Origin of the sequence: Pseudomonas sp. v388 (assembly GCF_003935425.1) — a bacterium.
Lineage (GTDB): Bacteria > Pseudomonadota > Gammaproteobacteria > Pseudomonadales > Pseudomonadaceae > Aquipseudomonas.
This window is the reverse complement of the sequence record NZ_RHQN01000001.1, coordinates 570640-627482: the sequence shown is the minus strand read 5'-3', so window position 1 is coordinate 627482 and position 56843 is coordinate 570640. Positions and strand designations below refer to the sequence as shown.

Annotated in this window: 53 protein-coding genes and 2 pseudogenes (2 of these 55 only partly in view); 24 read left to right on the top strand and 31 right to left on the bottom strand. The window is 54.9% G+C overall.

Going from position 1 to position 56843, the window contains the following annotated elements:
• The 4 genes from EGJ27_RS02745 to EGJ27_RS02730 form a co-directional block, all read right to left on the bottom strand.
• Positions 1-230, bottom strand: partial view of a hypothetical protein gene (locus EGJ27_RS02745; RefSeq protein ID WP_125829173.1) — the 5' end (the start) only. It extends 307 nt beyond the left edge of the window; 230 of the gene's 537 nt are visible here — the first part of the coding sequence; its start codon is at positions 228-230; its stop codon lies beyond the left edge, outside the window.
• The gene (locus EGJ27_RS02740) at positions 227-1174 is read right to left on the bottom strand and encodes a class I SAM-dependent methyltransferase (RefSeq protein ID WP_125829442.1); all 948 of its coding nucleotides are present in this window, start codon (positions 1172-1174) and stop codon (positions 227-229) included. The genes EGJ27_RS02745 and EGJ27_RS02740 overlap by 4 nt, the downstream gene beginning before the upstream one ends.
• Before the next feature lie 35 nt (positions 1175-1209).
• Positions 1210-2574 carry an iron-containing redox enzyme family protein gene (locus EGJ27_RS02735; RefSeq protein WP_125829172.1) on the bottom strand — a complete coding sequence of 455 codons (1365 nt, stop codon included), beginning with the start codon at positions 2572-2574 and terminating at the stop codon, positions 1210-1212.
• A 134-nt stretch (positions 2575-2708) separates the two neighbouring features.
• On the bottom strand, positions 2709-2942 hold the full coding sequence (locus EGJ27_RS02730) for a hypothetical protein (protein WP_125829171.1): 234 nt from the start codon (positions 2940-2942) through the stop codon (positions 2709-2711).
• 108 nt (positions 2943-3050) lie between these two features.
• On the opposite strand from EGJ27_RS02730, the gene EGJ27_RS02725 reads away from it, so the two are divergent.
• Positions 3051-3311 (top strand): DUF1652 domain-containing protein, encoded by a 261-nt coding sequence (locus tag EGJ27_RS02725; protein WP_125829170.1) that lies wholly within the window; start codon positions 3051-3053, stop codon positions 3309-3311.
• A gap of 38 nt (positions 3312-3349) precedes the next feature.
• Here the strand turns inward: EGJ27_RS02725 and EGJ27_RS02720 are convergent, their stop codons facing one another.
• Both EGJ27_RS02720 and EGJ27_RS02715 read right to left on the bottom strand, forming a co-directional pair.
• Positions 3350-3628 carry a hypothetical protein gene (locus tag EGJ27_RS02720; RefSeq protein WP_125829169.1) on the bottom strand — a complete coding sequence of 93 codons (279 nt, stop codon included), beginning with the start codon at positions 3626-3628 and terminating at the stop codon, positions 3350-3352.
• A 62-nt stretch (positions 3629-3690) separates the two neighbouring features.
• A complete protein-coding gene (locus EGJ27_RS02715) occupies positions 3691-4206 on the bottom strand; it encodes a DUF4142 domain-containing protein (RefSeq protein ID WP_125829168.1) in 516 nt (171 codons plus the stop codon).
• Positions 4207-4446: 240 nt separating this feature from the next.
• On the opposite strand from EGJ27_RS02715, the gene EGJ27_RS02710 reads away from it, so the two are divergent.
• Positions 4447-4947, top strand: a complete 501-nt coding sequence (locus tag EGJ27_RS02710) for a ferritin-like domain-containing protein (RefSeq protein ID WP_125829167.1) — start codon at positions 4447-4449, stop codon at positions 4945-4947.
• A 200-nt stretch (positions 4948-5147) separates the two neighbouring features.
• Positions 5148-6050 carry a manganese catalase family protein gene (locus tag EGJ27_RS02705; protein ID WP_125829166.1) on the top strand — a complete coding sequence of 301 codons (903 nt, stop codon included), beginning with the start codon at positions 5148-5150 and terminating at the stop codon, positions 6048-6050.
• Positions 6051-6374: 324 nt separating this feature from the next.
• Here EGJ27_RS02705 and EGJ27_RS02700 read toward each other — a convergent pair whose 3' ends face one another.
• A complete protein-coding gene (locus tag EGJ27_RS02700; RefSeq protein ID WP_125829165.1) occupies positions 6375-6674 on the bottom strand; it encodes an RcnB family protein in 300 nt (99 codons plus the stop codon).
• Positions 6675-6764: 90 nt separating this feature from the next.
• Positions 6765-6905 carry a hypothetical protein gene (locus tag EGJ27_RS24760; protein ID WP_158619328.1) on the bottom strand — a complete coding sequence of 47 codons (141 nt, stop codon included), beginning with the start codon at positions 6903-6905 and terminating at the stop codon, positions 6765-6767.
• 242 nt (positions 6906-7147) lie between these two features.
• Here EGJ27_RS24760 and EGJ27_RS02695 point away from each other — a divergent pair, with 242 nt between their 5' ends.
• Positions 7148-8254 carry a Gfo/Idh/MocA family protein gene (locus EGJ27_RS02695; RefSeq protein ID WP_125829164.1) on the top strand — a complete coding sequence of 369 codons (1107 nt, stop codon included), beginning with the start codon at positions 7148-7150 and terminating at the stop codon, positions 8252-8254.
• Positions 8255-8340: 86 nt separating this feature from the next.
• Here EGJ27_RS02695 and EGJ27_RS02690 read toward each other — a convergent pair whose 3' ends face one another.
• Positions 8341-9144, bottom strand: a complete 804-nt coding sequence (locus tag EGJ27_RS02690; RefSeq protein ID WP_125829163.1) for an EAL domain-containing protein — start codon at positions 9142-9144, stop codon at positions 8341-8343.
• Between the two features lie 514 nt (positions 9145-9658).
• Between EGJ27_RS02690 and EGJ27_RS02685 the strand changes: the two genes are divergently transcribed.
• Positions 9659-12157 carry a GAF domain-containing protein gene (locus EGJ27_RS02685; RefSeq protein WP_371920831.1) on the top strand — a complete coding sequence of 833 codons (2499 nt, stop codon included), beginning with the start codon at positions 9659-9661 and terminating at the stop codon, positions 12155-12157.
• Positions 12158-12880: 723 nt separating this feature from the next.
• On the opposite strand, the gene EGJ27_RS02680 is transcribed toward EGJ27_RS02685, so the two are convergent.
• On the bottom strand, positions 12881-13162 hold the full coding sequence (locus EGJ27_RS02680; RefSeq protein ID WP_125829162.1) for a hypothetical protein: 282 nt from the start codon (positions 13160-13162) through the stop codon (positions 12881-12883).
• A 78-nt stretch (positions 13163-13240) separates the two neighbouring features.
• Positions 13241-13749: pseudogene (locus tag EGJ27_RS02675) on the bottom strand (ProQ/FinO family protein).
• A 424-nt stretch (positions 13750-14173) separates the two neighbouring features.
• Here EGJ27_RS02675 and EGJ27_RS02670 point away from each other — a divergent pair.
• Positions 14174-14923, top strand: a complete 750-nt coding sequence (locus tag EGJ27_RS02670; protein ID WP_125829161.1) for a potassium channel family protein — start codon at positions 14174-14176, stop codon at positions 14921-14923.
• A 208-nt stretch (positions 14924-15131) separates the two neighbouring features.
• Here EGJ27_RS02670 and EGJ27_RS02665 read toward each other — a convergent pair whose 3' ends face one another.
• From EGJ27_RS02665 to EGJ27_RS02635, 7 genes and pseudogenes are all read right to left on the bottom strand, one after another.
• A complete protein-coding gene (locus tag EGJ27_RS02665) occupies positions 15132-16088 on the bottom strand; it encodes an MBL fold metallo-hydrolase (protein ID WP_125829160.1) in 957 nt (318 codons plus the stop codon).
• Between the two features lie 449 nt (positions 16089-16537).
• Positions 16538-17791, bottom strand: coding sequence for an amidohydrolase family protein (locus tag EGJ27_RS02660; protein WP_125829159.1), 1254 nt, complete (start codon positions 17789-17791; stop codon positions 16538-16540).
• Positions 17791-18126 carry a hypothetical protein gene (locus tag EGJ27_RS02655; protein ID WP_125829158.1) on the bottom strand — a complete coding sequence of 112 codons (336 nt, stop codon included), beginning with the start codon at positions 18124-18126 and terminating at the stop codon, positions 17791-17793. Before EGJ27_RS02655 ends, EGJ27_RS02660 begins: the two co-directional genes overlap by 1 nt.
• Positions 18113-18502, bottom strand: a complete 390-nt coding sequence (locus tag EGJ27_RS02650; RefSeq protein WP_125829157.1) for a Rieske (2Fe-2S) protein — start codon at positions 18500-18502, stop codon at positions 18113-18115. The genes EGJ27_RS02655 and EGJ27_RS02650 overlap by 14 nt, the downstream gene beginning before the upstream one ends.
• 29 nt (positions 18503-18531) lie before the next feature.
• Positions 18532-19527 (bottom strand): amidohydrolase family protein, encoded by a 996-nt coding sequence (locus EGJ27_RS02645; protein ID WP_125829156.1) that lies wholly within the window; start codon positions 19525-19527, stop codon positions 18532-18534.
• 38 nt (positions 19528-19565) lie between these two features.
• A complete protein-coding gene (locus EGJ27_RS02640) occupies positions 19566-21053 on the bottom strand; it encodes an aldehyde dehydrogenase family protein (RefSeq protein WP_371920823.1) in 1488 nt (495 codons plus the stop codon).
• Between the two features lie 440 nt (positions 21054-21493).
• A pseudogene (locus EGJ27_RS02635) lies at positions 21494-22404 on the bottom strand (LysR substrate-binding domain-containing protein).
• 508 nt (positions 22405-22912) lie between these two features.
• Between EGJ27_RS02635 and EGJ27_RS02630 the strand changes: the two are divergent.
• The 8 genes from EGJ27_RS02630 to EGJ27_RS02595 all read left to right on the top strand — a co-directional run bounded on the left by EGJ27_RS02630 (position 22913) and on the right by EGJ27_RS02595 (position 33498).
• Positions 22913-24376: an amino acid permease gene (locus EGJ27_RS02630; RefSeq protein ID WP_125829155.1), complete on the top strand. Its 1464-nt coding sequence runs from the start codon at positions 22913-22915 to the stop codon at positions 24374-24376.
• Between the two features lie 205 nt (positions 24377-24581).
• Positions 24582-25502: a helix-turn-helix domain-containing protein gene (locus tag EGJ27_RS02625; RefSeq protein ID WP_125829154.1), complete on the top strand. Its 921-nt coding sequence runs from the start codon at positions 24582-24584 to the stop codon at positions 25500-25502.
• Positions 25503-25677: 175 nt separating this feature from the next.
• The gene (locus EGJ27_RS02620) at positions 25678-27111 is read left to right on the top strand and encodes an aspartate aminotransferase family protein (protein WP_256672628.1); all 1434 of its coding nucleotides are present in this window, start codon (positions 25678-25680) and stop codon (positions 27109-27111) included.
• A gap of 385 nt (positions 27112-27496) precedes the next feature.
• On the top strand, positions 27497-28795 hold the full coding sequence (hmgA, locus tag EGJ27_RS02615) for a homogentisate 1,2-dioxygenase (RefSeq protein WP_125829153.1): 1299 nt from the start codon (positions 27497-27499) through the stop codon (positions 28793-28795).
• 14 nt (positions 28796-28809) lie between these two features.
• A complete protein-coding gene (fahA, locus tag EGJ27_RS02610) occupies positions 28810-30108 on the top strand; it encodes a fumarylacetoacetase (protein WP_125829152.1) in 1299 nt (432 codons plus the stop codon).
• The gene (maiA, locus tag EGJ27_RS02605; protein WP_125829151.1) at positions 30105-30743 is read left to right on the top strand and encodes a maleylacetoacetate isomerase; all 639 of its coding nucleotides are present in this window, start codon (positions 30105-30107) and stop codon (positions 30741-30743) included. Before fahA ends, maiA begins: the two co-directional genes overlap by 4 nt.
• A gap of 51 nt (positions 30744-30794) precedes the next feature.
• Complete coding sequence (locus EGJ27_RS02600) at positions 30795-32162, top strand: MFS transporter (protein ID WP_125829438.1); 1368 nt, start codon at positions 30795-30797, stop codon at positions 32160-32162.
• A gap of 379 nt (positions 32163-32541) precedes the next feature.
• Entirely contained in the window at positions 32542-33498 is a 957-nt protein-coding gene (locus tag EGJ27_RS02595) for an MBL fold metallo-hydrolase (RefSeq protein ID WP_125829150.1), read from the top strand.
• Between the two features lie 152 nt (positions 33499-33650).
• Here EGJ27_RS02595 and EGJ27_RS02590 read toward each other — a convergent pair whose 3' ends face one another.
• Both EGJ27_RS02590 and EGJ27_RS02585 read right to left on the bottom strand, forming a co-directional pair.
• Positions 33651-34442: a Shedu anti-phage system protein SduA domain-containing protein gene (locus EGJ27_RS02590; protein WP_125829149.1), complete on the bottom strand. Its 792-nt coding sequence runs from the start codon at positions 34440-34442 to the stop codon at positions 33651-33653.
• A 280-nt stretch (positions 34443-34722) separates the two neighbouring features.
• Positions 34723-35148 (bottom strand): DoxX family protein, encoded by a 426-nt coding sequence (locus EGJ27_RS02585; protein ID WP_125829148.1) that lies wholly within the window; start codon positions 35146-35148, stop codon positions 34723-34725.
• Positions 35149-35348: 200 nt separating this feature from the next.
• Between EGJ27_RS02585 and EGJ27_RS02580 the strand changes: the two genes are divergently transcribed.
• Entirely contained in the window at positions 35349-36203 is an 855-nt protein-coding gene (locus tag EGJ27_RS02580; RefSeq protein ID WP_125829147.1) for an IclR family transcriptional regulator, read from the top strand.
• A 145-nt stretch (positions 36204-36348) separates the two neighbouring features.
• Here the strand turns inward: EGJ27_RS02580 and EGJ27_RS02575 are convergent, their stop codons facing one another.
• Together EGJ27_RS02575 and EGJ27_RS02570 are read right to left on the bottom strand one after the other, a co-directional pair.
• Positions 36349-37398: an EthD domain-containing protein gene (locus EGJ27_RS02575; RefSeq protein ID WP_125829146.1), complete on the bottom strand. Its 1050-nt coding sequence runs from the start codon at positions 37396-37398 to the stop codon at positions 36349-36351.
• Positions 37391-38587 (bottom strand): MFS transporter, encoded by a 1197-nt coding sequence (locus EGJ27_RS02570; protein WP_125829145.1) that lies wholly within the window; start codon positions 38585-38587, stop codon positions 37391-37393. Before EGJ27_RS02570 ends, EGJ27_RS02575 begins: the two co-directional genes overlap by 8 nt.
• Before the next feature lie 139 nt (positions 38588-38726).
• On the opposite strand from EGJ27_RS02570, the gene EGJ27_RS02565 reads away from it, so the two are divergent.
• Entirely contained in the window at positions 38727-39653 is a 927-nt protein-coding gene (locus tag EGJ27_RS02565; protein ID WP_125829144.1) for a LysR family transcriptional regulator, read from the top strand.
• Positions 39654-39681: 28 nt separating this feature from the next.
• On the opposite strand, the gene EGJ27_RS02560 is transcribed toward EGJ27_RS02565, so the two are convergent.
• A complete protein-coding gene (locus tag EGJ27_RS02560) occupies positions 39682-40605 on the bottom strand; it encodes a LysR family transcriptional regulator (RefSeq protein WP_125829143.1) in 924 nt (307 codons plus the stop codon).
• 238 nt (positions 40606-40843) lie between these two features.
• On the opposite strand from EGJ27_RS02560, the gene EGJ27_RS02555 reads away from it, so the two are divergent.
• Complete coding sequence (locus EGJ27_RS02555; protein WP_125829142.1) at positions 40844-41971, top strand: alkene reductase; 1128 nt, start codon at positions 40844-40846, stop codon at positions 41969-41971.
• 140 nt (positions 41972-42111) lie between these two features.
• Here the strand turns inward: EGJ27_RS02555 and EGJ27_RS02550 are convergent, their stop codons facing one another.
• The 5 genes from EGJ27_RS02550 to EGJ27_RS02530 all read right to left on the bottom strand — a co-directional run bounded on the left by EGJ27_RS02550 (position 42112) and on the right by EGJ27_RS02530 (position 46999).
• Complete coding sequence (locus EGJ27_RS02550; protein ID WP_125829141.1) at positions 42112-43512, bottom strand: MFS transporter; 1401 nt, start codon at positions 43510-43512, stop codon at positions 42112-42114.
• Positions 43513-43581: 69 nt separating this feature from the next.
• A complete protein-coding gene (locus tag EGJ27_RS02545) occupies positions 43582-44430 on the bottom strand; it encodes a fumarylacetoacetate hydrolase family protein (protein ID WP_125829140.1) in 849 nt (282 codons plus the stop codon).
• A gap of 17 nt (positions 44431-44447) precedes the next feature.
• Positions 44448-44660, bottom strand: a complete 213-nt coding sequence (locus EGJ27_RS02540) for an acetyl-CoA carboxylase biotin carboxyl carrier protein subunit (RefSeq protein WP_125829139.1) — start codon at positions 44658-44660, stop codon at positions 44448-44450.
• Between the two features lie 33 nt (positions 44661-44693).
• On the bottom strand, positions 44694-46226 hold the full coding sequence (locus EGJ27_RS02535) for an acyl-CoA carboxylase subunit beta (protein ID WP_125829138.1): 1533 nt from the start codon (positions 46224-46226) through the stop codon (positions 44694-44696).
• Positions 46223-46999: an enoyl-CoA hydratase/isomerase family protein gene (locus EGJ27_RS02530; protein ID WP_125829137.1), complete on the bottom strand. Its 777-nt coding sequence runs from the start codon at positions 46997-46999 to the stop codon at positions 46223-46225. Before EGJ27_RS02530 ends, EGJ27_RS02535 begins: the two co-directional genes overlap by 4 nt.
• Positions 47000-47185: 186 nt before the next feature.
• On the opposite strand from EGJ27_RS02530, the gene EGJ27_RS02525 reads away from it, so the two are divergent.
• Genes EGJ27_RS02525 through EGJ27_RS02515 form a run of 3 tightly spaced genes read left to right on the top strand, consistent with a single transcriptional unit; the run spans position 47186 to position 49933 of the window.
• A complete protein-coding gene (locus tag EGJ27_RS02525; RefSeq protein ID WP_125829136.1) occupies positions 47186-48568 on the top strand; it encodes an acetyl/propionyl/methylcrotonyl-CoA carboxylase subunit alpha in 1383 nt (460 codons plus the stop codon).
• A 13-nt stretch (positions 48569-48581) separates the two neighbouring features.
• A complete protein-coding gene (locus EGJ27_RS02520) occupies positions 48582-48983 on the top strand; it encodes a cupin domain-containing protein (protein ID WP_125829135.1) in 402 nt (133 codons plus the stop codon).
• A 5-nt stretch (positions 48984-48988) separates the two neighbouring features.
• On the top strand, positions 48989-49933 hold the full coding sequence (locus EGJ27_RS02515) for a hydroxymethylglutaryl-CoA lyase (RefSeq protein ID WP_125829134.1): 945 nt from the start codon (positions 48989-48991) through the stop codon (positions 49931-49933).
• Positions 49934-49973: 40 nt separating this feature from the next.
• Here the strand turns inward: EGJ27_RS02515 and EGJ27_RS02510 are convergent, their stop codons facing one another.
• Positions 49974-50573, bottom strand: coding sequence for a TetR/AcrR family transcriptional regulator (locus EGJ27_RS02510; protein WP_125829133.1), 600 nt, complete (start codon positions 50571-50573; stop codon positions 49974-49976).
• 36 nt (positions 50574-50609) lie between these two features.
• Positions 50610-51374 (bottom strand): SDR family NAD(P)-dependent oxidoreductase, encoded by a 765-nt coding sequence (locus EGJ27_RS02505; RefSeq protein WP_125829132.1) that lies wholly within the window; start codon positions 51372-51374, stop codon positions 50610-50612.
• A gap of 262 nt (positions 51375-51636) precedes the next feature.
• Here EGJ27_RS02505 and EGJ27_RS02500 point away from each other — a divergent pair, with 262 nt between their 5' ends.
• From EGJ27_RS02500 to EGJ27_RS02485, 4 genes are all read left to right on the top strand, one after another.
• Positions 51637-53157 (top strand): class I adenylate-forming enzyme family protein, encoded by a 1521-nt coding sequence (locus EGJ27_RS02500; protein WP_256672627.1) that lies wholly within the window; start codon positions 51637-51639, stop codon positions 53155-53157.
• Between the two features lie 11 nt (positions 53158-53168).
• Positions 53169-53945: an enoyl-CoA hydratase/isomerase family protein gene (locus EGJ27_RS02495; protein WP_125829131.1), complete on the top strand. Its 777-nt coding sequence runs from the start codon at positions 53169-53171 to the stop codon at positions 53943-53945.
• 53 nt (positions 53946-53998) lie between these two features.
• A complete protein-coding gene (locus tag EGJ27_RS02490) occupies positions 53999-54859 on the top strand; it encodes an acyl-CoA thioesterase II (RefSeq protein WP_125829130.1) in 861 nt (286 codons plus the stop codon).
• A 61-nt stretch (positions 54860-54920) separates the two neighbouring features.
• Positions 54921-56267 (top strand): OprD family porin, encoded by a 1347-nt coding sequence (locus tag EGJ27_RS02485; protein ID WP_125829129.1) that lies wholly within the window; start codon positions 54921-54923, stop codon positions 56265-56267.
• A gap of 88 nt (positions 56268-56355) precedes the next feature.
• Here the strand turns inward: EGJ27_RS02485 and EGJ27_RS02480 are convergent, their stop codons facing one another.
• Positions 56356-56843, bottom strand: partial view of a membrane-bound PQQ-dependent dehydrogenase, glucose/quinate/shikimate family gene (locus tag EGJ27_RS02480; protein WP_125829128.1) — the final stretch only. 1906 nt of this gene lie beyond the right edge of the window; only the last 488 of its 2394 coding nucleotides appear in the window; its start codon lies off the right edge, out of view; the stop codon is at positions 56356-56358.

Sequence of the window (56843 nt, the reverse complement as noted above, 5' to 3'; positions counted from 1 at the left end):
GAGAAAATGTTGCCCCATTGCGGATTGATGTTTGCCATGGATGAGCAGTAGGCGATCACCAGAAACGACTGCGCCCCCAAATAGGCGTTTGTCCGATTTGAAAGCATGGTCGTTTCGTACTCAATTTCTTTTCGATAGAAGTCCAAGCGATCTTTCAGCGATCCGAACATGATCGCGTCAGAAGTATCCTTTACGTCAGCCTCAGATCGCTGGGTGACGATGTGGCTCATGAGAGCCTGGTCACGGTCAGTACGACCGCTGCAATCCGTTCCGCACGGGAGTAGATCTCAGTCTCCAGTTCTTCTCCAAAGACATCAGGATCGACCTCACGATAAGACCAGCTGTAGCCGGCTTTATCGATCAATGGCCGGGCGTGTTCAAGAAACAGATCCACACCCTCGACCCAAGGTGAACCCGTATAGAGAACGAGGCTGCCGCCTACGGTGAGGCGACTCATGGCCTGATCCACAATACGCACCGACAACGCCGAACCCAGGCGATCTCCACCGTGGCGATAGGCCCGTTTCTGGCTGTCCTGCATGTAGGGCGGGTTGGCGACGATCAGATCGAATTCACCTGAGGCACTGTCCATCAGATCGCTGTGCCACGCAGAAACGTTTTCCGTCTCGGCCAGCGCTGCATTGACTGCGGTAAACCTCAGCGCTGTGGGGTTGATGTCCAACGCCAGTACCTGGGCATCGTGCCTGGCCTTGGCGATCAGGATGGCGCCCGCGCCACTGCCGCAGCCTATATCCACTGCAGTGCGGATGGGATGGGTCGAAGTGCGCAGGTGCTCCTCAATGGCCTGGGCAAATCGGTATGTGTCGGGGCCAAAGAATACTGAGTCGTTGGAGACAGTGGGAAACGCCGAGTGCACGAACAAATGGTCATGCAGGCTTGACCAGCGCACTTCGCTGATCCACAGGCCAGCATGCGCGCGCAGGATGGCTCTGCTGAGCAGGGCCTCAAGCTCAGCTTCGGGGAGAAGCTCGGTAGCAAAAGGTCTGTTCCAGCCGAAAATATCCCGCAAGTCGCGAGCCTGATGATTTTCCTCACGAGCGTTGTTGCGCTGATGGGTGAGGGGAGTGACCGTGGTGAATCGGTACCCATCAGCCAAAAGACGCCGGCCTAACTGCAGCAGGGCGAGATCATGAGTTTGGTCTTCGGGGTTGATTACATCGAGAGACTGGGAACGCACAATGGCTTGGCTCATCGGATTGAAGATCCTTCAGCAAGTTGACGGGAGAACGCTCGGGTCGCATTCAGGCCGTCTGGAGTTGAATGCAGGGAGGGGGACAGGAGGGCGGTCAATCGCTCAACGGATATGGCACCTGAGGTCGACGCCGGTAGCTCCACATGGGTCGCACGTCGACGGAATTGCGCGCGAAATGGATTGGCTTTTTTCGCCTGGTTTTCTGGCTGCCAGTCACCAGCAATCCAGTCCCGCAGTAGCTGCATTTCGTAGCCACTGAAGACTCCGAACATCACGGCACCCGGGCCGTCGATCAGTTGCCAGAAACGGCTATCAGCCGGATCTTGATGTCGTTTGATCCAGCCTTTGTGTTCCAGCGCTGCAAGAAAAGCCCGGCATTGTCCGGGTTCAGAAAGCCATTCATTGACGGTCAGGCCATCAAGACGGCAGTAATCAGAATGCATGTGCTGGCCGAACGAACGTTTGCGCTCCAGCATGGCGACGACTTCATGCTCCAGTTCGAAGCTTGAGATCACAGCCCTGGTGCCTGTTCCCAGCTCATTGAGCAAATAGCCTGTGCGCATGCGCGCAATGAACTTCCCTCGCGAGTCGTCCATGGGCAAGAGATCAATGGCGGCCTGTACGGCTTTATGGGCGTGGCCCGTGCTCGCGTTGTCGATGGTGACATGCAGCGTGAAATAGTAGGGGTCGATGCCGAGTTCGTTGAGCTCGAATGCGGTGATCAACAGATGCAACGGCAGTTGTTCATAACCCAAGTTGTAGCCCAGCACCTCAGGCAGGTAGTCACTGCCAGCATGACCCAATGCCAGCTGGATGGCGCCCTGTACGTGGTGTTCCTGATCGAGCAGTTCAGTGGGAGCGCAGTCATGATCCGCCAGCAGCTTGCGATAGAGCACCACATGGTTCAGTGCGGGGTCGCCATCGCCCAGCTCTTCAAGATAGGTGCGGATCAGCGGGTGATATCGCCAGTCACCGCCATGATGCACAGCGTCATACAGCCATGCACCATCGACCAGCTTGGTCGGCGCCACGTGCTGCAGGAAATACAAGGCGTGGGCTTTGCTGGTAAAGAATTTTCGGCCACACCCCGCGTGTCGACCATCCAGATATTCGCGATAGGCGCTTGCGACCTGACTGGCGTTGCCCTCGATCCACGCTGCCCAGTTGTTGAGGTCATCAGGAAGCCCTGCGGCGTCACTGTGCTGGGTGGCTAGCATCAATTGATCGTTCAGAAATTCCTGAACCACCGGAAAGGCGACGTCCTGAGGCCGGTTCAAGAGGGCGTGATAGATGGAGACCGCGTCTGATGCTTGCGTCGGTTTCGAGATCAGGCAGTCAGCGACACTTCGCAGAGAAGTCATAGGTAGGCCTACACAGTTTTCTTGGTATGTAGGTGAGAGAAAGGCCTGGAGGATTAATTCAACGAACTTTGAGGAGCCTGGACAAATAACGCCAAGCGCATGAGCTAAAGGGCGAGGTCAAGATCTCTGGCGCCTCAATCATCCCTTGTGGCTTCCATGATGGTTACGAGGATCTCTTGCATCTCGTCGACACAGGCTTCCAAACGTTCGAAGCTGAGCAGCAGGCTCTGCCGTGACTCAACCGTCTGATGGCCTGAAAGCTCATGGGGCTCAGAGGTGTGGTGCTCGGCAAGGGCCTGGATTGCCCTACGCAGCCCGCGTAGATGGCCTGCTACTTCTGATTCAGCGTTTTGACGAGATCGGCGCATGCAGCCTCCTACGGGTGATGGGTAGATTTCTCTCGTAGCCGTCCCGCCGAAAGATGGAATTAAGACAACTGCGAGGGAGTCGACCGCTCACACAAGAAGGAAAACACCATGTCAATTTCTCTGCTTGAATTACGGCACATCATCGAATCGGGTTTTCTGCCGCTTGAATGCCGATGTACATCCACCACAGCCAATGAGTTGACCATCGAGATCATTGACCGAAGCACCGGCGCCAACTTGGCGGTAGGCGGGATTGATGTCGCGACGTTGGGTACCAGTCGTGCCATCTCGGAGTTGATAGGAGAGCTTCGAAACGAGTTCACCGCCATGTCTCAAGCCAACACACACCTACCTCATAAAATCGCATAGCTGAGAGTTTCACGTCTCCAGTAGGTGGAAGCCACGGATCATGATCCACCTACCTCAAACCTGATCCAGCCCCCGCTGCCGTGCTCCAGATAATCAATAATTTCCCCTGAGAGCGAAGGCCCTGCCGATGTGCAAATCTGCACATGTTTGAATCCTGTTGGACGATTCAGATGACCCACGAAGTCCACCAAACCCGCTCCTGTGGGATATTCACTCCTGAGCTTGATGAAGGCGATAGTGTGCAGGTGGCGTATGTCCGATGGATCCTCGCCGGCAGAAACGCATAGTGAAGCGATACCGTCGTAAGAGATGACCATAACGAAATCCTTTTCTGCACCTAGTGAAAGCGCCGCCGTTGAGAGGGGGGGCGCAAGTGACGTCAGTTCGCGGCATCACCGCCATGGGCTTTTGCCAGCGCCTTGGCATGCTCCAGGTGAGCCTTTAGTTTTGGCAGGGTGTCAGTCGCGAAAGCTTTGAGTTCCGCATCCTTGCCCTCGGACGCCTCCTTCTCGAACAGCTCAATGGTCGCTTCGTGAGCTTTGACCTGGTTGTTCGCGTACGCCTGATCAAACGACTTGGCGCTTCGCAGCTCAAGAATCATGGCCTTTGCTTTGTCGATCAGTTCAGCACTGTCAGAAACCTCAAGATTCTTGGCATCAGCAATCGATTTAAGTTTGGCGTTTGCAGCGGTGTGGTCTTTGACCATCATGTCGGCAAAGCTTTTGACGTCAGCGGCGGTGCCCTTTTCCTGAGCCAGTTTCCCGGCCTCGACTTCCGCTACGCCTTTGGCTGAGGCGTCCTCAACGAAGTCGTCGTTATCCTGTGCTGCAAAGGCACTTTGAGCTCTCAGGCCAATCAGCAGGGTAAAGGCGCAAGTGTTCAGTAACTTAGCCATTTAGATTTTCCTCATCATTCCATGATGGGCATTAGCGCCCATGGGCTTGTGAGTAATGCCCGTAAATTACGTTCAGCGCTATTTGCCCAGTGGTGGAAATTAAAGGCGCTAGCTACCACTGGTCGGTCAGGTGATCAGTTTTAAGAACGCGCGCCGTTTGGCTTGGGTCGAGTAATTAGCAGGGCGCGTTATTTTGCTGTATCTGCTCTAACCCAGTACCGATTAGACGAGGACTTAATCATGGCTAGAACCACTGTGGATGATTTGTTTATTCACGAACTTTCCGATGTTTACAGCGCGGAAAAACAGATTACTAAGGCACTTCCTCGCTTGGCGCGTGCCTCGACCAATCCGAAGCTTGCAGAAGCTTTTACCTCTCACCTGGAAGAGACCCAGGGCCAGATCGAACGCATTGATCAACTCGTTGAACAAGCCGGACTGAAGCTCAAGCGCATGAAGTGTGTTGCGATGGAAGGTCTCGTGGAGGAGAGCAAAGAACTGCTTGATGAAATCGAGAAGGGTGAGGTGCTGGACGCCGCGCTTATTGGGGCCTGCCAGAAGGTTGAGCACTACGAGATAGCGAGCTACGGCACGCTCATCGCGATGGCTAAACACCTTGGAATGACTGACGCTGCCAATCTCTTGGCCGAAACGCTGGTGGAAGAAAAGGCCGCCGATGAGAAGCTTTCGGCCATCGCCGATGAGGGCGGTAACCAAGCAGCGACGCTCGCTAAAAAGTGATGGACTGCGTCATAGCCATTTCGGTGCCGCGAACTAACCATGAGACTGAACCTGTACAAAGCTGAAACTATGTATAAGTCGAGCATGCAGAGTTGAGTGTCGGCTGAGCAGCTGAAGTTGATTCCTAAGTAGTAAACCGTGAGCAATATCGGGCTTGGGCTCGAGTGCGTCTAAAAATAGCTAAGGATGGGAGTAATACCATGTTCTTGCATAACAAGCGTTTGCAATACACCGTGCGCGTTGCTGAACCAAATCCAGGTTTGGCGAATCTGCTTCTGGAACAATTTGGCGGGGCTCAGGGCGAGCTCGCGGCGGCGACCCGTTACTTCACACAGGCGCTCGCCGAGGAAGATCCAGGCCGTAAGGATCTGCTGCTGGACATCGCTACCGAAGAGCTCAGTCACTTGGAAATCATCGGTTCGATCATTGTCATGCTAAACAAAGGCGCCAAGGGCAAGATGGCAGAAGGTGTTCAGCAGGAGGGTGAGCTGTATCGGGATATCAATGGCGCCGGCAATGATTCCCATATCACCAGCTTGCTGTATGGCGGTGGTGCACCGTTGGTGAACTCTGCGGGCGTACCTTGGACGGCGGCTTATATCGACACCATCGGCGAGCCTACCGCTGACTTCCGTTCCAACATCGCCGCTGAGGCTCGGGCGAAAATCGTCTACGAACGGCTAATGAATGTAACCGCCGATCCTGGCGTAAAAGATGCGCTGGGTTTTTTGATGACACGCGAGATTGCGCATCAGCTGTCGTTTGAAAAAGCCCTGCATTCGATTCAGCCCAACTTCCCACAAGGCAAGCTGCCTGGAATGCCGGAGTTCAGTCGCACCTACTTCAGCATGTCCAACGGTGAGCCCAACGTGCGTGGGCCTTGGAACAGCGATGCCGAGTTCGAGTATGTCGAGAACCCTCATCCAGCCGTGGATGGTGGTGATGGAACCGCTTCGGTCACATTAGGCGAGGATGACTCGGTCACGCTAACCATGATGACAGAGCGGACGAAGTCCGACTTGGATGCCGACCCGGTGACAGGGGCAGACCTAGGCTCTGGCCTGGGGCAAGGGTCAGAAAAAGATATTGATCCGGCTTTGTGATACGTGGACTTGGGGGCAACGCTTACAGTTGCCCCACCTCACCAACGCTAACTGAGAATACTTGTAATGGCCTCTTCATCCCGTAAATTCTCAACCACAGACCGCAGAATCGACACACTGGTGTCGAATGAGCTTGATCGTTGTGCCCGCAGCTTTGAGTCACAGGCTAATGCCTGTGCGCGAGGCCTTCATACGGCCTTGTTCATCCAGCGCTTCAAGCAGGGATTGCTTGGCCGGTAGTAGCCCGAGCCAAGCTTTTGCCCGTGTCCTGCACGGGCTTTTTTTATGAGTGTGGCCCGTACGATGCGGCTGGACGCACCCCAGTCACTTGTTGACCATTTCCTTGATGGTGCCAGTAGGCACACTGATCAACGCATATTTACCGTAGATTTGCACCCATTGCTCGTGCTCCTCGGGCGCCTTCAAGTGCCGACTTTTCCAGTCTTTGACCTCCATGCTTTCGCGTTGATATTCATCGGGCACCGGATCACCGACCTTGTACTCTCTGTCTCCAGTTCCAGGGCGATCCAGCGTAACGCTGGGCTCTTCAGCCGCAAATGAAGCGCTTGAAGCTGCGCAGAACAGGGTGATGGCTAAAGCGGCAATTGGTCGTTTGGACGGCATAGGTCATTCCTTCGGTGGGTAGATTTTGAGGATGTTCAGTCACGAGTGTCTTGGCCCCGCACTGGAAATGAGGGGAAGACAGAGCAGTGATTAGCGGTACAAAGTTGAAGCGGCCTCGACCGTCAAGAGGGTCACGCCGGCGCAGAAAATCACCATTCCCCAAATTAGCCTTGGGCGCGAAAGGAAGTTGGCCATAGCTTTAGAGTTCTTGAGGTCATCCATGGTTTGCATGATGTGTGCTCCACATGATCGGATACGGACGCTCGAAGGAAGTCAGGAAATCCTGGCGTTGAGTCCGTCAATAAGGTGGAGTGACTCAACCCGGTATCGTTCCGATTAAAAGATCGCCGGATCGGCACCGCCGATGGTTCGTGTCTTTGACGACTTTGCCACCTGCCCGCTGATAGATGGAACCTTGGAGGGTCGAGCTTGCCCACCCACTGTACAAATCATCGATTCAACAGGAGGAAATGATGCCAAGCTCTGACGGAAAGATTCGGTATGCGGTAGTGGCCGGTGGTTCGATTTCACAGGGTGCTTTCATGCCTGGAATTGGCCAGACGGATAACTCAGTGATGACGGCACTGGTGACAGGGGATCCGCTCAAAGCGCAGGATTTGGCCTCAATTTACGGCCTGAAATCTTATTCGTACGATGAGTACCCGAAGCTTCTGGCCTCCGGGGAAATTGACGCTGTCTACGTAGCAACACCGAACTTCCTGCATACCCAGTATGTGATTCCTGCGCTCAACGCAGGCATTCATGTTCTTCTGGAAAAACCGATGGCAATCACCGAAGCCGAATGCCGGGAAATGGCGGACGCAGCAAAACGGACGGGCACTAAACTCATGGTTGCCTATCGGCTCCATTGCGAGCCGGGAACGCTGGAGATGATCGAACGTGTTCAGAACGGAGATTTCGGTGACCCTCGGGTGTTCACGTCGACCTTCGCGCAAGTCGTCAAAGCCAGCAACCACCGCAACCAAAATGGTTTCGCCGCTGGCCCCGTGGCGGACATGGGGCCTTACCCTTTGAACATGGTGAGGAAGCTTTTTAACGCTGAGCCCATTGAGGTCATGGCCTTGGGCTCAAAGACGCCAGGCTCCCCGCTGGACTCATGGGACACGGTGACCGTCTCACTGCGTTTCCCGGAAGAGCGGCTAGCCCATTTCACAGTCAGCTACACACTGCCGGATACTGAGCGCTTCCAGTTGCTCGGTACCAAGGGTGAAATCGAGGCATCACCCTGCTTCGGGTACGGTGAAGGCGTCGCGATCAGTTATCGGGCGATGATCGACGGCGAGACCACGGAGCACGTTCACCCAGTTGTGGATCAGTTCGCTGGCGAGACGGCGTACTTCTCCACCTGCATTCTCAATGACCAAGCACCTGAACCTGATGGTGATGAGGGATGGAGGGACGTCCGGGTGGTGGTGGCGATAGAGCGAGCGCTGGAAACTGGGTTGCCGCAGAAGTTGGAGCCATTAGCGGCGAGGCGCTTACCTCGCAGCACGCAGTGTCGAAAGCTGGTGTTGGCCGACGTACCACCCTTCATCAATACCGAATCACCAACTGAGTGACCGGCGAAGCCGACGAATGAAGCGCAGTGCTGGACGCGTCGGCTTGCCAATGGGTAAGAGGTGACTCAGGAGTGCAGGGGGAGAGGTTAAATTCCGCGAGGAGTTGAGATCAACGCCTCCGGCATTGTCTGCAGTTGACCTACAATCGGTCTGGCAAATAGATAGCCTTGCATTAGATTGATCCCCAAGGCTAGCAGTGTGTCTCGTTCCTCAAGCGTCTCGATCCCTTCAGCAACAACGATGATCCCTAGTCGTTCGGACACAAGGACGATGCCCTCAACAATGGCACGGCGTACTCTGTCTCGATCAATGTCGCGAGTAAGTGCCATATCGATCTTCAGAACGTTCGGCTGAAACATCGCTAGGAAATTCAGCCCTGAATAACCTGCGCCGAAATCGTCGATAGCGGTGGTGAAACCTTGACGCTCGTACTCTTGGAAGATCGATTTCAAATGATCCGGATCGTCTACACGCTCACCTTCCGTAACCTCGAACATTAGGCGCTCAATCGGGAAACGGAATACCCGTGCAGCTTCTAGGGTGGCTCGAATGCATGTCTCAGCCCGGTACACAGCATTTGGCAAAAAGTTGATGCTGAGCTTGCAGCCAGGAAGGGCAGGCAGGCCCAAAGCAGCAGCAAGCTCGATTGCTCTTACCCTGCATGCCTGATCAAAACGGTATCGGTTAGTGTCATTGACTTTGCTGAGAATGCTTGCGGCTGACTCACCGTCTAGCCCGCGTACCAAAGCCTCATAGGCGTAGGCCTGACCGGTACGGACGTTGAAAACAGGCTGGAACGCCATGGTGAACTCAAAGCCGAGGCCTTCGAGGTTGCGGCACTCGGCGCACCCTAAGGATTTGAATGTTGAAGGTGTCATTTGATGCGTCATGTGGAGAGCCCCGCGAAATTCTCACTCGTCCAGCGCGTCAGGGATGGAGATGTCAGTATATCGGCAACGGGCACGGAATCTTTTGTTCAGGCGCTCAAAGTACCAAGTAGTCTTAGCATCGGCTCGCAAGAGTCACTGGCGGCTCCACCTACCCAAGGTTGTTTTAAACATTATTCTCAGCTCGACAATCGATGGATTCATGTGCCCGCGCACATGAACGATGGGGTGGATTGGTTTTTTTCAGCTCGGTAGCATTTTCTATGTTACCCCTCTGAATGGATGGTGTTGGCAGCGCGTGTTTTTGAGACACTGATGATCGTCGTTGATCACTATTGGTCTACGCCACTTTTCCACGCACGCCTATCCACATCTGTCCTCAGCCATTCTTTGGACTTCTTAGGAAATCCCCTTGCCTGCTATTTCAATGGATCGCGCCAGCGAAGACCGCTTGGTTCAAGTTTTGAAGGCCAGTGAGTTGCTCGTTGGAGCAAGGTCTGTGGAGGAAGTCGTTGCCGTGCTTCGTGACACTGCGCGTGCCGCAACTGGTGCGGAGGGCGTTGCGGTAGTGATTGAGGATGGAGGGTACTGCTCGTACGTCGCGGAAGACTCCGTTTCTCCGCTTTGGCAGGGCCAAAGCTTTCCTGCCGATCATTGCATTTCAGGGTGGGTGATGCGCCACCGGCAGACGGTAGCGATTTCTGACGTCCGTAATGATCCGCGCATCCCTCAGGACGCTTACGCCCCGACGTTCGTTCGAAGCCTGGTGATGGTGCCCATAGGGAGTCCCAACCCGGTGGCTGCACTGGGCGCGTACTGGTCAGAAACTCATGAACATGATCCAGATACGATCAAAAGGCTGGAAAGCCTCGCCCGGTTGGCGACGATTGCCATTGAAAACGCTCGACTCACGCAAGCACGCAACCGGGCCGCTGCTTTGGGCGCTGCGCAGAATCGCGTTCTGGAATTGGCAGTAGAAGAAACCGAACTCGGCGTAACCCTTGATGAGATCGTCCGTGAGGTTGAGGGGCTGTCCATGTCGGGCTTTTTGGCAAGCATCGTACTGCTGGCCGAGGACGGTCACCAGGTCGAGCACTGTGCGGCCCCAAGCCTGTCCGGCGTTTATCGCAGCGCTATAGCTGGACTGACCATCAGCCAAGTCGGAAAAATTTTCAGGGCGGGCGCTGTACAAGACGGCCTGCCGTTTGATGAGTCACGTTGGACGAAGTTCGGCAGCGTGGCCAACGATCATGACCTGAATGTCTGCTGGTCGATCCCGATACGTTCAGCGCAAGGCTCCTTGCTGGGCGTTCTCGTGATGTATCACCGGGATTTCCGCGAGCCTACTCCCGCCGATCTTGAGATCATCGACTTTGTCATTCAGACGGTGGGGATCATCGTGCATCGTGCTCGATCCGATTCGGCGATAAGGGCCAGCGAAGCGAGACTACGCTTGGCCGTTGACCATGCTGATGTCGGTTTTTGGGACGTGGATTTCGTTCAGAATACGTTGATTTGGCCACCCCAAACCAAGGCCATGTTCGGCATTTCGGCGGATGTACCGGTCACGTTCCAAGACTTCCATGACGGGCTACACCCTGAAGATCGAGAGGCGACTCTGGCTGCGTTCACTGCCGCCGCTGACCCAGATCGGCGAGCACTCTATGAAGTGGATTATCGCACTGTTGGCCGAGAGGACGGGATTGTGCGATGGATAGCGGCAAAGGGTAAGGGCGTCTTTGATTCTTCGGGACGCTGCTTGCGCGTGACCGGAACCGCCATTGACGTTACGGCGCGCAAGAGCGTGGAAGAAGCGCTTCGGGAACTCAATGCCACACTTGAAGAACGGATCGTCCAGGCACTCGTGGAAAGGGAGGACGCCCAGAGAGCGCTGCGCCAGAGCCAGAAGATGGAAGCCATGGGGCAACTTACCGGTGGAGTGGCTCACGACTTCAACAACCTGCTTACGCCCATTGTTGGTGCTTTGGATATGCTTCAGCGGCGAGGAGTCGGGGGGGAGCGGGAAAAACGGTTGATCTTGGGTGCGATGCAATCCGCAGAGCGTGCAAAAACGCTCGTGCAAAGGTTGCTTGCGTTTGCCCGTCGCCAGCCGCTCCAGTCGGTCTCGGTGGATGTAGCGAAACTCATAAGCGATATGGGCGATCTCGTGGCGAGCACCACGGGGCCGCAAATCAAAGTTGTTGTCGAAGCTCCGGATGGTCTGCCGGCAGCTATTGCAGATCAGAATCAGCTTGAGATGGCCCTCCTTAATCTTTCGGTGAATGCGCGTGATGCCATGCCGTCGGGAGGGACGATGCGGATTTCCGCCAGCATGGAGTCCGTAGCCATCGGACATCGATCCCATCTTCCTCAAGGTGACTATCTCTGTCTGTCAGTCGCGGATACTGGAACAGGGATGGACGCGATGACGCTCACTCGCTCCATCGAGCCATTTTTCTCAACCAAAGGCATTGGCAAAGGGACAGGGCTTGGACTGTCGATGGTGCACGGCTTGGCATCTCAGTTGAATGGCGCACTCACCATCCAAAGCTCGCCTGGTCTGGGCACTAACGTGGAGCTTTGGCTCCCCCGCAGCATGACAGTGCCTGTGGCTCCACCGCGCGTAGTTGATAGTCTGGAAACGCAATCAACACGGGGTATCGTGTTGCTCGTTGATGACGAGGAGCATGTCCGGGCCAGCACCTCCTACATGCTGGGGGAATTGGGCTACCAAGTAATTGAAGCTGCGTCAGGCGAGGCGGCGCTCGCGCTGTTTCAGAAAGGGCAGCCATTCGACTTGGTTGTCACAGACCATCTCATGCCCGGCATCAATGGCACTGACTTGGCCAGGATTATCCATAGCTCCAGACCTGAGGTTGCCATTCTCCTCGTCTCAGGCTATGCGGAGCGGGAAGGTCTGGATCCTAGTCTGCCACGGCTGAACAAACCTTTTCGAAAAAGCGAGATGGCCGAAATGCTGGCGCACATCCGTCGTCGATCCGAGATCCCCCAATAAAATCTGCTTTTCACCATCGTGTGATTCGCACCGGAGGTTCAGTCAATGAATGTCCTATGGTCGAGGCTGTTGGCGTCATCTGGAGCAACTGCTGGGCTGAGCAGCGAAAAATAGTCATGTGCATCTCTGCTTGGCTATTTCGGCCTGCCATTTTTGCCTGCAATGCCTTGCTCAAATGCCAGTCACGTACGTGACGCAGACTTTGCAGCTGCCGGCGTGATCTCGTGTTCATCGAGTTGATCCTCCTGTCCGATTTGACAGCGAGGCCCTCAAAACGGTTGCAACGCCTGCGAGCCCTCAATTAGCACGCTGGTCACTTGAGTGTTGATCGCAGCCCTCTGCACGCGTTCCATGCAATAGATGGTTAGACAGGCCCCTGAGTGCTGAGTATTGCTGCTAGCTACCCATCTTCTTCGGCGCCGTACGCGCTCAATCAGATAGCTCCAACTGGATGCATTAGGCTGATTCCATTGGACTGCAGTGGAAGACCCTGGAAGGCCCGATTACACAGCATGAAACCGGGCTAGCAGATCATCCCCTAATGAGGCGGATCAATTAGCGGATCCGACAGCTCGGGAGAGTCCGGATCGAACTTTTAGCACGGAATAAAAAACATTGGTGCTGAGCCTGATCGCGGTAGTTGATGCGTTTCCGCGTCCATCGAGTGACCCTGTTGTTGAGGGGGCAGAGTCGGTTCTCAGCGTAGCAATCGGTGCTTGGACTTTACTGTTTCGCAGCCATGGGAGGGGCCTCAGTGGACGCCATCTCAAGCTGGCTTAGCAACGTTGCAGCTTGAGTCTGAAAGATTTCCGCCTGGATCAGCCACATGTCGACCTCGTCTGGCGTGCCTGCCTGGCGATGTTCGAAGAGGGCCGTCTTGATCGCCTCAGTCAACTTGAGCTGTTGCTCAATGAGTGCCGTCAGATCACCTGCGAATGAATCGTCCATGTGTGCACCATGCAAAAGGTGTGGATCGGCCAGAATGATGGCACGAAATTCAGCCAATCAAAAACCACCGTAGCGGGTTCTGTGCGATCAAATCTGCTGAGATTTCGATCAGCAACGCTTTGAGCATGGGCGACCTCAGTCCGTGGTCGGTTCAACCGCGCCCTCGACCATTGGCGCTTGCGCGATGGTTTGTGGCTTTGATCGAGCGCGTCGGTCTTGGCCGCGTTGTCTTGAAGACTGCTGCTTAGCATGAAGTGCCTGGGACGCAGTCACGACGCCGGCTGGTTGACCATCAGATCTAGGCGCGAAGCATTTTCCACCATGCTTTTCCAATACCGAGTTCCTTGGCACCAAGTTGATATGCCCAACTTGAGTTGTTCGAGGGTCAGGCCAAGCAACTCCAAGTGTTGCTCTGCATCCTTGAGAATGCCCTCTTTGAGAGGAACCTTCGGCGCAGGATTAACGGGGAAGGCGAGTGGGAAATGCTTCTGCAGTGGCCAAATCGCTCCCACAGCTGGATTCTGGGTTCGAGGCTTTCCCTGCGAGGAAGGTTTGCGCGTAGGGGTAGTCGCTTTGACGGTCTTCGCTGGTGTTTTTTCAGCGCGAAGGCGGTCACGTAAATCTGCTAGCTGTTCAAAACCGATCGTTCAATTCACTGCTTCATTGATTGCGTTGCCTAAGGATATGCCATGCAGTCCTCTGCGGCAGCAGAAATCATGGAGCACTTGTTCTGGCCGGCGCCTTGTAGCCCCATTGAACAAAGTTTGCATAATATTCTCATGACGTTCAGAGCGAGAGCGGCAGTGGTATCTCAGCAAGCGCCGGATGTCCTCAGCTAGGCTCTGCGTGATTTAGGTGGCTTGTGTGGTTTTGGCAATCCTGACGGTTTCGATGTTGGCCAAGGCTCTCGCGAAAGGGCGCTTCATTGGCTTGAATCAGGGGCTCAGCCATGGGGTGAGCCTAACACGGGTCGCTGGGCTCTCTGTATGAGCCAATCCGTGAGCCCCGCGGATTATCATTCCCCAGACCATGTTGGTGATAACGTTCCCATTTTGATAGGAGTTTTAGATGCGATCCAGTTTCACTGATCCAAAAGTTGTACGCAAACTAGCTCTATTGATTCTGGCAATAATGGGCCCCGCCACCCTATTGATTGTGGGACTGTCGGATGACTGGCTATACGGTTATTTGGCAATACTCTCGTTTTATGCGGTTCTGGCGGTTTTCATGTTCGCCATTGTCAAGCCCACGTTAAGAGAGGGAGGGCTCATCTTTCTGTTCTTTACAGGTTTCGCTCTCGTTTTCATCGTATTTTTTGCCGGGCTTTATCACCAGCATAATTTATATGACGTTATACCAGTTCGTGATTCTAGGGTAATCATCCTCAAAGGATTCACGACTGTGGAGAGCTTATACTTTTCGGTGGAGGTTTTTACTACTCTCGGATTCGGCGACATCATACCGCGTGGAGTATCAGGGAAAATTGTGGTCGCGACGGAAGCCATCATGGGGATGACATATGTTGCAACCGCCATCATCACTTTCTTGGGCCGCAAAGGATGGGCTGCTGCGAGAGGTGCTGAAGAGACCGGCAGGACTACTGAGCTCGCTGAGCTGGTGCGCCGGCAGGAGGTCTTATTAACAGGCCATCGTGAACAACAGCAAATGCTAACCGTGATGGCCGCTGCTTTGGACAACATCCAGGGCGATCTGCGAGCCCGCCCCTCAATTCTGAACCGTAATATCCGAATCTGTATGGCGCTTGCAGCGATAACGCTCTTGGCATTGGGTATCTGGTTAGGACACATGATGGGGTGAAAGTAGCACCTGACTGCCAGAAAGTTCATCCCCGCACAGTTGTAACGGCGGGAGCTATGCGGACGAGATGACCGTAACACCGGCACAAAAAAGAGCGGCATAGCCGCTCCAAAAGGATGAAACCTGGTTTTAAAAACGCGATGCGTTATGACACGATAGGGTATGAAAAAAGACTCAGATCAAGTCTCAGTCATAGCTTCAGCATCGCTCAATCGTGAAGCTCTGCCCAAACTTCCTGGTCTCGCTCTGCTGTCCAAACACGAGGCCATTCAATGCCTTCGTATTCATCCCAAACCCGCTGTACATCGAATGGCAGGCAGTGATCGAAGATTGGCCACTGACCATATTCTGGTGCCAGCGCTTTGTAGGTCGCGTTGAAAGCATCTTTCACCGTACCGCCGTTGCGGTGCGCATTACCAACATGCTCAAGCATGCCATCAATGAATGAGCGAGTTTGCTCCACAGCAGCGTCGGACGCTTCCAATCCCTTGGCAACAGCGCCACGCCCGCCCACGATGTTTTCCGCACGGAACGCTTTGATGTTATCGAGCGTCTTGCTAGCCCAGTCAAAGTGGAATGCATCACCGGTATACAGTGCTGCCTCGGCTTCGACCAAGTCACCTGCGAAAAGAGTTTTACTCTTCTCATGCCAGATAACGAGATCTCCCGCAGTATGACCCCTGCCGACAAATTTGATCTCAAGGCGACCACGATCTCCACCGAGTTCGATGGTGTAGTCATCAGTGACGATATTTGGAACAGTGAGCCCTGGAATGCCCTCAGGCTCTTTGAACAACCTCGGCATCCTTCCGAATTCGCTGTCCCAATCAGCCTGTCCACGCTCTTCAATCAGCTTCGCGGTCGCAGTGCTAGCGAGAATATTTTCGGCTTCAAACGCGCTGGCTCCGAGTACGCGTACCGCGTGATAGTGGCTCAGAACGAGGTATTTGACCGGTTTGTTTGTATGCTCACGTAGCTTTTCGAGCCATGTATGAGCCGCGGCGGGCGTAGCGCGGGCATCGAAGCAGACGATGAAATCTTCGCCTTCGATTGCGCCAACGTTAGGATCGCCTTCAGCGGTCAACGCATATACGCCATCGGCAAGCACCTCCAAGGTTTCAGACTTTTCGGCGGTATCATCGGTTGAAGCAAAGGCTTTAGCCATGGATCTTCTCCTCAGAGCAGTTAGTCGAACGTGTTTATCGAATAGTTCAGGTAAAATGGCTACCAACGGTAGTATTTCCGCGAAGCGCCTGAATCAATCCTCAATCGTCATTCGATTTTCATCCTAAGCAATAACGAACAAGCGATAAATAGCTGAGAAGTCGCAACTGAGTTGACTAAATTTCGCCGATAAACAACTACAACTAAATTATAAGCGCATGTCTGGAAGTTCAATTTATTTGCCAAGTTCAGACGTCAGCGCCCTAGATTAGGCTGCTGACTCCACGTCGAAAAACCGGGCAACGTGCCGCGACACCTCAGCAGTCAGTCCCGGCGTACGGTTCCCTTTCAGAATGGACATGAGTCCTGATCATCCTGCGTCGAAAAAGTTAAGGCCCTTGAACCTATCCTGATTCAAGGGCCTTTCTCAGCTGGTTAGATCAAGCTCAGTCAAAGATCATTTCGCTGCGCTCTTTTCAGGCGGTCAGGCTCTGGAAGCTTGTCCGTCCCGAACAACCGTTGTGCATTTCTTCCCAGAATATTGCGTCTTGCATTATCGGTAAGACCATCAATGGTCATGATGCGCGCGGGTGGATCGAAATCCCAGTGCGGCCAGTCAGACGAATACAGCAGCGAATGTTCGGCATCCATCATCTCCAGCGTTTGAGCCAAGGCATCGGGATGCGATACCTCAAGCGGCTGGGAGGTGAAAAACATCTGTTTCATGTACTCGCTTGGCCTTTTGGTGAGCAAGGGTGCGTCAGACGTTCGCAAGATGTACTCATGATCCAGGCGTTGCATCATGAATGGAACCCAAGCCAGGCCGCTTTCGATCCAGATGACCTTCAACTCTGGAAAGCGCTCCGGCAGCCCGTTGAAAAGCCAGTTGGTGAGGTGCGTCATATTGCAGGTGACAAAAGACATGGCATGAACAGCAGTGAACCTGTTCATCGTCTTCGTCCATGAGTCACCCCAGTTGGGCCCAGCATGGAACCCCAGTGGCATTTTCAGGCGCTCCAGCTCTGCGTAGATCGGCATGTAGCTGTTGTTGTGAACGCTGATAAACCTCTGGCTGGTGATGAGGAAACCAACGACGTAAGGGTGGTCGTGGTAAAGCCGTATGGTTTCCAACGCTGCTTCTGGATCTTCGATCGGCAGATTAAGCATCGTTTTGATCCGTGGATCCTTCCCCAGAACATTCGATGTGAACCATTTGTTGTACGCCATGATGAGGGCAGTGGCGATGCGAGGATTCGGATGCATGCCCATGTCGAGCATCGTCTGAGGGAAAAGGATCTGATAGTCATACCCGAACGCGTCAATGGCTCTGCCGGTGACGGTAACAGCACGCTCAACGCCAGGCTCAACCGGCTCCCCACGTTCCGCAGCATGTGGAATCCTTCCTCCAACTTCCTGGAAGCGCAAACCAGGCATCTCTGCAGTGAGTGCGAAATTGCTCCCGCCAGGCGCCGATGCCGCCACTCCAAGTCCATAGTCACGGAGTACTTCATCATCCAGATTTGCCAGGATTTCCGACCAATCGAGCGCCTCTTCATGATGAGAGTCGACGTCAATGATCAGGTAGTCGCGTAAGCCGAATTGATCGATGTCTCGAGTCGCGTTGGCCAGAATGTCCCTGGTGTCAGATTTAACGGTGAATTCCTGGACAGGATGTTTTTTAACTTCCAACTCGTCGCTGGCCATTAGCGTTCCTCCTGGTGCGTCGAAGGCCGATCCCCGATCTGAGTAAGCCATAGGGCAAGATCGAATGTATTGAGGTTTTCTGCACGCATGAGCGCAGAAATCAACATGACGGAGGTCGTTGCGGTAAGGCCTGAACTGGCGATATCCAGTTCGCGTCCTGCCGCAAGACTGGCGTTGGCGTAAAGGTTAGCGGTATCGCTGACGAGCTGTGCCAGCGTCGTCAAGGACAGGTTCTGCGTGCTGCCCTCCTGCATACTCTGGACGACGGTATGGAGTTGATCAGCAACCTCGGTGAGGCCGTGATCGGCTTTGCCGATATGTTCATACATAGACATAGATTGTTCCCTCCGTTTCTTCTACCTCAATCGGAGCAAGAGACATCTCGGGAATCGTGGCATGGCGTCCCGTTTTAATGATGAATTCGGCGCCATGCCATGGGCATACGATATGCATCTCATTACGGTCGTATCGCATGCCGTGGGCCTTGTGATTTTCATCAATGTTTTCCAAGACTTTGGGCATTATTCTGCCTTGGCATACTGGGCCGCCCTGATGCGGGCAAACATTGTCGTAAGCAAACACATCGCCGTCGATACGAAACAAGCCGATAGTTCGCTTACCTATGTCAAGGATTAGCCTACCTTGTTCGGGAAGATCCGATGACTTTCCCGCAGCAATGATAGTCTGGCTGGCTATTGCTTCTCCATTCATAGTCGCTTCTCACGGTAGAGGGTTGTGATTTATGGGATGTTAAGCAGTCGTTGAGCGTTGGTGCGGCCAATCTTTCCGCGATCGTTTTCGCTAAGGAGGGCGTTGTCGAACCACTTGACCGCTGATTCCATGTCTTCGTACGGATAGTCCACTGAGAACATGAGTCGATCGATTCCAATCTCGGCAATAGCGTTATGCAGGGATTTGCTATGGAAGTGGCCACTGGTCGTAAGACTGAAGTTTTTATTGAAGTAATGGCTCAGCGGCTTTTGCGCTTGGCCCAATCCCTCACCGTCCTTTTGCATCTGCAACCGCCATTCCAGGCGGGGGAGGAGAATGGGCAACCCCTCGCCAAGGTGGCCCAGAATGATCTGAAGGTTCGGGTATTTGTCGAACAGCCCGCTCATCATCAGACGTACCGCATGGGTGCTGGTCTCGACGCCGAATCCCCAGGCCGATCCCACGAGAGATGAGTACCCTCTGTACGCTTCCCGCTGGCTGGGCAGTGGCTCGCGGGGGTGTAGATAAACCGGGACATCAAGCGAGGCGACCCGATCCCAGAACTCCCACATGGGTTCTTCGTCCAGGTATTGACCTGTTTCGCTGTCACCGATATTGGTATATCCGTTGATCAACGCCCCCAGCATGCCGAGTTCTTTAACAGATCGCTCTAGTTCGTCAGCCGCTGCAGCGGGATCCTGAAGTGGGACAGCTGCGAAGCCGAAAAGACGATCCGGATGAGTCTCCAAATATTTGGAGTACAAGAGGTCGTTCGTACGCTGTGCAAAATCGATAGCCAGTTGACTGTCGAGTATCGACTGCACTCCAGGTGAGGTTAATGAAAGCACAGTGGCCTCTATACCATTTGCATCCATTCTGGCGAGTCGATCATTAACATCCAGAAGATTTGCTTCAACCTGTTGCATATAGGCTTTGCCATTGCGACTAGATTCGCCTTGAGCATCCCATAGTTTATTATTTTCCTCGGTTGTGAAATGTTCCTCCAGCGCGATTTTTCGCTTCATGAGATTTTCCTTCGTTCAAGGGGGATTGATAGAGATGATTAACCAGACTTTGTTTTCAAGGCGATATGTTTGTATTCAAGAAAGTCTTCAAGCCCGGCCAGGCCTCGCAAGCGCCCCAGTCCACTTGATTTGAAACCTCCTTCTTCAAAAGCATCATCCATCGAGCCCCAGTCGTTAATCCAAACAGTTCCTGCGTTGATGTGTCTGGCCATTTGCATGACTCGATCAACATCCTGCGACCACACGCTTGCTGCCAGTCCGTACTCACTGTCATTTGCCAACTCGATCGCTTCAGCTTCTGTGTCGAACCGTTGGACGGTTAATACCGGGCCGAATACTTCCTCTTGAACGATAGGCAGGTTTGAATTTGGGACTTCAAGAAGAGTAGGGCGGAAGAAGGCACCAGCTGCGAGCGGCCCATCAGTGATTGGCCCTCCGCGCACAATCACCTCGGCGCCATAGCTGATGGCGTCCATTACCATTGACTCGACTCGCTTGACACTAGCCTTATTGATCAATGGGCCCATTTGGCTCGATTCTTCAAGCCCAGGCCCGACTCTAACCTTTTCGAGCCTCTCGGCAAGCGCGTGCAGGAAACTGTCTGCCACCGTGCGATGGACGAGCAGGCGGCTTCCAGTAACGCAGAATTGGCCCGAAAAAACCGTCAGCGCTTCGACAACCTTCTCTAATGCCTGATCCTGATCTGCGTCCTCCAGGATCACGATTGGCGTTTTGCCGCCGAGTTCCAACCCGACTCTCTTCAAAGTCGATGCGGCAGATGCCAAAATCGCTCGGCCCGTACCGGTGCTCCCCGTGAAGCTTATGACCGATGTTTTGGGGGATTTGACCAGGTGGTTGATGACGTCCTTGTCCCCGGTGAGAATGTTGACGACGCCGGCAGGCAGCCCGGGTGTCGCCGCAATCAACTGGCTGAGCAATGCGTTCACTTGGGCGGTTTGCCTCGGCAGCACGACTACGGCCGAACAACCAGCGGCAAGGGCCGGGCCCAGAGAGCGAATAGCCAGTGCGACCGGGGAGTTCCATGGCGCATAGATGCCGGCGACACCCACCGGTTGCCGTATGGCAATCGAGAGCCGGTCTTGCGCCAACTCGGCTGCGCGGCCGTAATCCGTGGTCGCCAATGCTGCATTGAAACGCAGCGTTTTGGGAGCAAAACTCACCTCAAACCGCGCCTGCTGCAGCGTTTTACCATTCTCCAACGCCAGCAGCATCGCAAGTTCTTCTGCGTGGTCTTCAAACTGCTGCGCCATCGCATGCAACACTCGGACGCGTAGCTGACGATCTGCCGCCCAGTCTCCGCGTCGGAATGCTCGTAGAGCAGCGTCGATTGCTGTCTGAACATCACTCACTCGCGCATCAACGTAGATCCCGATTGCATCTCCCGTAGCTGGGTTGAAGCTTTGTTCGTGTTGACCGTTGTCCCGCCATTGTCCATCTATCCAGAGCTTGGCTGGATTCATCCCAGCACCTGGCGTCTGAGTTTTGGCTGCTTCACAAATTTGCATCAGTGCCTCCTAGGTTGAAACGAGGGGCTGTTGATCCAGGTGTTGCTTAAGGTTGGATCTGTCCCCTCCCTCCCGTATGGATGAAATTCCGATCAGTGCCGTTGTCTCGCGCACCAAGGGTATTCATCCTGCAAGATCCACCGTGTCACAGGCTGGAAATCGCTCGACCGCTCTAGCTCGGTGCTTTGGCAGATGTCCAGCTTGCGTAAGTACGACAGAGACCCTGAATTAGGAGTTCCGTTAAATGTAACTAAATTATGCAATGCGTAATTTATGGCACTCTGAATAGCGGCTGCGCACGCCTTGGCTGGAGGGTGAAGCGCTGGACAACTGTGCTGAGGGGAAAAGGGGAAGCGCTGCCAGCGATGTGGGTTCTGGCAGCTTTAGCAGGCAGGCGTTGATCAGGCTGGGCGGCGTCAACACCCGCCCGGTGGTAGGGATCAAGCCACCGAACTGGATGTTGCGGGAACCGTAGGAACGAATGCGTTCTGTAAATGATCCAGCCATGCACGGACTGCTGGGAGCATTCCTTTACGATGAGGATAAACCGCTTGCAGCCAAGCGGGAGGGCAGCTCCAACCCGGCAGGATCCTGACAAGCGTCCCGTTGGCCAATTCAGATTCGCAGTGAGTTATGGGCAATACGGTGAATCCCAAGCCCGCCAATGCCGCCTCCTTTCGCATGGCGAAATCCTCAACTCCGAGTCGGGGGGGCAGGCTAACTCAAAACGCTCGCCCGCCTCGCTGAAGAGACGAACTCTCGCCAACCTATCGGTATCTAAAGCTCCCAAAAAGGGAAGCGTGGTGAGGTTTTGGGGATGTGTCACGGGATGCGCTGCGGCAAACGACGGCGAGGCTACGACCTCGGTGCGAGCCTCGCGCAGGCGTCGAACGACCAGGCTCGGCTCCTCATCCTCAATCTCACGAACGCGTAACGCCACATCGACTCCCTCATTGATCATGTCAACCCGTCGGTTGACCAGGAGCAAGTCCAGCTGCACGTGAGGGTACTGAGTCAGAAAATCGCGGACGACGGGATTCAGAAACTGATTCGCCAGCGCGACCGGGCTGCTCACTCTTAGCGGCCCTCGGGGTTCGTTGGTGACGCATGCGACGACGGCTTCAGCTTGCTCCGCCTCAAAAAGCATTGCTTGGCAATGGCGCAAGTATCGCTCGCCCACCATCGTCAACTGCAGCTTTCGGGTGGTTCGCTGAAGGAGACGTACGTTAAGCCGCTCCTCGAGCTCAGATACACGTCTTGATAGACGCGACTTTGGAATACCCAGCAGCCGGCTTGCTGCTGCAAAACCACCTTCCTCGACCACCTTGGCGAAGTAGAAAAGATCGCTCAGATTTCATGGGTCACCAATCGGCACTTATTAGAAGCCTTTGCAGTAGGAGGGGTGGGGAGGGTAAACCATTCGCGATGGAGCGCCCACCCGGATCAGAAGAGGTTGTTGGACACAAGCTCATCAGAGTCCACGGTGGCATACCTGCAACCCAAGCGTAGAGGCATACGGGCGAGGCACAGAGGGGCGCAATACGTGAAAAAGCCAGGCGCCTGACCCGCTCGACTTCCGCTGAGCGGAGCGCCAGGAGCATTCGCAATCTGGATAGTTTTCTCGTCATTTCGAAGGTCAAATGAGCGGGTCGCAGTTACGTTTAAATGTTTCATCGACACACAACTAAAAATATAGATCGTCTCAAAAAATAACAAGTTCCACTGCTAGTAAGTAATTGGAAAAACTGCCGCGGTACCCAGGTTTCTCAAAGTTTGTGAGTGCTTCAATGGGTTATTTCGGACGTTCCTCAGGGAGGAAGAGCTCCTGTATCCAATAATTTTCTCAATGGTGAAAAACTATGAGCTGGTCAAAAGAAGATCTAAAAGCGGGTGGCGTGGGAGGAGGTAGCAATGCCAACCAGCTTGGGGTGGGCTTCAAATCTCGCCATCTCACGATGATGTCCATCGCGGGGGTCATTGGCGGTTCGTTGTTTGTAAGTTCTGCGAGCGTTATCCACAGCGCTGGGCCCGCTGCAGTGCTGGCATATTTGGCCGGCGGTGTTCTCATGATGTTCATTATGAGGATGCTTGGAGAGATGGCTACTGCTTCACCTGACACCGGGTCATTTTCCACGTATGCCGACAGGGCTATCGGTCGATGGGCGGGTTTCACAATCGGCTGGCTTTATTGGCTGAGTTGGGTATGCATCATGGCCTGGGAAGCCTACGTGGCCGGCAAAATCCTGAATGGATGGTTTCCTGAGGTCAGCATCAACGCTTTTGTCCTGGTCACGACGCTGATTCTGGTTAGCGTGAACTTTTTCAACGTCCGGCATTACGGGGAAATGGAGTTCTGGTTCGCTCTCATCAAGGTGGTCGCCATTTGCAGCTTTTTGGTGATTGGCTTGCTCGCGATAATGCACATCTGGCGCGGAGGGCAAGTAGTTGGGATTTCCAACTTGACGGCCAACGGCTTCATCCCGAATGGCACCGGGGCTGTAGTGGGTGCGATGCTCGGCGTGATGTTTTCGTTTCTTGGTGCAGAAATTTCAACAATTGCTGCATCCGAATCGAAGAACCCTCGAGAACAAATCGTCAAAACGACCAAATCCGTCATTTGGCGGGTGGGTCTCTTTTACGTAGGCTCAATTTTCCTTGTCGTTTGCCTCGTTCCGTGGAACGACCCCTTGCTCGGGCAATCCGGTTATGGTGCCTACCGGCGTACTCTGGAGCTTTTGGGGATACCGGGTGCAGAGTACATCATGAACTTCGTGGTTCTGACCTCTGTCAGCAGTTGCCTGGTCTCGGCTCACTACACGGCCTCTCGAATGCTGTTTTCGCTTGCTGCCCGCGGTGATGCCCCGTCACTGTTGGGCAGAACTCGCCAGTCTAACGGTGCCCCGACCTGGGCGATCATTGCGTCGTGCCTCATTCCAGTCGCACTCGCTTTAATGAATTTCAGTGAGGCACTGCGCCCGAAAGATGTCCTGAATACACTGATGAACCTGACAGGCTCCACCGCATTGCTCGTTTACCTGGTCATTGCTTTCTCTCAGCTTCGCATGCGTCGCAAGCTGGAGCAGGAAGGTGCCGTCATGCCGTTGAAAATGTGGCTGTATCCGTGGCTCACCTGGGCTGTGATCGGCTTCATCGTCATGTGCCTGGCTGTCATGGCATTCAGTGAAGAATATCAATCGGTCATCTTCTCAACGGGTGGTTTGACACTTTGCATAATGGCCTGTGGGGTGATTCGGCAGAAACGAGGAGTGAAGGTCGACGCCTCCGTCTCTGCTGATTCCGACGGCAAGGTGGCGACCCCCTAAGAATTGTCGCGGCCTGTGGAGGCTTGGGCGTCAAGCATAGAGGCGGTGTGACATGTGGTGGATGTCCATCTGAGCTCAGCGGCTATATCTGCTGGATTGGCGACATTCGCTCGTGCACTTTGCTATGGATGGTGCTTGCTGAAACAGGCGGTTTCGGGGGAAATTAGGATTACCAGGTTGCTGAAGATTTGTTGAGGTTCGCTCTATGCCATCGTTCGTCGAATGTCGCTCCTTCGATGTCGTGCACCAATCCAGGTTGTTGGGCAACTGGAATCAAAAATATACCCAGCTATCGCCCGGCCGTTTTGAGGGTTCGGTTACGGAGCTTCAGCTCGACGGCGTGACGCTCTCTCGCGAGCGCATGAATACCGCTGTTCAACAAATGGGCAGCCTGCCGCCTAAAAGGTTCGCGGTATCACACCCTATCAATCGCGACGGCCTGCATCACCTGGACTGGCGGCGTGACGTAAAGGACGGCTCTGGACTGATGAATTCGGCCGGCACCTATCGCGTGATGTCTTCGGTGTCCTCCGATGTGCTGGTTTTGAGTGTTTCAGAGGAGGTACTGGCCGAGCACATGTCCAACCTTGAAATCGGAATGACAGTTTCGAGTGTCCGCACGCTCACGCTGCCTGACGGCTTCGAGCGGATGGCCGTAGACATGCTCTGCCAATCGAGGTTGGGGCTAGCGGATGATTTTTGCGAAAACGCGGCGAAGCGGCTGTTGGATTCCCTGGCGTCGCCGATTTGTGAAGTGTCAGCCATCGGGGGTGCGCGACCTTGGCGCACAGATAGATTCGTCATCGTTAACGATGCATGTGACGCGGCAGAGGAAGAAGGTCTCAACTTCGCGACACTGCACACAATGTGTCATGGGGCCCGTGTCAGCCTCAGAATTCTCCAGTATGCATTTCGCGAGGTGCTTGGCGTCACCCCTTTGAAATGGCTCCGAATCGCTCGCTTGAATGCTGTGCACCGAGACTTGATTCGCTTACGGCCCTCGGGAATCACTGACAGCGCCTTGGCTCACTCATTTACGCATCTCGGTCGATTCTCAGTCGAGTATCGCTCGATTTTTTGTGAGTCACCTCGCGAAACCTTGCACCGAGTACGCGGTACCGCCTGAGCGACTGCGATCCGGGTAGAGAAGCTGAGAACCTGATTTTCGGTCTGCCGCTGTTCGCAATGTGGATATTCATCCCCTTTGCTATCGAATATAAAGCAACTATCGCAGCTTTTAACGGCGTCACCCATTTCCAGTTGAACACTCTCGACTGGAACTGCCATGCCCAAAATTTCTCATGACCATCAAGCAGGGAACCAATCATATGTTTGCGACTAGAGCTGAAGTTATTGCATCGCGTGATGAGGTATCTGATCTGCAGCTCGCAGATAAACGAACTCAGCTCCATCCTTTCACCAATGCGCATGTTCACTCAGAGCAGGGAGGCTTGTTGATTGAACGGGGCGACGGGGTCTATGTGATAGATGCCAACGGGGAACGTTACCTTGAAGGGATGTCTGGACTGTGGTGTGTGGCCCTAGGGTTCAGCAACAAGCGGCTTGCTGCCGCCGCTGCGAAGCAATTCGACGTGCTGCCTTACTACCATCAGTTCGTTAATAAAACCATGTCGCCTTGCATCAAGCTGTCCGAAAAGCTCATTGAGATTGCTCCAGGCCCTATGAGCAAAGTTTTTTTAGCCAACTCCGGTTCAGAAGCGAATGATACTGCTGTCAAACTTGTATGGTATTTCAACAACGCGAAGCGCCGTCCACAGAAGAAAAAAATCATCTCAAGAAAAAATGGATACCATGGGGTCACTATCGCTTCAGCCAGCCTAACGGGCTTGCCAGCAGTGCATAAGGCGTTCGACTTACCGCTTCCCGGCTTCCTGCATGTCAGCTGCCCAAATGTCTATCGAGATATGCTTCCCGGTGAGACGGAGGAATCCTACGCCGATCGTTTGGCAGCAGAACTTGAAAACCTGATTCTTGAAGAAGGGCCTGAGACGGTTGCCGCATTTTTCGGCGAGCCCGTGATGGGGGCAGGTGGGGTACACATACCCCCAGCAACTTACTGGGAAAAAATCCAGAAGGTATGTCGTAAGTACGACGTCTTGGTGGTGGCGGATGAGGTGATTACCGGTTTTGGTCGAACCGGTGCGATGTTCGGCTGCGACAAATACGGGATAAAGCCAGACATTCTCGTTTTGTCCAAACAGATCACTTCCGCGTATCAGCCTCTCTCTGCCGTTCTCATCAATGAGCATGTGTACGAAGGTGTAGCTGATCAGGCGAGCGCGGTGGGGGCATTTGCGCATGGATTTACGGGGGGCGGGCATCCCGTCGCCGCAGCCGTAGCTTTGGAAAATATCGCAATCATTGAAGAAGATGGGCTTGCGGAACGAGCAGCCGTCTTGGGCAAGCGTTTTTATACGTCGTTGCAAGACTTCCAGGATCATCCGTTAGTGGGGGATGTCCGTGCGGTGGGCTTGATTGGGGCGATTGAGCTGGTCGCTGACAAAGACACCAAAGCATCTTTCGACGTTCCGGGGCAGGTGGGTCGCTACCTGGTGGAACGTGCGCAGGCGAACGGTTTGGTTGTCAGAGGAATTGGTGACGTCATCGCATTTTGCCCGCCGTTGATCATTTCTGAGCGGGAAATCGACGAACTGATCAGCCGGTTCGCCCAAGCCCTAGAAGAAACCACGCAATGGTATTACGCGTCCAATTGACTTAGCGCTGTAAGGGGCTCCCGCCCGCTCGGCTGCAGATATTGTTGGCGGGAGATCATGATCATATGAGGGCAGGGCTGCGGGGATGAGTCATAGATCCTCGTAGCTTTACCTTCCTCAAATTCGAAACTCCCCCCAATCACGTCGTCTGCCCTGGCAGCGGCAGCCTGCACCTTCCTATCGACTAAACCACCCGGAACACTCGTTACCGGCGGCTTCACGCGTCTGCCGCCCGTCTGGCCGTGTAGCCAAAATGTCCCAAATATCCACGCAAAACTGCATTTTCTGTCATGGAAATGGTTGACCAAACACGCTCAGGAAATTACGCTCTGCATAAACGCATTACGAATAAGTAAAAATCAACGTAGCGGTTGCAGGAGGAACGATGAGTAACACCAACGACAGCATCAGTTACCAATCTGGCTTTGGTAACCATTTCTCCAGCGAGGCGGTTGAGGGGACTCTGCCTGTCGGCCAGAACTCGCCGCAGCGCGTCGCGCATGGGTTGTACGCCGAGCTTTTTTCCGGAACTGCCTTCACGATGCCTCGCCACGAGAGCCGTCGCACCTGGATGTACAGGATTCGACCTTCGGCTTCTCACCCGACATTCAAGCCAATCGCTTCACCCATCCCGCAGGCCTCACTGGCTCCGGCCAACCCTAACCGGCTTCGCTGGGAAGCGCTGGCGATCCCGGCAGCACCGACTGACTTTGTAGATGGTCTGCGTGCCATGGTGGCGAACTCCAGCCTCGATCACCCGAGCGGGGTAACGGTTTATCACTACGTGGCCAACCGCTCGATGGAGCGCGCTTTTTATAGCGCTGACGGCGAGCTTCTGATCGTGCCGCAACAGGGTCGACTATTGCTGATGACCGAGCTGGGGCGTATCGAGCTCAAGCCGCTTGAAATTGCCGTCATACCTCGTGGGTTGAAATTCAAAGTCGATCTTCTCGACGCCGATGCCCGAGGTTACATCGCCGAAAACCACGGCGCGCCATTACGCCTTCCTGACCTTGGGCCTATTGGCAGCAATGGTCTGGCGAACCCTCGCGACTTCTTGACGCCAGATGCGTGGTTTGATCAGCAACAGGGCCCAACCCAGCTCGTTCAGAAATTCCAGGGAAGCTTCTGGGAAGCAGAGCTCGATCACTCGCCGTTCGATGTGGTCGCTTGGCATGGAAACAACGTCCCGTATAAGTATGATCTGCGCCATTTCAATACCATTGGTTCGATCAGTTTCGACCACCCGGATCCGTCGATCTTCACGGTACTGACATCCCCAACCAGCGTGCATGGACTCGCCAACCTCGACTTCGTGATTTTCCCACCGCGTTGGCTCGTGGCGGAAAACACCTTCCGTCCACCATGGTTCCACCGCAACCTCATGAACGAGTACATGGGGCTGATCGAGGGGGAGTACGACGCGAAGGCTGATGGCTTCACTCCAGGTGGATCCTCACTACACAGTTGCATGAGTGCCCATGGCCCCGATGCTCTGACGTCCGAGAAGGCAATGGCCGCTGACTTGGAACCTCAGAAAGTCGACGGCACGATGGCATTCATGTTTGAGACTTCGCAGGTGTTGCGCGCAACGGAATTTGCGCTGGGCAATCCAGCACTGCAGGAAAACTACGACGCATGCTGGGAAGGCATCGCCGGAAAGTTTGAAAGCAAAAATTCCTAATAGAGAGATCTACAATGAACAGCTGGGTATCTTCGGCCAATGGCCATCCTGATTTTTCGCTTGCCAACCTGCCGTTTGGTGTTTTCAGCGTCGACGGCGGCGAACGCCGCACAGGCGTCGCAATTGGTGACTGGATTTACGATCTTAAAGCGGCCCTCAAGGCTGGTTTTTTCACGGGCGCCGCTCAAGCCGCAGCACTTGCCGCGGTCGGCGGTTCGCTGAACGCGTTCTTTGGTCTCCCACGACAGGAGCGTAAAGCACTGCGTGACCGTCTCACGGTTTTGCTGTCCGAGGGTGGTGATGAAGTTGAGGCTCAACGGTCATTGGGCGACAGCTTGTTGATCGATGCCTCTGCATGCGTACTGCATGTTCCTGCACGCATTCAGGACTACACCGATTTCTATGTCGGGATTCACCACGCAGAGAACATAGGCAAGCTGTTCCGGCCTGAAAACCCACTGATGCCCAACTACAAATATGTTCCGATTGGGTATCACGGCCGCGCCTCGACCATCATCGCTTCAGGTCAGCCTTTCATCCGTCCGTCTGGCCAGATAAAACTTCCTGAGAGCGAAACTCCAATTCATTCACCGAGCCGTCGCCTGGACTATGAACTTGAGGTTGGCCTCTGGGTCGGCGCAGGCAATGCCATCGGTGAGCCAATCGACATCAGTGATGCTCGTGAGCATATCGCTGGTCTGTGCCTGCTGAACGATTGGTCTGCACGCGATATTCAGGCTTGGGAATACCAACCGCTGGGCCCGTTCCTGTCCAAGAGCTTTGCCTCCACGATTTCTCCTTGGGTTGTGATGAGTGAGGCATTGGAGCCTTTCCGCTGTGCGCAACCGTCCAGGCCAGCTGGCGATCCGGGCCCGTTGCCGTATCTTCAGGATGAAGAGGATCAGAACTCCGGAGCTTTCGATATCAAACTCGAGGTATTGATCCTGACGCCACGTATGCGGGAGGAGGGCGAAGCTCCATTCCAGCTCAGCGTCAGCAGCACGCTGAATATGTACTGGACGTTCGCGCAGATGGTCGCTCATCACACCGTGAATGGTTGCCAGCTGAACCCGGGTGACTTCTTTGGTACCGGCACATTGTCGGGCCCTACAAGGGGATCGATGGGTTCTCTGCTCGAAATGACCGAGGGAGGCAAACATCCGATCACACTTCCGAATGGTGAGGTTCGCACCTTCCTGGAGGACGGTGACGAGATTCTGTTCAAGGCTCGCTGTGAGCGTGATGGTGCTGGCTCAATCGGGTTCGGCGAGTGCCGGGCAGTGGTTCTGCCAGCGAAGGCACGTCGGTCATGATTCTGTACTCGTATTATCGCTCCACTTCTTCCTACAGGGTGCGGATCGCGCTTGAGCTCAAGCGCGTCCGATACCGTGTAGAGCCGGTAAATCTCGTACTCGACGGCGGGCAGCACCACAGTGCGGAGTACCTCGAAATCAATCCTCAAGGTCGAGTCCCGACCTTGATTGACGGCGATACAAAGGTCATTCAATCGCCGGCGATCATCGAGTACTTGGAAGAGATCTACCCCAGCGTTCCGCTGTTAAGCGCTGATGCTGCTGAGCGAGCACTGGCTCGCTCGGTCGCTGCAATCATCGCGTGCGACATCCACCCTTTGCACAACGTTTCTGTGCTGAACAAGCTGCGAGGGGCCGGGCACGATGAGGCCTACGTTCAACAGTGGATCAGGGACTGGATCTCGGCGGGGTTTACCGCAGTGGAGGAACTCATCGGTGAGAGCGGCTGGGCCTTGGGGGAAACCCCTGGCCTGGCGGACGTTTACCTGTTGCCTCAGATCTATGCAGCCCGGCGATTCGGCCTGGATGTAGATGCAGCATTTCCCAAAATCGCTCGGGTTGAACAGTTGGCGGCAGAGCATCCAGCCTTTCAGCGCGCGCATCCCTCGAACCAGATTGACGCTCCGCCGACGTAAGACATCCCGACAATTCTAACGTGGCCTCACAACAATAATCGGATTGCCATGATGAATAACCAAATTGATGCTTTTCGTGCTGCATTGGATCAGCGACCGTTTTCTCGGTACCAGATCCGCACCCTCGTGCTACTGATTTTGCTATTGGTATGCGATGGATACGATGCCCAGCTTCTGGGCTTCGTTGTTCCAAGTTTGGCAACCGAATGGGCCACGCCCAAAGCTGCTTTCGGTATTGTGTTCACGTGCAACCTGATCGGGCTGACTATTGGCTCATTGCTGCTTACGCCTCTGGCCGATCGTTTCGGCATCAGGAAAACGCTGCTGTCTTGCGTGGTGCTGTTTGCTGGGTTGACCCTGCTCTCAGCCTGGGCGCACAACATCGAAACGCTGGCGGTAATCCGTTTCCTCTGTGGTATTGGAATGGGCGGGGCAATGCCGAGCGCGATGGCCTTGATGGCGGACTATGCGCCACCAAGGCTGAAGACATTCTTCGTTACGTTGGCTGCATGCGGTTTTTCATTTGGGGGCGCAGCTGGAGGCTTCATCGCCGCCAGTATGATGCAGCACTACGGATGGCAAAGCGTATTTATAGTCGGAGGGGTTGCCCCGCTGGTGTTGTTGCCATTTTTGTACCTATGGCTGCCTGAGTCCCTCGCCAGGCTATTTAGCGCCAAGCATATGGCAGCTGCGCTCAAGCGAATGCTAGATACGTTGGTACCGTCATGGACTCCGCCAGCTCCAGTTTTGGAGAATGGTAAAGTCCAGAAGGTGACGATCGTCGACCTGTTTCGGTATGGATATCTGAAGCCCACGATCTTTATCTGGTGCACCTGTGTCTCCAGCTTCATCCTGCTGTACTTCACCGTGAGTTGGCTGCCGACGCTGCTTGGCGAGGCTGGCTTCTCCTCAAGCTCGGCAAGCCTTGCTACATCCTCCTTTTTGGCCTCCGGGACAGTTGGAGCGATCGCTTTTTCTTACCTCGCAGATAAGGTTAAGAGGAAGGTTTGGCTGGTTGGCGGGATCATGGTTGTGTGTGGAGTGGCAACAGCGGCGATTGGATATAACCATAGCCTTCCTGCATTGACCGTCTTGGCGGTGATGGTGGCCGGGTTCTGTCTGATCGGTGGCCAGCTAACGCTCAACGCGGTTATCAGCAACTTTTACCCGCCTCACATCCGGGCAACCGGGGTAGGTTGGGCTCTGGGAGTTGGCCGCTTGGGTTCGATCTCTGGCCCGCTGATGGGCGCCATGCTGATCTCGATGCAGATCCCATTGCCAACCGTGATGCTCCTGGCAGCAATTCCTGCAATCCTGGCGGCGATGTTTGTGGTCAACATCAAGCATCCTCAGGCGGATTCAGTAAAAAAGCCTGAAGAGCTTGATGACATGAGTTCACTGCCTGAGGTCTCCAAGTAAAGACTCTTTGGGTGCATGAAAATGCTCCTCACAGCTTTACCTCGCCCTGTCGCATTAGTTGATGCGACGGGGCTTTTTGCGTTTGGGGGATTCTTTTTTGCGTAGTTTTTTCACAAACGCAGATACCTGACCTACGCTAATAACTATTCGTAATGACCTGTGCCTTTTTTCTTGCCAAGCGTAGCGTCAATAGACGACTTCCAGTCAACACTCTTGCGATGTTTACAGTATATATAAACTCCAAATACCGCTTTAGGATGAGCTTAGGACAGACGCTCACTGTTGCCTGCAAGCACTTGATTGGCCTGAATAGAGTGCTGGCACACTTGGCTTCACTGGCGACCGATGTGTTCTAAATCTAATTCTAAGGAGAACAACCATGGCTAAAGCCTTTGCCTCGTCCAATGACACTGTAGACAAAATCGAAACGCTGGAAGTAGTTGCTGACGGCGTGTACGCCTTGACCGCCGAAGGTGATCCAAACGTCGGCGCTATCGAGGGCGAAGACTTCCTGATCTGCTTCGACGCTCGCGCAACGCCTGCTTCCGCTTACACCTGGTTGGAGCAGCTGCGCCAGCACACTGACAAGCCGGTCAAGTACCTGATTCTGAGCCATTACCACGCTGTTCGCGTGCTGGGCGCCAGCGCTTTTGAAGCGGAAAACATCCTGGCCAGCACGGCCACAGCCAAGCTCATCACTGAGCGCGGTCAGCAGGACTGGGACAGCGAGTACGGCCGGATGCCGCGGTTGTTCAAAAACCCGGAAGAGATTCCAGGTCTCACCGTTCCGAACATCGTGACTGACGACTACACCATCGAGCTGGGCGGCGATCGTGGCACCGTGGAAATCAAGTTCCTGGGCCGTGGCCACACTGCTGGCGACCTCGTTGTTTGGCACAGCAAGAGCAAGACTCTGTTTGCTGGCGACCTGGTTGAGGCAGAAGCTGCTCTGTACACCGGCGACGCTTTCCACTTCGATTGGGCCGGCAAAACTCTGGACAACGTAAAAGCTTTCCGTGCTGAGAACGTTGTCGGCGGCCGCGGCCCCGTTGCCAAAGGTCTCGCGGCTGCTGATGCTGCGATCGAGCAGACTCGCTCCTTCATTAACGGCATGCTCGAACACGTAGGCAATGCCCATCGTTCCGGTGGCACTGTCAAAGATGCCTTTGAAGCCACTCACAAGGCGCTCGAACCACAGTACGGTCAATGGCCGATCTTCGAACATTGCCTGCCTTTCGATGTGCAGCGTGTATGGGATGAATACGAAGGTATCGACTGGCCTCGCGTCTGGACTGCAGAGCGTGACCAAGAGGTCTGGGCGCTGCTTCAAGGTTAAAAGTCACCGCTGGAACCTCTCCAGGGCCAGCTATTGGGACGGCTTGAAGTTTTGACGGCTATGAACATCCAGTGTTTTGTCCCCTAGAGCGGCGTCAGCCGCTCTTTTTTTTGCTTCGAAAAAGTGAACCACAAGCGAGTACCGGTGCGGAGTCAGCGACGACCGACCAGATCTAACTTGTGATCTAGCTCGTACCCGCCCTTTATACTGTTGACCTGCCAGTGCCGCTTGCTGGCGAGGACATCAGCGCGCAAATCATCACTGATTCTTACCAGGCTTGGATCGAGGAAGGTGAATACCTGATCTGAGACGAACTTCGTTGACAATACATCAAGATACTCATTCTTCCGAGCGCAAACGTAGAGGGGGTACTTCGTGTGTAAAGATTCCACCAGACTGTCAAAGGACAGGATCTTGAAGTCCTCCTGTTCACGAGTAGCAATGAGTGAACGGCGATTGTTATTCCCCTCAAACTCTGACCTGCGGCCGTGCACTAAGACATACTTGATGTGGCACTTGTTGTATCCCATCGGGGTTCGTACATCTCGTAAGGTTCCATTGATGAACCCTTCTTGATTTGCCCCGGTTTGGAACCAGGCTCTCCATCTGTTGATCTGCTCCAAGCCAGCAAGAAAGTCTGGGTGAATGTCATTACTGCTCGGCTTGAAATATTTCGAATGAGGCTTCTCGATTTCAACTAAAACCAGATGCCAGTCTGCCGAGCTTTTGGACATGTAGAAAAAATCAGGGGCATAGTCATTTGCCAGATGCAGCTTGCGAAACACCAGATCAAAATGCACGCCGTGGTTTTGAACGAACTCACGGGGGATCAATTGGGTGTGTTGCTCAAGGAATGCTTGATAGGTCTGCTCCGGATGATTGCCATCGAGCAGCTCCAGGAATTGTTGTTTCAGATTGGACAGGGACTCTCGGTCTTGGAGCATGGATACGTCCTTGGATACTCAAGATGGGGGAGGGAATGTAGATCGACTTGTGGGAAGTAGTCGAGTAGGAGGCAGTCGCTTTTTGGGTGGCGCTGCGCCTAGGCATCGTCTCTGCGCAACGACACAGCCCTAGACCCGTCAAGTAGGGTAGGGCTGGGTACTTTCGTTTCTTGCCAGGGTAGAGAGCGCTGCGGGCGGTTGCTGACTGCAGCTTTCCAGGTACAGACGATGCTCGCCCACCGCTTCACCCGGGAGCGCCATCATAAGAGGGCAACGCGTTTTAGCTGCGCTTCAGAGGCAGCGAGAATCTACCGGCCCCGATCGCGTAGAGAGCAAGGAAGCCGCCCGCGATAGCTACGTTTTTATAGAAATGAGTGAACATGCCCATGTATTGCTCTGGCGGCACAGCCCAATAGGCGTGGCCGATGATTCCGGTCGCGATGGTGTAGCCAAAAAACAGCAGGCAGAGCGGACGGAAGAAAACTCCGAGGAGCAAAAGCAGAGCCAGAGGCCCCTCAATCAGTATGGCAACCCAGGCAAACAGTTCAGGACTGGGCGTACCGAGTCGAGCCATTGAAGCGATGGTTTGGTCTACGTGGTTGAGCTTGATGACAGCGAAGATCAGATAGAAACCGCATAGAAGGACTCTAGCGATTAACGGGGCGGCTTGCGTAGCAAAAGGTGCTTTGTGGGTCTCAAACGTCATGCAATGGTCTGCCTATACAGAGTGATCGAAGTGCCCCCCGCAGGTTCGGCGCAAGTTTTTTTCGCCTACCCACGGCAGCGTGCGTTGATAAAAAACCGCCGCGATATTCTGCTATCCGTAATCGTGTTACGCAAATGCTAATTTGCCCGCGGGGGTCGAGACGAGATATAAAGCTCGTTTTGGCGAAGAGCTTTCGGTGCATGGATAACGAAATAGCGACATCTGCAGGTAATAAGCAGACGGTGAGGTCGGCGGAGACAGGCACAGATATTTTGCGCGGCCTCGCTCAACTGGCCCCATCTACATCCCTCAGTGGACTCGCTAAACACATCGATATGCCTGCAGCGAAAATCCATCGATACCTGCAGGCTCTCATGGCCAGTGGATTTGCCGAGCAGGATCCTCAGACGAGTCACTATCGCTTGGGCAGAGAAGCTCTCTATGTGGGTCTTGCTGCCCTGAACAGCGTTGACGTTTATCGCAGCGGGGGCGTTGCGTTAACCCAACTGCGGGACATGGTCGAGGAGACGTGTTTCTTGGCTGTCTGGGGGAGTGAAGGTGCGACCGTCATCAAGGTAGAGCCTGCGCCACGGTCAGTGACTGTCGTGACCCAAATCGGATCGGTACTCCCCGTGTTCCGGTCATCGACTGGATTGGTATTTGGCGCCCACTTACCGGATCTGGAGATTCAATACTGGCTCGACAAAGATGCCAGCCAACGCCCTAAAAGCCAGGCTTTGCGCCGCAAGGACATTGAGGCTCAGCTTGCCCAGATACGCACGCAACGGATGTGCTCAGTACAGGGGCTCTTCATGCCTGGCATCAACGCCGTGTCCGCCCCCGTCTTCAATGCATTTGGAGGCATCACCGGCGTGCTGACCGTCGTCGGATCGGTGTCCAACTTCACTGCCGAGCTCGATGGGCCAAAGGCGCGTTGCCTCGATCTGGTTGCTCGCAAATTGAGTGCAGACATGGGGTTCAGGGACACGGAGCAGAAGGAGGAGCCAACCTTACCCAAGGCGGCGAAGCCTGGCCGTAAGAGGACTGCCAGCTAGAGGTTCGGCCTGGGTATCCATGTGGTCAGGGAACATGAGATGCCACGCTTCCAGCCTTACGCAGCAGATGCGTGGTAAGCCGGCGAGACTGGAAGCATGAACTCTGTTAGGGGAGCAGCGACTGCTGGCACCCCTGAAGGCTGGGTCAGAGACTCTTGAAGAAGTCGAATGGGATTCTCGACTCATCAAGCGACGTGGTTTTCTCGAAGATGATGCGATTGACGATCGTCAGGCCGATGGAAGTCCACCATTCTCCAGCGTCAATATCTGCCATCAACTGCTCACTTTTTGAAATCGTCAGGTAGTCATCGCTACGCAAGAAATCTTCCAGGTCGTTGAGGCTGGCGAAGTTGAGCAGACTCACGCCGTCGTATCGACACGCATCTGGATGGTAGAAAGGTTCTCCCCGCTGCGTGGGCCCAATGCTGTGAAGCTGCACATACCGCTTGATCAGACCGCCTGCATGCGCAGCGACCACTGGAGCGTGCTCCTGCAGCCACCACTTCTGAAACTGTTCGCGGGTGGTGTCAGACTTGCGCACATGCAGCTTCACAAGCGTGATTGGTTCGTTCCCGGAATTACTTGGAAGGACGATGTACTGACGAGCCGGAATCGGCGCGATGTTTCGGAACATCGCATGATCTTCCGGAGCAATCTTTTCCCGAATACGTTCGTTGCCGAATACCACGCCCATGTCTTCCATGCGAGCGAAATGAAGGTATGCGACACCATCCCACGCAGGTCGCTGGTACGGCGGTACATGCCCGACAATCGTTGGCCAAAGCTTGCCTTGATCATCCACTGGGAATCGGTACGGAGGGGCGTTATAGCTGGTCGGCCCCGGCGCGAAACGATGCAGCTGATCGTATCGCAGCAGTCGCTCCAGAGATTTGTCGTCTGATTCTTCTACATGCACAAACCTTGGCCCGTGCACCTTACGCCAGTATTCACCCCAGTGTTCGAAGCTTAAGTTGGGATTGCGCTCGAGCGCGTTCGCAGTCGGATCAGCAGCAGGATCCTCGATGACATTGCCTTCGTGATCTATGCCATAACCTTCAGCGCGGCTACGCTCGCTCAGCGGCGTGCTGTCAGAGCGCGAAAGCAGCGAAAAGAGAACGGTCAGCGGTGCGTGATCACCGAGCTCGGGCTTGATGTAAGGAGTTCGTAGAAGATGATCGTGCATGGTGTTAGGCATAACGCTGTTCCCGTTTTGGTGCGTGATGAAGATAAGTCACTGCCAGGGCCGAGACGCCGGCGAAGGCTGCGAAAGTGAACAAGCCTCTGGCGCCATAATGCGTGAACGCCCACGTACCGATCGCGGCTCCGACCGCCATGCCTGCCATCGCTCCAGCCATCATGAGACCGTTCAGTCGACTGCGGGCGTGAGGGTCAAGTCCATTGATGATGCTTTGATGAGAAACGAGGCCCGCCTGCACGCCCAGGTCAAACAGCACCGCACCTACGCCAAGTAGAGCCAGGCTCGGTGGCAGCAGCGCCATCGCTACAAACGAGACGATTACCAGCAGGCAACCGGCGCGGATCGCGATCAGAGGCCCGCGTTTATCAGCCAGTTTTCCAAACAGCGGGGCAGCCAGAGCGCCTGCGGCACCGGCTATACCGAAGGATCCAGCAACCGCTGCGCCCATGTGGAATGGCGGAGCTGCGAGTACCAGCGCAAGACAAGACCAGAACGCCCCCAGTGTTGCGGCAAGCAGTCCCTGCACAATCATCGCAAGCTTCAGAGGGCGATGCTCATCCCACAACGTCCACAGGCTGGCCAACAGCTTAGTGTATGGAGTGCGCAGCGGAGGAGGCGTCGGAGCCAGGGTCAGCGAAGTGATGAGAATGACGACCAGCATCAGTCCGGCGGCGAGGAATTGCATTTCACGCCAGCCAAAGCTGTCTGCGACGAATCCTCCCAATGTTCTGGATAGGAGAATACCGGTCAGCAGGCCCGTCGTGACCACACCTACGGCATGGCCACGGGTTTGAGCTGGCGCGATTTGTGCGGCAACCGGGATGAAGTCTTGGCCAACGCTCCCCAGCAGTCCGACCACCATGCATGCTGCCAGCAGGACATTGAGGCTTGGGGCTGTCGCTGTCGCGATCAGAGCACCCACCAAAATCAGAGATTTGATGATGATTAGGCGCCGGCGCGAAATCACGTCGCCAAGTGGGGCGAGAAGGAGCATGCCAAGGGCATAGCTGATTTGTGTGAGCGTAGGTACCCAGCCAATCTGTTCAATTGTTACGCCCAGGTCGGACTTGACCAATTGCAGACCAGGTTGGAGATAGTAAACGTTTGCCACCCCTAGGCCTGAGCACACCGCAAGCAGAAAAAGCTCGACGTTCAGGGGTAGTTTGGATGTTGATGAAGCGTTCATTGATTCCTTGTCACTCGTTAAACAGTGGTAGCCCAATGCGGGTTACCTCGATATGCATATGCTATTGACGATTTCGGTTTAGATATAGGATGCTGTGATCGCAAGAGAGTTGACTCTTGTTCGTCAATGAGCGCTTAGAATGAACGCACCAGATCCGTTTCGAGGGATATCCATTTTCCTCGAAGTCATTGAAGCAGGTAGCTTCACAGTCGCTGCTGAACGCCTGGACATGAGTAAGTCAGGCGTGGCCAAGAGCATTTCCCGTCTGGAGACGACTCTCGGAACTCGCCTGTTCCACCGTACAACCCGAAGCCTGACCCTGACCGACGAAGGCACTCGGTTCAGCGAAGGGTGCCGCCGATCGCTCAAAGAGCTCAAACAAGCACAAACTCAACTTTTGGCACAGCAGCAGGAGTTGAGCGGGCGGTTGCGAGTAACCTTGCCCATGGTGCTCGGAAAAAAATGGGTGTTGCCTGCACTGCTCGAGATTGCGCAACGCCATCCCGCGCTCGAACTGGACATCAACTTGACAGATCGACTCGTAGATCTGGTCGAGGAGGGCGTCGACCTTGCCATTCGCATTGGCCCATTGCATGACAGTGCGACCTTGATTGCCAAGCCTCTAGGTGTGCAGCGGGCCGTGCTCTGTGCCACCCCTGAGTATTTGGAACGCCACGGCCAGCCGCAAACCCTGGACGAGCTGCACTCCCACGCCTGCATTACATTCGGAAGCGGAGGTCAATCTCGTTCATGGCACTTTTTGGATGAAGGCGGCCATAGCCACTCATTGGCTATACGTGGGCGTATCGGGCTTAACGACAGTGGCGCAATCCTGGTCGCAACGTTGGCCGGGTTTGGCATTGCCCTGATCGCAGACTGGCTTGTCAATGAGCATCTGAAAGCCGGAAGGCTTGCTGTGGTGCTACCAGATGTACGGACGGTAGGCTTCCCGATCCACGCTGTCTGGCAACGTAATCAGTTGCTGTCTCCCAAGGTTCGGCACGTCGTCGATTTGCTGGCCGAACGCTTCGTGCCGGAGCAGCCTTGGGAGGTCAAATCCGCGTGACCACATCGTCGGGGTGATCCAGGGGGCGCTAAACATTTTCCCAGTAAGGAGGGGAGCCGATCTGCTCCAGCAGGAATGAAGACACTTCCCTCACTTTTCTTGACCGCAGCCGGTTCTCAGGCGAGAGCAGCTGGACGTACATCTCTTCCATCGACGCTGAAAGCTCCCACTCAGGCAGAAGCTTGATGAGGCTTCCGGCCTTGAAGCTCTCCGGGTTGAACAGCCAGCTTGGGAACAAGACGATTCCCTGGCCAGCGAGCGCGGCCGCTACCAATACTTCAGCGTTGTTACTGCGCACAGGCCCACGTACATCCAGTGTCTTGAACGGCTCTTGTGGTACAGGTTTGAAGTACCAGCGCTGGGCGCCCTGATGACCTTTGTAGAGCAGGCAACTGTGCTGTAGTAGGTCTTGAGGTTTCTCAATGGCGGGGTGGTTGGAGAGGTATTCGGGACTCGCCGCGAGAAGGAAGCGATGCCCACTCACGACCCGACCTATCAAGCCGGAATCAACTACGCGGCCCACGCGCACAGTAATATCCGCGCCTTCCTGCACCGGGTCTACAAGGGCATCGGTCAGCGTCAGCTCTACTGTCAGCTCTGGGAACTTGGACTGAAGCCGCGAAAGTAATGGCGCTATATGAAGCCTTCCTAGCGCCACTGGAGCGTTGATCCTGACCAAACCCTTGATCCCGATATCACCCTGCGTCAGCTCTGCAGCTGCATCGTCCAGCATCCCAATCGCTTCCTGTGCCTGGACGTAGAACCTTTCGCCTTCCTCGGTGAGTTTCACTGCTCGCGTGCTGCGATAGAACAGCTGACGCCCCAAGTCTTTCTCCAAGGCAGCAATAAACCGGGAGACCGATGACGCAGAGACCTCGAAGTGCCTGGCAGTGGCTAGAAAGCTGCCCGTCGCCGAGACCATGAGGAAGTAACGTAGGGCTTTTAGCTGCATGAGAGTCCTACTGAGGGGCTATTGGTTTGGCGCACCATACCCAACTGCCTTTGAGAGTGAAACCCCATATGCACATCTAAAAATTGCGGAAACGACAATTTAATTTTGCGGATTATGGCTGTTGCAGCATCAATCTTGGCTGCCTAGGATGGTCTTACTGCCGTCCTTGGTTTTTCGCAGCTCAGTCTCGAATGTTAGGACTTGGACGCTCTCGAATTCACCTACCAAGAGTTTTGCTATGACAGACCTGTTTAAGCCTTTTGATCTCGCGGGGATCACTCTCAAAAACCGGATCGTCATGGCTCCCATGACTCGCTCCAGGGCGACAAATGACGTAGCGGATTCGCTCACCGCGCTGTATTACACCCAACGTGCAACTGCTGGCCTGATCGTGAGCGAGGGGACATCGATCTCCAAAGAAGGCCGCGGCTATCTGTTCAACCCTGGTATCCACAGCGGCGCCCAAATCAGCGGATGGAAGCTGGTGACGGACTCGGTGCATGCCGTGGGTGGCCACATCTTCGCCCAACTCTGGCACGTCGGCCGCATCTCTCACCCTTCGATTCAAGAGGGCGGAAAGCTGCCAGTGAGCGCCAGTTCCAAACTGCCTAAAGATTCTACGGCGTACGCGTACAACGAAAACGGTGAGCCTGATCGTGTCGCGCCTCCGGCTCCGCGCCAACTGACTACCGCAGAAGTCGAGCGAATCGTTGAAGACTTCGCGCAAGCAGCCGCCAACGCTGTCGAGGCAGGCTTCGATGGCGTCGAGATTCACGGAGCGAATGGTTACCTTCATGAGCAGTTCTTGAACCCGAAGGTCAATGATCGAACCGACAAATACGCCGCTGACACTCTTGAGAATCGCATCCGCTTCACCGTTGAGGTGATCGATGCCGTCGTCAAGCGTATCGGTGCAAACCGTGTAGGCATCCGGATTTCTCCATACGGGCAATTGTTCGACATGCCGCTGTATGACGAGATAGATGAGACGTACCTGGCGCTCTCCAAAGAGATAGCCGAGCGCAATCTCGCCTACGTGCACGTAATGAATCAAAACAGCTTTGAGCGGATTGATCGGGGTGTCCAAGGCGCGTCCAGCGGCGGCTTGTTTCCTTTGCTGAAGCAAATCAAGTCCATCCTTGGGAAGACCGCTCTTATCCTGGCCGGTGGTTTGAACCGTCAGCGCGCAGAAGAATTGATCGAAGAAGGGCTGATCGATCTTGCTGGCTTCGGGCACACCTTCATCAGCAACCCAGACCTCGTCGCCCGGCTTGAAAATGGTTGGCCGCTGACACCGGCAGATCGCGACACCTTCTACGGCGGAGACGCCGAAGGCTATGTTGATTATCCAGCTTACCGCCGGTAGGTTGAGTGTGTGATGTGCCCCTGATTCTCGGGGGCATCATCGTCACCGTGGAGTTTCTCACGTCCAACGCCTGGCCTCATGCCAGGCGTTTTGTCATTGAAAGGAAACTGGCCCGAGTGCTGGCCTGATGTGCCAGGCCCTTATTTTTGGCTAACGGACAAACCGGTGCCATGGATACTGTCTAACTCTCCCGAGCTGCCTACATGTAGTGCTCGTTTGGGCGTAAGGAACAGCATCACGAGGGCCGCGATAACCATGATTGCGCTGATAACATAAAGGCCCGCGTGATCTTTCCCGGTAAGGTCACGCACGAAGCCGATCAGCGCAGGGCCCACGAAACCGCACGTCACACCCAGGCTGCTCACTAAGGCGATGCCGGCTGGCGCTGCTTTTCCTCTGAGATAGGTAGAGGGAATCGCCCAGCAGACGATGATCGCTCCACTGAAGCCGAACGCTGCGGCACCCAACAGCAGCAGAGAAAGCAGCAGAGAGTCACCGGCGAATGTCGACAGGGACATCATCAGCGCGCCAAACAGAATGCTGAGCGTGTAATGCCAGCGGCGCTCCCGGCGCAAATCGGAACTCCTGCCTACAAGGAACATGCCCAGTGCTGCGCAGGTGAAAGGGAACATTGCGTAGAGTGCGATGTGAGTGAGGTCGGTGACGCCCATTTTTTGGATGGTTGTGGGCAACCAGAAGTTGAAGGTGTAGGTACCTAAAGCGCTGCTGAAATACAGAAACGCCAGCACGTAAACCCGCGGATCCAGGAAAGCCGTGAGGAGTGCATCCTTGTCCTGGTGTGAGGTATGAGCATCGGCAGCTTTCAAATCTCTATCCATGACCTCCTTATGGAGCGCCTGCTCATCTGGAGAGAGCCATTGAGCTTGGGAAGGGCGGTCACACAACAGGAAGAAGCACACGACGCCTATCACGATGATCGGGAGTGCCTCAAGCAGGAACAACCACTGCCATCCCGACCAACCTCCCACGTGGTGAAAGTGCTGCATGATCAGTGCCGAGATGGGGCCGCCGAGAATCGGCGCAACCAGGGTAGCAATCATGATCGTTGCGGTGGCGCGGCCGCGCAGGTAGCTGGGGTACCAGTAACTGAGATAGAGGATCACCCCCGGGAAGAACCCAGCCTCGAAGACTCCGAGAAAAAAGCGAAGGATGTAGAGTTGTTGGGCTGTGCTGACGAACATCGTCATCGCAGAGGTGATGCCCCAGAGAATCATGATGCGGGTCATCGTCTTTCGCGCCCCGATCTTGTCCAGCAGAATGTTGCTGGGGATCTCGAATAAGGCGTAGCCGATGAAAAAGATGCCTGCGGCCAGACCATACTGGCTATCGGTGAGACCGAGTTCGGGAGCCATCTGCAATTTGGCATAGCCGATGTTCACCCTGTCGAGAAACGCGAACACATAGGCGATGAATACAAGCGGCATGACTCTGAGGGTGATCTTGCGAAAGAGCATTTTCTGAGTAGAGAGAGTGCGCGCGTCAGCTTGCGCCCACTGAGAGGTGTCAGTAGTGGGTTCCATTTCAGTGTCCTGTATTGTTTTTGTCGTGGACTGCAAACGGGGGCCATTGGCCCCACGCTGAACTGGTTGCTAGGGTTCGTTGATGACCGGGTTGGTCAGTGTCGCAATGCCATGAATCTCGACTTCCACCACATCGCCTGCCTTCATCCAGAGAGGGGGTTCTCGAAATGCACCCACACCGCCAGGTGTCCCCGTCGCGATCACATCGCCAGGCAGCAACTCTGTGAACGTGGAGATATAGGCAATCAGGTCAGGTATTTTGAACAGCAGATCGTCAATGCCAGAGCGCTGCATTTCGACACCATTGAGTCGAGTAATCAGCTCGAGCGCATTTACATCTGGAACCTCATCGGTCGTAACGATCCACGGGCCGAAGCTTCCCGATCCAACGAAGTTTTTTCCTGCAGTGAACTGGAGCGTGTGGCGCTGCCAGTCGCGAACGGAACCATCATTGAAAACGCTATAGCCTGCGATGTGATCAAACGCATCCTCGGCCTTAATGTGGCGTCCTGATTTCCCAATCACCACCGCAAGTTCACCCTCAAAATCAAAGGCTATGGAAGCTGCAGGGCAGGTCAATGGGCAACCGTGCCCCACCTGAGCGCTTGCGAAGCGTGTGAACAGCGTCGGATGTTTCGGGATCTCTCTTCCGGTTTCCTCAATGTGCTTGCTGTAATTGAGCCCGACACACAGCACCTTGTCAGGATTGGGAATCGGAGGAAGCCACTGGACATTGTCCAGTGCAAGGCGAGGCGCATCCTTCGCGCCCCAAAGCTCGTCGATCCCAGACGGCGAGCTGAGTACCGACCTGAGGTCGGGATACTTGGACGCCAGGTTGTGACCGGCGTCCACTACGTGATCATCGAGGACGATCCCGTAGGACGCGCGCCCTTGGTGCATGTAACTTGCAATCTTCATTGCAGCGCCCCCATGGATTATTCGAGGATGATGAGGACATCGCCTTCGTCTACGGTATCGCCTTCGGCCACCCGTATTTCCTTCACGACACCGGCATCGTCCGCTTCAACGGGGATCTCCATCTTCATGGACTCCATGATGATCACCTCGTCTCCGAAGTCGATTGACTGACCCACCTGGATATTCACCTTCCAGATGTTGCCGGCCATCTGTGCCTTGATTTGACTCATAGAATGTCTCCGGATTTTCTTATATGGCTACGGTTAAACGGGGTAGATGCCGTTGCGGCGATCGATGCGCGGGATGGCGCGACGGCTGTAGATGTTGAACCGGCGAATCAGGTCGTCACGAAGGGCATCCGGGTCGACGACTGCCTCGAAAGAGAACTGGTCAGCCGGGTCGAAGGCATTGATGTCCTTGGCATATTCCTGGCGCTTTTCACTGATGAAGCGTTCGCGGGCTTCCGGCTCCATCGCCTGAATTTCGTTGAAGTGGATGGCGTTGATTGCAGCTTCAGGGCCCATCAAGGCAGGCATGGCCCCCGGGAGCGCGAGTTGAGCATCGGGTTGAGTTGGCCCGCCGGACATCGCGAGATAGCCACCGCCGTAGCCCTTGCGAATCATCACGGAGATTCTTGGCACCTTGGCTTCGCAGACAGCGTGCAGGAGCTTGGCCCCGTGGCGAATGATTCCTGCTTTTTCGACAGCGCTACCGATCATGTAGCCACTGATGTCCTGCAGGAACAGCAGGGGAACGTTGAATGCGTTGCACGCCCAGATGAAGCGAGTGGCCTTGTCAGCGCTGTCATTGAACAGCACGCCGCCCTTGTTCTTCGAATTGTTGGCAACGATCCCGACAGGGCGACCGCCCAGATACGCAAGGCCGGTGAACATTTCTTTCGCGAACAGGGCTTTGACCTCAAAGAGACTGTCCGCATCGACCAGCGACTCAACCAGCTCTTTAACGTCGAATGGGCGGTTCTGATCGGGCGGAACAATCTCGCTGAGTTTACGAGTTGATGCGGGGGAACGAGCCTCGCGCAGCGGCGGCATATCACTGTTGTGCGAAGGGAAGAATCGCAGGTAATCAACTGCGGCCTGCAGACCTTCTTCCTCAGTCTGAGCGAGATAGTCACCCAGTCCGCTCACAGCGCAGTGCATGCGCGCGCCACCCATTTGTTCCTCGGTAACTTTCTCACCGATCGCCATCTCTGCCAGGCGCGGGGATCCGAGATACGCCGTCGCTTGCTTGTCGACCATGATGATGAGGTCGCATAGGGCAGGCACGTAAGCAGACCCGGCTGGGGAGGGGCCAAACAGGACGCATATCTGTGGCACCACACCGGATATCTGCACTTGGGTGTAGAAGATGTTCCCCCATGCGATGCGGCCGAGATAGCAGTCGAACTGGCTATCGATACGCGCCCCAGCACTGTCCACCAAATAGATGATGGGCATTTTGCTGGCGACAGCGATCTCCTGCATTCGCACGATCTTGCGGAATGTGTGATACCCCCAGGTTCCGGCTTTAACTGTCATGTCGTTGGCAATGACCGCAACTTCACGGCCGTCGATCTTGCCGATGGCGGTAACGACTGCATCTCCTGGCATACCTCGCGACGCACCCACCAGCAGGCCATCTTCAAGGTATTCACCCTTATCGAAGATGCGCTCAAGGCGTTCGCGCACGAGCATCTTGCCTTGAGCCTTGTGTTTTTCCTTTGCCTTATCGGAACCGCCAGCCAAGGCAATTTCGACCCGGCGCTGAAGTTCTTTGACGTTCTCGATTCCGCTCATGCCTTAACTCCCTTACCGGTGAAAAATTTCTCGATGCCGCGACGAAGCTCTTCCGAGCACATGAATGCCGGGCGCAGACCTCGTGCGAGCTCCAGCCCCTCTTCGAAGCCCGCCGAGGCGATCTTGTGGAACGCGTGTTTGCCGCGCTTAACCGTTTCGGGCTCGAGCTTGATGAAGGCGTTCACCTGCGAAGCGATGAGGTCATCGAGTTGGTTTACCTCTACCGCGGCATTGATCAGCCCCATTCGGACTGCGTCGGATGAGCTGATTGTTCTACCCGTGAGCGCCAAATCCAGCGCGTGGCGGCTGCCCATCCGATTGACGAGCGCAGGGAGGATGAAAAGAGGGAACAACCCAATCTTGATTTCTGGCGACCCGAAGGACGAGTCGTCACTGGCGTATGCGAAGTCGCACGCTGCCACCAGGCCGCAGGCGCCTGCCATGGCAGGGCCGACCACCCGCGCAATCACAGGTTTGGAGAGCTTGGGAATCAGGCCAAACAGCTCCTGCCATGGCTCACCGGTTTCCCATAGGCGCGTAGCCCCGGAGTCAACTGTCGCCAGGAACTCATCCAAGTCGCCACCGGAAGAAAAGCATTCACCTTCACCAGTGATCACGATGACTCGGATGTCGGGTTCCTGATCCAGCGTGCGGAGTGTTTGAACCAGATCGCTGGCGGTATGCGTGGCAATCGCGTTGCGCTTGGAGGGGTTGCTGATTGTTATGGTTGCCCGCCCACCCTGGCGGTTGATCAGCAGTTCAGTGGAGGTCACAGTCGTCTCCTTTTTTGTTTTAACGAACGGTTGTTAGTTTTCCTGAATATAGCTACGCTGAATTCGCAGCACAACCCTCTGCAGTTTTTTCTTTCAGTGTGTGCAGCATGGCCGCTGTTTGGGCTTGCTAGGCCGCACCCACATGCTGCTGGGGATACTTACAATCGTTAGATATTGGAGGTTGCCGTGACACAACAAAAATTACTGGTCGCGAACCGAGGGGAAATTGCTTGCAGGGTGATTCGCTCAGCGAAGTCGCTCGGAATTCCCACCGTTGCGGTCTACTCCGAGGCTGATGCGACCTCGCAGCACGTTAAAGCTGCAGATGAGGCATTTCTCTTGGGGCCTGCCAAGGCATCCGAGAGTTATCTTGACGCTAACAAGGTTCTGGAAGTGGCCAAGGCCAATGGCGTGACCTTAGTTCATCCAGGGTATGGTTTCCTATCGGAGAACACTGCTTTTTCGGACGCGTGTAGCGCTGCGGGCATCGTTTTCATTGGCCCCACCGCGGCGGTGATCAAGGCGATGGGGGACAAGCAACGCTCCCGCCACCTGGCGATTGAAGCGGGGGTTCCTGTTCAACCTGCAGCCGAAAACGTCACCGCGGAGGATCCTGAAGCGCTCATCCGCGCTGCTGCAGTAGTGGGCTATCCGCTGCTGGTAAAGGCGTCAGCCGGCGGGGGAGGCATCGGCCTCAAGCCCGTGTACGCCCAAGAGCAGCTAGTCGAAGCCGTCGCCAGTACGCAGCGGATGGCAGAAAGAGCATTCGGGGACAGTACGGTATTTCTTGAAAAACTGATCCTGAGCGCCCGACACATTGAGGTGCAGATATTCGGGTTTGGTAACGGTAAGGCCGTCCATCTGTTCGAGCGTGACTGCTCGATCCAGCGTCGCTACCAGAAGGTCTTGGAGGAGTCGCCGGCTCCACGTGTACCGCGTACTGTCATCAGTGCGATGGCGGCCGCGGCAGTGCGGTTAGCCGAGGCGTGTCGCTATGACGGGGCTGGCACCGTGGAATTCTTGTACGACGATGAAACGCAGAGTTATGCGTTTCTGGAGATGAACACCCGCATCCAGGTAGAGCATCCCGTTACGGAAGCGATTACTGATGTTGACCTGGTAGCCGCCCAGATTCGCCATGCTCTGGGTGAGGATTTGAGTCAGGAATTGGCTCAAGACCTTATCGCGCAGCAAGGGCATGCCATCGAAGCGCGCATCTACGCTGAAACCCCAGAACGCAAGTTCATGCCTGCTCCCGGGCTTATCGAAGGACTTGAGCTTCCCGTCGTGGAAGGCGTGCGGATCGACTCGGGATTCGTCGCAGGTGATCGGATTACCCCGTTCTACGATCCAATGGTCATGAAGATCATTGCCCATGGTGCCGATCGCCACCAAGCGGTTGAGCGTCTGGGTCAGGCGTTGCGCAAACTTCAAATCACAGGCTTGCGAACCAATCGCGAGTTTCTCTTGAGAGTGCTGGAATGCCCTGCATACGTCGAAACACGAGTGCACACGCGCTTCATTGACGAGCATGCAGACACCCTTTTTCCTGTCGCGCAACCAGCCTGAAGGAGACGATGACATGGTCGCTATTACCCCGAATCTTCCGGAGCTGGATGCATTGCCGGCGTTGGCATCGCGCTATGTGGATCTGGATCACCTCCCATGGAAGCCAACGCCTACGCCCGGTATCGACATGAAGATCCTGCTTCAGGATCAAGAGACCGGCTTGCTGACCGCCCTGTTTCGCTGGGCGCCCGGAACACGCCTGCCACTGCATGAGCACGTCGAGATTGAGCAGACCTATGTGCTTGAGGGAAGCATTGTGGACGACGAGGGCGAGGTCACTGCGGGCAACTTTGTGTGGCGTCCACGTGGCAACAGGCACTTGGCCCGATCTCCGAATGGAGCATTGGTCATCTCGTTTTTCCTGCGTCCCAACAAGTTCCTGGAAGGGGACTTCGCTGGCCAGAACCTGGAGTAATCTCAATGTCTGATTTGCCAAAACGTATTGCCATCAATGAAGAGGGGCCTCGTGAGGGGTTTCAGATCGAGCCCAATCCGATTCCGGTCTCGCGCAAGGTCGAGTTGATCGAAGCGCTGGCTGAGACGGGCTTGAAGCAGATCGACTGTGTGTCCTTCGTGAACCCGAAGCGCGTACCAGGCATGGCTGACGCTGATGAATTGGCCGCCGCTATCCGAAAGAAAGTCGGCGTACGATACACCGGCCTATGGCTCAACCAGCAGGGCTTGGAACGCGCTTACGCGTCGCCACTCGATGTGGTCGGCGCCATTCGAGTGACCGCGTCTGAAACCTTTTCGACCAAGAACACCAACAAGAACATCGAGCAGACGCTGGAAGAGCAGCGCGCCTGGCTCAAGTCCTATGCTGAGCACGATGTGCAGGTCGAATGGGGTTACGTGATGACCGCCTTTGGCTGCAACTACGAAGGGTACATGCCGATCCCTCAAGTTGTCCGTATGGTCGGGGAGGTGCTGAGCCTGGCGTCCGAAGCCGGCGTATCTCTGAAGGGCGTATACCTGGCTGACACCGTTGGCTGGGCCAATCCGTTGTTGATGGAGCGCACGATTGGCGCCGTTCGCGAGAGCTGGCCTGACCTTCCTTTAGCACTCCATTTGCACGACACCCGCGGAACCGGGCTGGCCAACGTGTACGCCGCGCTGAAACTGGGTGTGGCCAAGTACGACAGTTCTTGTGCGGGATTGGGTGGCTGTCCATTTGCGGGGCATAAAGGTGCAGCAGGAAACATCTGCACTGAGGATTTGGTGTTCATGTGTGAAGAGATGGGGATCGAAACCGGAGTCGACCTTGAGAAGCTGATCGAGGCGGCTCACTTGGCCGAATCCGTGTTTGGTCGCCAACTACCTGGCAAGGTCATGCGCGGAGGGAGCCTGGCCAGATACAAGGCCTGATACTAAAAACCCCATCGCTTGATGGGGTTTTTATTTGTATTCACTGCGGTGTCTGGTAGCCAACCATGCGCAGCGCAAGCTCAATGTGCTGCTTCTCCAGATCGTCGATGGTCAAGCGGCCATTGAGGTCGTACCACGAGCATATACCGGTCAGCATCGAGATCAGAGCCTTGCTGGTGAGGTTGCAGTCGGTAACTTGAAAGACACCTTCGGCTACCCCTTCCTCAACGATCTGACGCACCCGCCGCTCGTACTCAGATCGCAGCCGCGTAACCATCTTGTAGTTTTCTTCATCGAGGCTTCGTAGCTCCATGTTGCCGATGAAGACCTCCTGGCGGCGACGTGTGTGAAAGTCGATGTGGACGATCACCATGGCCTCAAAGCGGGCGAGGGTAGTCGGTTGCAGATCCACCCGCTCGGTGAACTCCATCAGCAAATCCCGCATGACTGCCTTCAAAACGATCGCCAGGAACTCTTGCTTCGTCTTGAAATAGTTATAAAGCGAACCTGCCTTCATGTTCACTTTTTCCGCCAGCATCCGCAGCGTCATGGCCTCGTAGCCATATGTGCTGATCAGCTCTACACCCGCAGTATGGATAGCCTGTTCGGTGACTTCTCTTTTCGCGCCGACTGGTCGCATTGGTTCTCTTGTCTCGAATTGTGTGGGGCTGACCGCTCAGCGTGTCAGATAGCCGCCGTCAACGGGCAGCATTGCGCCGGTAATATAGCTTGCAAGCGCCGAGGACAGAAATAGAGCCGGCCCCACGAGTTCTTCTGGTTCTCCTGTACGCCCCATAGGAACGTGGCTCAGGAAAGTTTGGAGTTTGGTGGCATCTTCGCGCGTTGCCGCGGACATCGCCGTAGGGAAAGATCCTGGTGCGATGCCATTGACCCTTACGCCGTGCTCGGCGAGCTCAGATGCCAAGGCCCTGGTGAACTGCAGCACTGCTCCTTTGGATGTGGAATACGTACTTAATTCGACCCCGGAAGCGTAAGCGCAGATAGAGGCTATGTTGAGTACCGATCCCTTATTGGTCTTCAAGTGCCGCAAGAAGGCGTGGGTCATGTTGAGCATTCCAGTGACATTCACATCGACTGTTCGACGCCATTGAGAAGGGGTAGTCGAACCTTCAAAGGGCCCACGAAACAACAACCCGGCGTTATTCACCAGCGTGGAGATGGTGCCGATCTCTCGCGCAACCTGATCAGCAAGGTCACGGCACGCCTGCTCATCTCTGATATCCAGCGGATAGCTATACGCTTTAGCGCCTGATGCCGTGATCTCGGCAGCGGTTTGTTTCGCGGTTTCAGCGTCAATATCGACCACCAGCACCGTCGAGCCCGCTCGCGCGAAGCCTTGTGCCAGAGCGGCACCATTGCCACGCCCAGCACCGGTGATCAACGTGATGCTGCCAGATAAATCGAGAGAAGGTATGCCCATCGTAGTCGCCTTGTTGTTTTTGTAATAGAAACTAACAGCCGTTATATTTCTCGTTTTTCGGCTTAAAAACAAGCGAATACTGAGTCATGCATCATGTTTTTTGCCCGCTTCTGCAACAGAATGGCCGAAGCATGTCGTCGTTTTATTAATTTTTCGGCTTGAAAACGAACGGGCGTTAGGTATTCTAGCTGCCATAGCTTGGTACGGTTTCGCCTTCCAAGTCGGCGTTGCCAGGGTCATAACAATTACAAAAGGAGATCTTATGTCGAGTCGTATGCTGCTGGGTGGACACATCACTCATAATGCCGAGCGCTACCCTGACAAGGTCGCGCTCATCGATAAAACCGGTCGTTCCACCTATGAAGAGCTCGAGCGCAGCGCCTGCGGGGTTGCTCGTTCACTGGCGGCTTCCGGTATTGAAAGCGGTGACCGCGTCGCATTCATTGCTTCAGCAAGTCGAAGCTGGGTAGAAGCTTTTTTCGGCGTAGTGAAAACCGGTGCGGTGGCGGTGCCTCTGAACTACCGAGAGACTCCCGAGCAGTTGGCTGCTCTGCTGGATGATTCGGGGGCGAAGCTGATTTTCGTGTCCCATCATCACACCGAAACGTTCCAGTCCCTGCTGGACAACCTCACGATACCCGTTGTCGCACTTGAAGCGCTTGCCGAGTTCGCCGTGAACTCCTCCGATACTGCGCTGCCCGTTGCTCAGATCGACTCAAACGCCCCTGCGGTCATCCTCTACACAGGCGGCACCACCGGACGTTCAAAAGGCGTGTTGTTGAGTCACGCCAACCTCTACTGGAACAGCATGGACGAGATCATCGATACCCGGATGGTCGAGACCGACAACACGCTTATCGCAACGCCGCTGCATCACTCCGCCGCCCTGAATTGCTGGCTACTGCCTCACCTGTATCTGGGTGCCACAGCAACGATCCTTGAAAAGTACTCAACCGAGGACGTGCTGCACACCATTGCTCAGGAGCGTGTCACCAACACCTTCATGCCGCCATCCCTCACCAGGGAGTTCATTCTGCACCCACTTTCGAAGTCTCTCGATTTGTCGAGTTTTCGTCGCTGGTATGTCGGCAGTGGAATTCTCACAGCACACGATCGAGAGGCGATGAAAGCGTGTGTTCCTGGTGTGGAGATCTTCTACCAGTACGGACTGACCGAAGCTGGGCCGATCGCGACTGTGCTCAAGGAAGAGGATTACGCCAAGGCACCAGATTCCATCGGCAAGGCTTTCATAAACGTTGAGGTCAAGATCCACGATGCCAATGGACGCACAGCTGCGCCAGGGGAAGTTGGAGAGATTGTCTTACGCGGGCCGACGGTGATGCTGGGCTACCACAACCGGTCGGAGGCTACCGCGCAAGTCATGGATGCCGATGGTTGGTTGCATACTGGCGACCTGGCACACATGGACAGCAATGGCTATGTGTACTTTTACGATCGCCTCAAGGACATGATCAAGACGGGTGGGCTTAACGTCTACTCGCAAGAGGTCGAGGCTGCGCTCTCCAAACACCCGGATGTTAGAGAAGTCGCCGTGGTTGGTCTGAGCAATGAGCGATGGGGAGAAGAAGTCACCGCCATCATCGTCCTCAAAGCCAATTGCACCCAAGACCAGGATTCGATTTTGCTCCATGCGCGGGAGCGGCTCGCAAGCTACCAAATTCCTAAGCGAATCGAGTTCATCGCATACGAGGACATGCCTTTCAACCACAACGGCAAGATTCTCAAGCGCGAGCTGCGTCAGCGCTTTGAACCCGTCACTTGAGAGAGCTCGCCATGTCCATCGACTTTAAGAAAGTAGGAAACGTCGGCCTGGTCACCATCAACCGACCGCAAGCGATGAATGCCATCGACCTCGAATCACATCTGGCCTTTCAGCAAATCTGGCCGAAGGTGAACTCGGACGATCAAATACATGTAGTGATCATTACGGGTGAGGGGCCGAAGGCATTCTGCTCAGGCGCCGACATCGGAACCTTTTTGCCGTACCTGCGCGAACGGGCGCAGCGGGAGCTGGACGACGGAGATTTTTGTGGCATCAACCGCAGGTCGCCCACTACCAAACCGATTATCGCGGCAATTAATGGTCTGGCGTACGCCGGGGGACTGGAAATCGCGTTGTCTTGTGACATTCGAATTGCGGTCGACCATTCGAAGTTTGCTTTGCCAGAACCTCGCTGGGGAGTGATTGCCGGCGCAGGAGGCGTGACCCGGTTGTCCAGAGCGGTTTCTGCATCCCTGGCGACTCAGATGATCCTTACTGGCGAGCCGATCACTGCGCAGCGTGCTCTATCTGAAGGGCTGGTCAGTGAGCTCTTGAAGCCCGAGCAATTGATCGCCAGGGCTTTTGATATTGCAGAGCAGATAGTGCGTAACGGCCCTCTTGCAGTTCGGGCCTCGCTCCAGGTGATACGCCGTGGTGAGGACTGTGGTCTGGATGCTGCACTTGAATTGGAGCGAACAGCGTTTCGACGCGTGTTGCTCAGTGACGATTTCAAGGAGGGGATCAGCGCATTCACCGAAAAACGGGTACCCCAATACAAGGGCATTTGAGGTGCCGTAGACGCTCCACGGATTTCCCACTACCTAGTCATACGGTGCCACCTATGTCTCATGCACTGGCCGAGCTCATTAACATATTCAACCTCGAAACCATCGAGGAGGGGATTTTCCGGGCGCCAAGCCAGGAGCTGCACCTGCCTCAGCTTTTTGGAGGTCAGGTGCTTGGGCAAGCTGTAGCGGCAGCAAGTCTGACGGTGGAGTGCGCTAAAACGATCCATTCGATTCATGGGTATTTCATACGAAGGGGAAGAGCCTCCAAACCAGTTCTCTATCAAGTTGCTTCGCTTCATGACGGCCGCAGTTTCAGTACGCGGCAGATCACTGCGAGTCAGGACGGCAAGCCGATTTTCACAGGCTCGGCCTCTTTTCACATTCCTGAGGAGGGGCTGAGTTTTCAGACGGTGATGCCCGCAGTGCCAGAGGCGTTTTCGCTGCCCCTGGAAATCGAGCTACTCAAAGGCGATGAGGGTTTAGCCCAAGAAGTGAGGACAAGAAGCTTGGCCGCTCAAGCGATTGAGATACGACCAGTCGAGCCGATCGATCCCAGCACACCTGTGCCCAGGGAGCCCCTTAAACGTTTCTGGTTCAAGACAGCTGGACAACTGCCGGCGGATCAGTTGCTCCACAGGTCGGTACTCGCGTACGCCAGTGACGTTGGATTGTTGATCACCTCATTGTTACCCCATGGGGTGTCTGATCTGCAGAGCGACATGCAAGTAGCGAGTCTTGATCATGCGTTGTGGATTCATCAAGACGTGAAAGTTGATGATTGGTTGTTGTACTCAACCGAAAGCCCTTGGTCTGGTGCGGGAAGGGGGCTGGCGCGAGGGGCGATCTACAACACTAACGGTGATTTAGTAGCTCATGTAGCTCAGGAAGGGTTGACCCGAAAACTGAAAATCTAGTCTTACCAAAACCCTATAACAAGCAGTCCTTTTTACAAAAATAAGAGATGGATGCAATCCTATGGCTACTCACCGAGTTACTTGCTTGGCGCTCATTCCGTTCGTCTGTCTTGAGGCCAAGGCTGCGCCGGAACAACCTTCAGATTTCTTCAACGACAGCAAGCTGACAGTCACCGCGCGAAATTTTTATTTCAATCGGGACTTTCGCAACGGTGGAAGTAGCAGCACCGGCACCAATGCCTCGAAACCCATTGCTGACCGCAATGGTTACCAAGAAGAGTGGGCACAGGGTTTCATGGCAAACTTCACCTCCGGCTTTACACCAGGCGTGGTGGGGTTCGGCGTGGATGCCTATAGCTTTCAAGGCTTCAAGCTTGATAGCGGCGGTGGGCGAACCGGGCTTCGCCTGATGCCCATTGGTGGAGATGGCAAGCCCGAGGACAGCTTCAACAAAGCAGGCGGATCATTCAAAATTCGTTACCAAGACGGCTTGTTCCAATATGGCAACTTGTTTCCCAATGTTCCAGTGTTTGCGGTCAACCAGGTTCGACTGTTTCCAAGTTCTGCCACCGGTTGGATGCTCGGCTGGAACGTGGACAAGTTGCACCTGGACTCTGGCCACTTCTTCTCCAGAGGTGGCGTGGATTCAAGCAACAACGATGACCCGATAACCACAGACTACGCTCTTCCACTATCCATCGATTCGGTAAGCTATGTGGGTGGTAAATACACGGTCGACAAGGATTTGAAGCTTTCGCTGTATGGCTCTGAACTGGAAGACGTCTGGCGTCAGTACTATGCCAACGTCAATTACCGTTATGAGATTGATCAAGCTCAGGCAGTTCTCGTTGACGCTAACCTTTACAGGACGCTTGATACAGGACGCCAACTCGCCAGCGTGATCAACAACACCACTTGGTCAATCTCGGTTGGATATCGGTATCTGCAACACACGTTCACCCTCGCTTATCAGAAAGTAGACAGCGACGAACCTATGGATTGGGCGGCATTCGGTACCATGGGTGGGTCGGTGTCCTTGGCGAACGCCGTGCAGTATGCAACGTTCACTGAGCCAAACGAACGATCGTTCCAGGCCCGTTATGATCTGGACATGGCTGCTTTCGGCGTGCCCGGTTTGACCTTCATGACCCGTTACGTCACAGGTGACCAGGTCTCCAACCGCGACAGCAACAACACCTTCTACACCCGACGATTCGTGTACCCCGCTGGATCTGATCCTCGTCACTGGGAACGAGATATTGAGGCGCGGTATGTGGTGCAGTCGGGGCCTGCCAAAGATCTTTCTGTACGGTTGAGACAAGCCACTCATCGATCGTCCACAGGGTACCGCTATCCTGATGATGATGAAATCAGGGTGATCATCGACTATCCGATCTCTATTTTCTAACGGGGTTGCGGGGGTTCGAAAGTAGGAGGTTGCTCTAAGGGGCTGCATCAAAAGGGGGGACATCCGGGTGTGGATGTCCCCCCTTTGTTCATTTCAGTGCTTTCCCTGGGAGCGAGTAGGCGATGATGTAGTCCCCGCGGTCAGGGGACTGGCGTGAGCCCCCGGCAGTCACGACGACGTATTGCTTGCCGGTTTTGGGAGAGACATAGCTCATTGGGGTCGCCTGCGATCCTACAGGCAATGGAGCTTTCCATAGCTCATCGCCGGACGCCTGGTCATAAGCGCGCAGGAAGTAATCCTGTGTTCCAGAGTGGAACACCAAGCCCGAACGAGTGGTAAATGGGCCACCCAGCGTAGGCATACCTAGAGGCACTGGCATCCCGAGTCGGATATCGGCCAAGCGAGTGTCACTGACAGTGCCGGCTGGACGCTGCCAGCGCAGTTGGCCGGTATGCAGATCTACCGCTGAGATGGTGCCAAAAGGGGGTGCAATGCACGGAATGCCCAGAGGGGACATGAAAGGGCTGGTCACGACCGCGTATGGCAATCCGGACTGGGGCGAATAGAGGTTCTTCC

Bases quoted from the DNA above. Each gene is read 5' to 3' on its own strand.
- EGJ27_RS02535 (WP_125829138.1), bottom strand. From the start codon at position 46,226: ATGAGCGGAATCGAGAACGTCAAAGAACTTCAGCGCCGGGTCGAAATT.
- EGJ27_RS02510 (WP_125829133.1), bottom strand. From the start codon at position 50,573: ATGCGACCAGTCGGCGCGAAAAGAGAAGTCACCGAACAGGCTATCCAT.
- EGJ27_RS02710 (WP_125829167.1), top strand. From the start codon at position 4,447: ATGGCTAGAACCACTGTGGATGATTTGTTTATTCACGAACTTTCCGAT.
- EGJ27_RS02560 (WP_125829143.1), bottom strand. From the start codon at position 40,605: ATGCAGCTAAAAGCCCTACGTTACTTCCTCATGGTCTCGGCGACGGGC.
- EGJ27_RS02555 (WP_125829142.1), top strand. From the start codon at position 40,844: ATGACAGACCTGTTTAAGCCTTTTGATCTCGCGGGGATCACTCTCAAA.
- EGJ27_RS02505 (WP_125829132.1), bottom strand. From the start codon at position 51,374: ATGGGCATACCTTCTCTCGATTTATCTGGCAGCATCACGTTGATCACC.
- EGJ27_RS02590 (WP_125829149.1), bottom strand. From the start codon at position 34,442: ATGCTCCAAGACCGAGAGTCCCTGTCCAATCTGAAACAACAATTCCTG.
- EGJ27_RS02570 (WP_125829145.1), bottom strand. From the start codon at position 38,587: ATGAACGCTTCATCAACATCCAAACTACCCCTGAACGTCGAGCTTTTT.
- EGJ27_RS02490 (WP_125829130.1), top strand. From the start codon at position 53,999: ATGTCTCATGCACTGGCCGAGCTCATTAACATATTCAACCTCGAAACC.
- EGJ27_RS02565 (WP_125829144.1), top strand. From the start codon at position 38,727: ATGAACGCACCAGATCCGTTTCGAGGGATATCCATTTTCCTCGAAGTC.
- EGJ27_RS02600 (WP_125829438.1), top strand. From the start codon at position 30,795: ATGAATAACCAAATTGATGCTTTTCGTGCTGCATTGGATCAGCGACCG.
- EGJ27_RS02545 (WP_125829140.1), bottom strand. From the start codon at position 44,430: ATGAAGATTGCAAGTTACATGCACCAAGGGCGCGCGTCCTACGGGATC.
- EGJ27_RS02725 (WP_125829170.1), top strand. From the start codon at position 3,051: ATGTCAATTTCTCTGCTTGAATTACGGCACATCATCGAATCGGGTTTT.
- EGJ27_RS02650 (WP_125829157.1), bottom strand. From the start codon at position 18,502: ATGAATGGAGAAGCAATAGCCAGCCAGACTATCATTGCTGCGGGAAAG.
- EGJ27_RS02645 (WP_125829156.1), bottom strand. From the start codon at position 19,527: ATGAAGCGAAAAATCGCGCTGGAGGAACATTTCACAACCGAGGAAAAT.
- EGJ27_RS02630 (WP_125829155.1), top strand. From the start codon at position 22,913: ATGAGCTGGTCAAAAGAAGATCTAAAAGCGGGTGGCGTGGGAGGAGGT.
- EGJ27_RS02640 (WP_371920823.1), bottom strand. From the start codon at position 21,053: ATGCAAATTTGTGAAGCAGCCAAAACTCAGACGCCAGGTGCTGGGATG.
- EGJ27_RS02690 (WP_125829163.1), bottom strand. From the start codon at position 9,144: ATGACGCATCAAATGACACCTTCAACATTCAAATCCTTAGGGTGCGCC.
- EGJ27_RS02500 (WP_256672627.1), top strand. From the start codon at position 51,637: ATGTCGAGTCGTATGCTGCTGGGTGGACACATCACTCATAATGCCGAG.
- hmgA (WP_125829153.1), top strand. From the start codon at position 27,497: ATGAGTAACACCAACGACAGCATCAGTTACCAATCTGGCTTTGGTAAC.
- fahA (WP_125829152.1), top strand. From the start codon at position 28,810: ATGAACAGCTGGGTATCTTCGGCCAATGGCCATCCTGATTTTTCGCTT.
- EGJ27_RS02625 (WP_125829154.1), top strand. From the start codon at position 24,582: ATGCCATCGTTCGTCGAATGTCGCTCCTTCGATGTCGTGCACCAATCC.
- EGJ27_RS02620 (WP_256672628.1), top strand. From the start codon at position 25,678: ATGACCATCAAGCAGGGAACCAATCATATGTTTGCGACTAGAGCTGAA.
- EGJ27_RS02515 (WP_125829134.1), top strand. From the start codon at position 48,989: ATGTCTGATTTGCCAAAACGTATTGCCATCAATGAAGAGGGGCCTCGT.
- EGJ27_RS02715 (WP_125829168.1), bottom strand. From the start codon at position 4,206: ATGGCTAAGTTACTGAACACTTGCGCCTTTACCCTGCTGATTGGCCTG.
- EGJ27_RS02575 (WP_125829146.1), bottom strand. From the start codon at position 37,398: ATGCCTAACACCATGCACGATCATCTTCTACGAACTCCTTACATCAAG.
- EGJ27_RS02655 (WP_125829158.1), bottom strand. From the start codon at position 18,126: ATGTCTATGTATGAACATATCGGCAAAGCCGATCACGGCCTCACCGAG.
- EGJ27_RS02735 (WP_125829172.1), bottom strand. From the start codon at position 2,574: ATGACTTCTCTGCGAAGTGTCGCTGACTGCCTGATCTCGAAACCGACG.
- EGJ27_RS02695 (WP_125829164.1), top strand. From the start codon at position 7,148: ATGCCAAGCTCTGACGGAAAGATTCGGTATGCGGTAGTGGCCGGTGGT.
- EGJ27_RS02585 (WP_125829148.1), bottom strand. From the start codon at position 35,148: ATGACGTTTGAGACCCACAAAGCACCTTTTGCTACGCAAGCCGCCCCG.
- EGJ27_RS02495 (WP_125829131.1), top strand. From the start codon at position 53,169: ATGTCCATCGACTTTAAGAAAGTAGGAAACGTCGGCCTGGTCACCATC.
- EGJ27_RS02730 (WP_125829171.1), bottom strand. From the start codon at position 2,942: ATGCGCCGATCTCGTCAAAACGCTGAATCAGAAGTAGCAGGCCATCTA.
- EGJ27_RS02705 (WP_125829166.1), top strand. From the start codon at position 5,148: ATGTTCTTGCATAACAAGCGTTTGCAATACACCGTGCGCGTTGCTGAA.
- EGJ27_RS02520 (WP_125829135.1), top strand. From the start codon at position 48,582: ATGGTCGCTATTACCCCGAATCTTCCGGAGCTGGATGCATTGCCGGCG.
- EGJ27_RS02700 (WP_125829165.1), bottom strand. From the start codon at position 6,674: ATGCCGTCCAAACGACCAATTGCCGCTTTAGCCATCACCCTGTTCTGC.
- EGJ27_RS02595 (WP_125829150.1), top strand. From the start codon at position 32,542: ATGGCTAAAGCCTTTGCCTCGTCCAATGACACTGTAGACAAAATCGAA.
- EGJ27_RS02670 (WP_125829161.1), top strand. From the start codon at position 14,174: ATGCGATCCAGTTTCACTGATCCAAAAGTTGTACGCAAACTAGCTCTA.
- EGJ27_RS02550 (WP_125829141.1), bottom strand. From the start codon at position 43,512: ATGGAACCCACTACTGACACCTCTCAGTGGGCGCAAGCTGACGCGCGC.
- EGJ27_RS02720 (WP_125829169.1), bottom strand. From the start codon at position 3,628: ATGGTCATCTCTTACGACGGTATCGCTTCACTATGCGTTTCTGCCGGC.
- EGJ27_RS02665 (WP_125829160.1), bottom strand. From the start codon at position 16,088: ATGGCTAAAGCCTTTGCTTCAACCGATGATACCGCCGAAAAGTCTGAA.
- EGJ27_RS02580 (WP_125829147.1), top strand. From the start codon at position 35,349: ATGGATAACGAAATAGCGACATCTGCAGGTAATAAGCAGACGGTGAGG.
- EGJ27_RS02485 (WP_125829129.1), top strand. From the start codon at position 54,921: ATGGCTACTCACCGAGTTACTTGCTTGGCGCTCATTCCGTTCGTCTGT.
- EGJ27_RS24760 (WP_158619328.1), bottom strand. From the start codon at position 6,905: ATGCAAACCATGGATGACCTCAAGAACTCTAAAGCTATGGCCAACTTC.
- EGJ27_RS02540 (WP_125829139.1), bottom strand. From the start codon at position 44,660: ATGAGTCAAATCAAGGCACAGATGGCCGGCAACATCTGGAAGGTGAAT.
- maiA (WP_125829151.1), top strand. From the start codon at position 30,105: ATGATTCTGTACTCGTATTATCGCTCCACTTCTTCCTACAGGGTGCGG.
- EGJ27_RS02660 (WP_125829159.1), bottom strand. From the start codon at position 17,791: ATGGCCAGCGACGAGTTGGAAGTTAAAAAACATCCTGTCCAGGAATTC.